Origin of the sequence: Sorangium sp. So ce367 (genome assembly GCF_051520455.1) — a bacterium.
GTDB lineage: Bacteria > Myxococcota_A > Polyangia > Polyangiales > Polyangiaceae > Sorangium > Sorangium cellulosum_B.
The window spans coordinates 9,976,416-10,034,086 of record NZ_CP150334.1; the positions used below are offsets into that span (position 1 = coordinate 9,976,416).

Sequence of the window (57,671 nt, forward strand, 5' to 3'; positions counted from 1 at the left end):
CGCTGCTGCACAACGAGATCGACATGTCGGTCGAGGGCCAGCATCGCGAGTACGACGACGTCTTCGGCAACCGCGCGCGGCGGGTGCTGCTCGACACGCCGTTCCATGATCTCGTCATCGAGTCGAGGTCGCGGGTGGAGCTGCTCGACACCGATCCGCTGAGCTTCCGCCCGCTGCGTGCGCGGTCGACGATCCCGCTCGTGTGGATGCCGTGGCAGCGCCAGATCCTGCAGCCGTTCCTCCTGCCGCCGGAGCTGGCCGAGAGCGAGCTCTCGGAGCTCATCGAGTACGCGATGACCTTCGTGGAGCGGAACGGCTACGATCTGCTCGACACGCTGCTCGACCTGAACGCGTCGATCTTCGAGGAGTACGAGTACAAGCAGGGGTCGACCAACCTGTTCACGACGGCGTTCGACGTGTACGCGAACCGCCGCGGCGTGTGCCAGGACTTCACGAACCTGTTCATCTGCCTGACGCGGCTGCTCGGCGTGCCGTCGCGCTACGTGTGCGGGTACATCTACACGGGGCCGAAGCACGAGAACCAGCGGCAGAGCGAGGCGTCGCACGCCTGGGTCCAGGTGTACCTGCCGGAGATCGGGTGGAAGGGCTTCGACCCGACGAACGGGATCCTGACGCAGACCGATCACATCCGCGTCGCGGTCGGGCGCAACTACGTGGACGCGACGCCGACCTCGGGCACGATCTACGTGGGTGGCGGCGCGGAGCGCCTCGCGGTCGACGTGCGGGTCGAGCCGATCGATTGATGGCGGGGCGCTGGGATGGAGAGGGCCTGAGACTCCCTCATTGAGCAGCCCTTTCCAGCGGGAAAATTGAACAGGGAGGCGGGGAGACAGGGAGTGTCTTGAAGATTTCCCTCCCCGCCTCCCCGCCTCCCTGTGAATCTCCCGAAGAACTTGAGGGGACGCCTCAGGGAGAGGGCGGCCGGCTCAGGGCCGCGTGGCGATCCAGTAGAGGAGCGCGGTCCGGCTGAGGCCGTCGTCGAGCGCGGTGAGCGCCTGCGCGTCCTCCCAGGCGGCCTCCTTGTCGACGGTCGCGTGCGCCGCGATCAGGAACGCCTTCCAGGGGTCCTCCGCGTCCGCGGTGGTCTCCGAGATCACGGGCCACGCGTCCTGGACCCAGTCCTTGGAGATGAGCGACTCCGAGATCGGCGTGATCGGGAGCAGCTGGATCCCATAGACGTACTCGGGGTTGGGACCGAACCACGTCCCGAAGTCGGCCTTCGTGGACCAGAGCACGCCGACGGCGCCGTTGTTCTTGAACGGCTCGGGGTAGACGGTGCTGTCCGCGGTCACCTGCCAGTACGTCTGCGCCGAGGCCGTCTCCAGGGCGAGGAGCACCCGGCCGAGGTTCTCCACGTCCTTGTTCTCGAGCGCCTCACCGAGGAGCTGCATGCTGTACCAGGCGTTGACGGCCTCGGAGGTCGACTCCTGGTTGCGGCCGTCCGCGAACGGGAACAGCCCTGACGCCCACGAGTGGCCCCTGAACCAATCCATGCTGCGGAACGGCGTGAAGAACGTGTCCTTGGCGCTCGGGTTGGCGATGTCCCGGACGAGCCAGAGCGCCTTGTCCCCGTACTCCTCGCGCCACGCCTCATCGCTCTTCGCGAGCACGGCCGCCGCGTAGAGGAAGTAGCCGTAGTGGAAGTGATGATCGTTGTAATACCCCTGGCCGAAGTCGGCGGCCTGGTCCGTCAGGCCCTTGGTCGTCACGAGGCCGCCCCAGGTCGTGTCGTAGACGAGGGGGTTGTCGTTCTGGCCGTTGAGCCACGGGTTGAGGCGCGACTTGAGCCGCGCCCTGAGCTCCTCCGCGAGATCCGCCTTGCCGACCACCTCGGCGATCTGCGCGAGGCGCGCGAGCTTCGCGAGCTGCTTGCCCCCGAAATAGGGGTCTGTCCCGGCGACCGCCTCGTCGGGCATGAAGCCCTTGTCCTCCTCGAGGGCCGCGATGATGGCCTCGCCCCACTCGTCCGAGGCGCGGCGCGGCGCGTCCCAGCCGATCGTGCTGAGCGGGTACTCGAGCTTCCAGCTCGCGCCGGAGATGCCCTTCATCTGGCCGATCACGGTCGGGTACGAGACGTCCGCCGTCTTGTACATATCGAGCTTGGCCATGTGATGCGGCAGCGCCATGGTCAGGAGATCGCCCTCGCCCTCGGTCTTCCAGACGAAGCGCACCGTGGCGTTGTCCTCGGTGACCGAAGCCTCGATGTCGCCGCCGACCGGGATGACGGCGGCGTGGTCGTCGAGCGCGGCCGCGGCGTTCGGCCCGGGGACGAGCGCGAGGCGGAGCGAGCCCTCGTACGGCTCGTCCGCCGTCATGGAGAGGGCGTCCCACTCGAGGCTGATCTCGGGGAACGCATAGAGCACCCACGTCTGACCGTTGTTGAGCGAGATCTCGAATCGGTCGCCCGTGACCGTTGTGGGGCTCGTCGACTCGCCGTTGACCTCGGTGATCGCCACGCCGTCGCCGGCGCGGACGGAGGGGGCGAGCCCGTCGTACGTGGCCGTCACGTACGGCATCCCGTACACGATGGGCGCCGTCATCGTGCCGCCCTCCGCCGCCCACTCCACGGTGACCGAGAGGAGATCGGCCGACTTGACGGTGTGGCCGGAGAAGGCCTGACGCGCGCTGAGCGCGAGCTGCGTCAGGTCCGCCGAGGTGACGGCCGTGCTCTCGACCACGACGTCGGGCCGGGAGATCGACAGCGCCTGTCGGACCGCCTTGAGGTCGTACGGCGCGGCGTTGATCCGCTGATCGCCCGCGCCGAGAGCGAAGTTCATCCAGGTCGCGTTCGTGGGGAGCGGGGCCTTGAGATCGGCCAGCACGGCGCCCGGCGCGAGCGGGTGCTCCGCCTCCATGAACTTCGGAGCGACGTCCGAGAGCGGCTTGCTGCGGTCGAGATCCCACGTCTCGACCGGCACGCCGCCGGTGCCGCCGGTGCCGCCGCCGCCGTCCCCCCCGCTGCCTCCGCCGCCGTCGCCCTCGGTCACCTTGGGCGGCGGCTCATCGTCGCCGCACGCGGCGATCGCGGAGAGGCAGCTCAGCAAAGCAAAAGTCCGTAGCATCGGATGCTTCAACATCATAATCCAGCTCCCTCGCTCCCTCGCTCCAGCGCTCATCGCTCCACCTGCCGCGAAGCGGATCGAGAGATGAGCCCTGGTGTCGTGGTAGTTTCATCGATTTGCAAGCAACGGTACAGATTCTTTCATGAAGCGCCGGGCCCGTCCAGCTTGGCGAGCCCGCCGTCCCCGCGCCGGAGGCCCTCGCGATGCCATCCATCAGGCGATCGACGACCCGCACGCCCCGAGTCGGCTATGTCGTTGTCCGATGGTTCCTGGGGTCCTTTATCGCGTCTTCGCGGGCGCCTTGGCCGCGCCCTTCGCAGGCGCCTTGGCCGCGCTCTTCGCAGGCGTCTTGGCCGCGCCCTTCGCAGGCGCCTTGGCCGCGCTCTTCGCAGGCGTCTTGGCCGCGCTCTTCGCGGTCGCCCCTGCCAAAGGCGCGGGCGGCGCCTCGCCTCTGCCGCCTCCGCGCACGAGCGCGAGCACCTCGTCCGCGTGTCCGTCGACCTTCACGGCGCTGAAGGCGTGCTTCACCGCGCGATCGGGGCCGATGATGAAGGTGCTCCGGATGGTGCCCATCACCTTCTTGCCGTACATCGACTTCTCGCCGTAGACGCCGTAGGCGTTGTGCGCGGCGAGATCCGGATCGCTGAGGAGCGTCACCCCGAGATCGTATTTGTCCCTGAACTTCCGGTGGCGTTCGGCGGAGTCGCGGGAGACGCCGAGCACGACGGCGCCGGCATCGGCGAAGGCGCGCAGGGCCGCGGAGAAGGCCTGGGCCTCCCGCGTGCAGCCGGGGGTGTCGTCCTTTGGATAGAAGTAGAGGACGACCGTCTTGCCCGGGAAATCCGCGAGGCCCACCGTCTTACCGCTGTCGCTTTCGAGAGAGAAATCGGGGGCACGATCGCCTGCATTCACCATCGCTCGTTCGCTCCTTGTCCGCCCGGGCGCAGGGAGGACAGCCCCCCTTCCCCATCGGCGCGCACGATATCACGCGACGTCCCCGGCGTACCACATAGCGCCCCCCGGCCCGCGCCAGCGTCGCCGCGCGCCGCGCTCAGTCGGCGGGGCCCCGGCCCGGAGGGCGCGGGCGCTCAGGGCCAGCCTGGATCCGGCTCGGGCGGAGCTTGGATTCCGTCCGCGAGCGGCCGCACGACGACGGCGCTCTCCACTCCCGGTATCCCGCGCCTGCGCGCGGCCGCGGCGCCCCTCCCGCGCGGGCGCGGCGCGCGGGCGCGACGGACGACTGCGTGGTGACATACGATCTCGAGGGGATCGCGAAGAGCCCGGTCGCGAAGAGCCCGGCCGGCGGAGCGACGCAGGGGGGCGCTCGATGATGATGTGAACCCGCGAACCGCGAACCGAACGAACCGCGCAGGCCACCGCGCGCGCGACCGCGCAGGCAGCGGAGCGTCGCCGGGGCCGGCTTGCCCCCCCAGGGCAACCGAGGTACCCAAGGCACATTCGCAAGGCGCATGGCTGGCGTCATCGAATGAAATGGCATCAGCGCTGCTGGAGGAGATCATGACCCTGCCCGTCCCCGTGTACATCGTCGCAGCGGCCCGGACGCCGATCGGCGCGTTCCAGGGCGCACTCTCGCCCTTGCCCGCCCCCCGCCTGGGTGAGGTCGCCATCCGGGCGGCGCTCGAGCGGGCAAAGCTGTCTCCGGAGGCGGTCGAGGAGGTGTTCCTCGGCAATGTCCTGTCCGCCGGCATCGGGCAGGCTCCGGCCCGGCAGGCCGCCATCTTCGCCGGCATCCCGAGCAAGGTGCCGGCCACCACCGTGAGCAAGGTCTGCGGCTCGGGCCTCCAGGCCGTGATCTTCGGCGCGAAGACGGTGGCGCTCGGCGACGCGGACGTCGTCGTCGCCGGCGGCATGGAGTCGATGTCGAACGTGCCCTACTACCTCCCGCAGGCGCGCACGGGCTACCGCATGGGCGACGGCAAGCTCGTGGACGGCATGATCCACGATGGCCTGTGGGATCCGTACGGCAACTTCCACATGGGCACCGCGGGCGACGCGTGCGCCAGGGAGCACGGCTTCTCGCGGGAGGCGCAGGACGAGTACGCGAAGGAGAGCTTCCGCCGCGCGGTCGCGGCCCAGCGCGAGGGGCTCTTCGCCGCGGAGATCGCGCCCGTCTCCGTCCCGCAGAGGAAGGGCGACGCCGTGGTCGTGAAGGAGGACGAGGGCCCGCCCGCCGGCAAGCCCGAGAAGTTCGCGTCCCTGAAGCCCGCGTTCCAGAAGGACGGGACGATCACCGCGGCCAACGCGTCGTCCATCAACGACGGCGCGAGCGCGCTCGTCCTGGCGAGCGAGCGGGCCGTCAAGGAGCACAAGCTCACGCCGCTCGCGCGGATCGTCGGCTATGGCGGCGCCGCGCAGGCGCCCGAGTGGTTCACGACGGCGCCGGCCGCGGCCATCGCGAACACAACGAAGAAGCTCGGCATCCCGACGGACCAGATCGACCTCTTCGAGGTGAACGAGGCGTTCGCGGTGGTGGCGCTCGCGGTGAACAAGCTCTCCGGGCTCGACGCCCAGAAGGTCAACGTCCGCGGCGGCGCGGTCGCGCTCGGCCACCCGATCGGCGCGAGCGGGGCGCGCATCCTGACGACGCTGCTCTTCGCCATGAAGGACAGGAACGCGAAGCGCGGCCTGGCCACGCTCTGCATCGGCGGCGGCGAGGCGCTCGCTGTCGTCGTGGAGCGGTGATCCGCCCGCAGCCCGTCGGGCCCGGCGTGCGCGGCGTGGAGGCCTTCCCCGCGCGCACGCCGACCCTGCCGCCCGCGACCCACACGAACAGCTACGCGCTCGGCGGCGGCGAGGTGCTGCTCGTCGAGCCGGCCACGCCGTACGAGGACGAGCGCCGCGAGTGGCTCGCCTGGGCGCGCGGCTTCGCCTCCCAGGGGCGGTCGATCGTGGCGATCGCGGTGACCCACCACCACGCCGACCACGTCGGGGGCGCGCGCTTCTTCGCGGCCGAGCTCGGCTTGCCGGTCTGGGGGCACGCCGAGGCGGCCCCGCGCCTCCCGGGCGTCCCCCTCGCGCGCCGCCTCGCGGACGGGGAGGTGCTGCGGCTCGGCGGGCCGGAGCCGACGGCGCTGCGGGTGCTCCACACGCCGGGGCACGCGCCCGACCACCTCTGCTTCCTCGACGAGGCGCAGGGCGCCCTGGTCTGCGGCGACATGGTCGCCGGCGAGGGGACGATCCTGATCGATCCCCGGGAGGGCGACATGGCGGAGTACCTCGCGCAGCTCGATCGGCTCGCGGGGCTCGGGGCGCGGGTCGCGCTGCCGGCGCACGGCGGGCCGATCGGCGCGCCGGAGGCGCTGTTCCGGCGCTACATCGCGCACCGGCTTGGGCGGGAGCGGCTGGTGGTCGCGGCGCTCGAGGCGGCCAGCGAGGCCGGCGCAGGCAGCGAGGCCGGCGCGGGCGGCGCAGGCGGCACGTCGACCGAGGCGCTCTTGCCGGTCGTCTATGCAGACACAGCGCCGCTCGTCTGGCCGCTCGCGCGGCTGAGCCTCGAGGCTCACCTGATCAAGCTGGAGCGCGAGGGGCGGGTGGTGCGCCGCGAGGACCGATGGCGGCGCGCGGCGGGGACGGGCGCCTGACCGTACGGCCGGGCGGAGCGGGGTCACTTCGCGGAGGCGTCGCCCTTCGCGCGCCGCGCGCCGCGGCCTCGTGCACCGCCTCGCCCATCAGGACGCACGCGGCAGCTCGACCCGGAACACCGAGCCGGCGCCCGGCTCGCTCTCGACGAGGAGGCGGCCGCCGTGCGCCTCGACGATGCGCTTCGCCACCGCCAGCCCGAGGCCCGTCCCCGGGATCGCGCCCGCCGACGCCTTGAGGCGCTGGAACGGCTCGAAGAGGTGCGCCAGATCCGCCGGATCGATCCCGACCCCGCGGTCGCGAACCGCGATCTCGGCGCGGCCCGCGCCGCCGTGGACCGCCACGTCGACCTGGCCGCCGGCGGGAGAGTACTTGAGCGCGTTTGACAGGAGGTTGTTGAGCACCTGCTGGATCCGCGCCGCATCGCAGCGGACGAGCACCGGCGCCTCGGGGAGCGAGAGCTCGATCGGGTGCTGCGGCGAGACCGGGCGGTAGAGCTCGACCGCCTCCTGCACGAGCTCGCGCAGGTCGCGATCCTCGACCCGGAGGTCGAGCTTGCACGCCTCGATCTGCGACGCGTCAAGGAGGTCCCCGACCATGCGCTCGAGGCGATCGACCTGCCGCCCGACGAGCGCCATGGTCCGCTGCACACGCGGCTCGGACGGGGGGCCTCCGTCGTTGAGGAAGCCGACCGACAGCCGGAGCGCCGAGAGCGGGTTCCTGAGGTCGTGCGCCACGCCGCCGAGGAACGCGAACTGCGCCTCACGCTGGCGCTCCAGCGACTCTGCCGTGCTGTTGAAGGCCCGCGCGATGTCCCCGAGCTCGCGCGGCCCGACGAGCGGCGCGCGCGCGGCGCGGTCCCCCGCGCCGTAGCGGCCGATCGCCTCCTGGATCGCGACGACGGGGCCGTAGACGAGCCGCCGCGCGCTGATGAGGACCAGGGACGCGCCCGCCATGAAGAAGATGACGGCGGCGACGCCGGCGGTGGTCGCGCGCCGGCCCAGACGCTCGATGAGCGCCTGGGACTCACGGGCCTGATGGAGGTTGATCTCGACAAGGCGGTCCAGGGCCTTGAACGACTCGTCGAAAGCGAGCGAATCGGTGGCCAGCGCCGGCGCGTCCGGCGAGGGGGGTGAGCCGCCGGCATCGCCGGCTCGACGCCCGACGAGGTATTCGTCGACGCGCCGCTCTGCGTCGACGAGCACGCCGCTCTCTTCCTCGCTGCTCACGTGACGGTGAGCCTCCGCAAGGCCCTCCCTTAGCTCGATCTCCCACTCGTGGAAGGTGGAGATCGGCCCGCCGCTGGCGGACCCAGCGCCGCGGTGGATCTGATGTGCATCGCGGAGGAGGTCGATCTGCAGGCTGTGCACCAGGCGGACGCTCTCGATCGCGTCGCCGAGGATCCCGGTGGCCTGCTGCATGGTCGCCGCGGCGGCCATGAGCGCGGCGACCACGGCGATCGCCGCGCCCGTGAGGAGAAACGTCGCGATCCCGAGGAGCGTGCTCAGGCTTGGCCGCCTCGAGGAGCCGAGCTCTGGCGCGCGCCGCGCCGCTGCTGATTCCATGGCGTCGATTGATCCGATTTCGCGCCCGAGGCAACTCGGACGCAGCGCCGCCCCCGAGCGGCGCGGCCCTCCACGCTCGCCCGCGGGCGCGGCGCGTCTCCGCGGCGGCTGGTGACGGCGCCATGGCGGAGGGTGGAGGCCGGCCAGACGGCAGCGCCGGCGAGCTCGGCTCGACAGCGCTGGCCGAGGATGGGCGGCGTCACGGCGCGGGTGTCACTGGCACGCCTGGGCGGCCGTGTTCCGGCGGAGCCCACAGGCGAAGGTGCCGCCGCCGCAGCTGAAGACGCTGCAGTACTCGTGCACCTCCCTGCGCCCGTCGGGGTAGGTTTTTACCTCGCAGTCCGCAGGGCTGTAGTCGCACACCCCCTGGCAGCGGATCGGGCCGGTCGTGCCGTCGTTCGCGTCCGTGCACGGCCGCTCGTCGAGCTGGGTGGTCGCCGTGAACCCCACGTCCGCCTGATCATCGAAGTGCCCCGTGCAGAAGTGCGCGTCGGTGACGGTGCCCTCGAGATAGCTCCGGAGGGCCGGCGAGAAGAAGGGCACCGGGTTCGGCGCCTTGTTGTCGGCGACGCGGCGGACCTCGAAGTGCAGGTGATCGTTGCCTGGCCAGTCCGACGATTCGCCGATCTCCTGCCCCGGGACGACGAGATCGCCCTCGGCGACCAGGCTCGACGCGGCGTGCCCGTAGATGACGTACACCGAGCCATAGCGGATCGTGAGATCGATCTGGGAAGGCGCGCCCCGGGCAGTGGGGTACCTGCCTGTGCAGGCGTTTCGCCCGGCGCACATGACCTTTCCATAGCCGACCGAGTACAAGGGGCTGCGCGCCGGGACGGAGAAATCGAGCCCGCTGTGGTTGCCGGAGGTGTGCGTGTAATAGACGGTCTGGAGCACGACCGAAGTGCACGTATGGCCGAAGTACTGCCCCATGGGCGGCGCATCCCCGTTCGGCATCGTGGTGGGGTGATTGCAGAACCTGGGCACCTTCGTGTCGCTGAGCTCGTCGCCGGGCCCCACCTCGCCGCAGCCGGTTGTCGGATCCCCCCCGCCGCCGGCGCCCGAGACCGACGCGTTCGTGATGGTCGCGCCCTCGTGGTTCAGGCTGGTATCGAGCCTGAGCGGATAGGTGGGCGCCGTCAGGCTCGTATGGAACGCCAGCCCGTTCTTGCGGTACCGCACCTGGCCATTGAACACCTCGACACGGAAGACGTCGCCGGCCTGGTAGGTCCCGAAGTACCCCTGTCCAACCCCCTGCTCGTAGATCTCCAGGCCCCCATCGGCGCGCAGGTAGATCGCATAGTCGATGTCCCCGTAGCCCTGATCGGCGTCGCCGTGGCCGAGGCCCGCCATCTTCTCGAGGCTCGCCTCGTTCGTGGAGAACTCAGCATAGCCGTCGCCCGCCTCGATCTGCTCGGCCGATGACGCCCCGGCGTGCCAGCCCCAGCCGGCGGTGCGCGTCAGCACGCCTCCGTTGGCGGTGGCATAGCGGACGTTCTGCCATAGCCCGGGGGGCATGCAGCTCGTGTCCCCGGCCGCGCAGCTCACGACCTGGGCGCTGGCGACGGTCGCGCCCTCGTGGTTCAGGCTGGTGTCGAGCCCGAGCGGGTAGGTGGGCGCCGTGGTGCTCGTGTGGAATACCATCCCGTTCTTGCGGTAGCGCACCTGGCCATTGAACACCTCGACGCGGAAGACGTCCCCGACCTCGTAGCTCCCGAAGTATCCCTGTCCAGCGCCCTGCTCGTAGACCTCCAGGCCCCCGTCGTCGCGCAGGTAGATCGCGTAATCGATGTCTCCGAAGCCCTGGTCCGTGTCGCCGTGGCCGAGGCCCGCCATCTTCTGGAGGTCCGCCTCGTTCGTGGAGAACTCCACGTAGCCGTCGCCCGCCTCGATCTGCTCGGCCGACGAGGCCCCGGCGTGCCAGCCCCAGCCGGCGTCGCGGGTCAACAGGCTTCCGTTCGCCGTGGCGTAGCGGACGTTCTTCCATTCCTGCGGCGGCATGCAGCCCTCGTCCCCGGCCGCGCAGCTCATGATCTGGGCGCCTGTGACGGTTGCGCCCTCGTGGTTCAGGCTGGTGTCGAGCCCGAGCGGATAGGTGGGCGCCGTGTTGCTCGTGTGGAACACCATCCCGTTCTGCCGGTAACGCACCTGGCCATTGAACACCTCGACGCGGAAGATGTCGCCCGGCTGGTACGTCCCGAAGTACCCCTGTCCAACCCCCTGCTCGACGATCTCCACGCCTCCATCGGCGCGCAGAAAGACCGCATAGTCGATGTCCCCGAAGCCCTGATCGGCGTCGCCGTTGCCGAGGCCCGCCATCTTCTCGAGGCTCGCCTCGTTCGTGGAGAACTCCACGAACCCGTCGCCCGCCTCGATCTGCTCGGCCGACGAGGCCCCGGCGTGCCAGCCCCAGCCGGCGCTTCGCGTCAGCACGCCTCCGTTGGCGGTGACGTAGCGGACGTTCCGCCACAGCCCCGGCGGCATGCAGCTCGTGTCCCCGGCCGCGCAGCTCGCGACCTGGGCGCTTGTGATGGTCGCGCCCTCGTGGTTCAGGCTGGTGTCGAGCCCGAGCGGGTAGGTGGGCGCCGTGGCGCTCGTGTAGAACACGAGCCCGTTCTTGCGGTAACGCACCTGGCCGCTGAACGCCTCCACGCGGAAGACGTCGCCGGCCTGGTACGTCCCGAAGTAGCCCTTACCGTACCCCTGCTCGACGATCTCCAGGCCTCCATCGGCGCGCAGAAAGACCGCATAGTCGATGTCCCCGAAGCCCTGATCGGCGTCGCCGTTGCCGAGGCCTGCCATCTTGTCGAGGCTCGCCTCGTTCGTGGAGAACTCCACGAACCCGTCGCCGGCCTCGATCTGCTGGACCGACGAGGCCCCGGCGTGCCAGCCCCAGCCGGGGCTGCGCGTCAGCAAGGTCCCGTTCGCCGGGGCGTAGCGGACGTTCTTCCAGAACCCCGGCGGCATGCAGCTCTCGTCGCCGGCCGCGCAGCTCGTGATCTGGGCGCTGGTGACGGTCGCGCCCTCGTCGTGCAGGCTGGCGTCGAGCGCCAGCGGGTAGGTGGGCGCCGTGGCGCTCGTATAGAATACGACCCCGTTCTTGCGATAACGCACCTGGCCATCGAACACCTCGACGCGGAAGACGTCGCCGGCCTGGTAGGTCCCGAAGTAGCCCTTCCCGTACCCCTGCTCGAGGATCTCCACGCCCCCGTCGGCGCGAAGGAGCACCCCGTGATCGATGTCCCAGAACGATTGGCTCTCATCGCCGTGGCTCAACCCGGCGATCTTGGTCCGGTTCGCCTCGTTCGTGGAGAACTCGACGAACCCGTCGCCCGCCTCGATCTGCTGGACCGACGAGGCGCCGGCGCTCCAGCCCCAGCCCGGGCCGCGGGTCAGGGCGCCGCCCGACACCTCGACCTCGACGGCGTTGTTCCAGAAGGCGGTGGCGCCCTCTGCAGCCCGCGCGTCTCTCGCGCTCGCGATGGTGCTCCCGACGGCGAGCGCCGCGAGGAGCACGCCTTTGCAGAGCCTCCTCATGATGCGCCCGTCCTCCCGCGGCCCGCGACGAGCGCGGCGGCGAGGCATGGCGCAGGGTACCGGATGGATCTGTCGAATGCGTGTTGAAGCACGGTGTTGATCTCCTCTGGACATGGATCGTTGATGAGAAGCCGGGCAGACAAAGCCCTCCCGCCAGCGCGCCGCTGCCGGTAGCGCGTCGCACGTCGCGCGGCCGTCGCGCGTGCGTCTCCGTTCACCAGCGCGCGACGGCGGCTGGCCCTGGCGCGCAGGAGGGCGCGGATCGGGTGTGGCTCGACGGCCACCCCCGTTCCTACGCCGCGGCCGTCCGGCTTCTGACAGGCACCGATCCTCTTTTCCCGCGCGCCGCCGGCCATGCCCGGCGAGGGGCGTCGCCGGGCGTGGCGGGCATGGCCGGCGAGGGGCGTCGCCGGGCGTGGCGGGGAGCGCGGGGGGCTGGGGAGGCGGGCGTGCTCCGGCCGGGCGGCGGCCAGGAGGCGCCCGCGCGGCGCGGCGCCGCCGTGCTATGTCGAGCGGCATGGCAGCGCCGCGCATCGCCGTCGTGGGTCACGTCGAGCACGTGACGCTCGGCCGCACCGAGGGCGTCCCTCAGCCGGGCGACATCGTTCACCTGCTCGACGCGCGCTTCCTGCCCGGCGGGGGTGGCGGCCTCGCCTTCGCGCAGCTCTGCCGGAGCGACGCCGAGATCCACCTCTTCACCGCGCTCGGGCACGACGCGGCGGCGCGCGCCGTCGAGGAGCGCATCCGCGTCGCGCCGGGGCGCGTGCACGTCCACGCGGCGGTGCGCGCCGTGGACCACCCGCGCGTGGTCGTCGTCGTGGACGCCGAGGGCCGTCGCACCATCCTCGTCACCGGGGCCCCGCTCCAGCCCGCCGCGACCGACCCGCTCCCGTGGTCGATCCTCGCCGGCTGCGACGCCGTGTACTTCACCGGCGCCGACCCCGAGAGCCTGCGCCTCGCGCGCGCCGCGCGTCGCCTCGTGGTGACCGCCCGCAGGGGCGCGGCGCTCCGGGCGGCGGCGATCGCCCCCGACGTGGTCATCGGCAGCGCCTCCGATCCGCGCGAGAACGCCCCGCTCGACGCGTACGACCCCTGCCCCGGCGCGCTGGTGCTCACCGACGGGCCGCGGCCCGTCCGCGTCCTCCGCCCGGGGAGCGCCGCGCTGGTCGACGCGCCGCCCGCGCCGGACCGCGTCCTCGGCGAGTACGGCGCCGGCGACAGCTTCGCCGGGGCGCTCACCTTCTATCTCGCCCACGGCCTCCCCGTCGAGGAAGCCTGTCGCCTCGCTGGACCGCACGGCGCCGCCGTGCTGCGCGGGATCGATCCGCTCGAGACGCAGACGGCGCTCATCGCGCCGTGACTCGGGTCCACCTGTGCAGGGCGGGACCGCGGCGCTCGTTACCTAGATGCAGCACCAGGGGTAGAGCGTTGATACAACCCATGTCTTGTCGTGCTTGCAGCGCATCGCCCCACCACAGTTGCCGCCCCCGGAGTCGTTCTCGCAAGCATAGCCGACAGCATCGCACGGTTCGCCTGGGCTGGCGCCCTCGCACGGAACGCAGCTCGCGCTGGCCCCGGAGCATCCGCCGCACGCCGATTGCTCTGTCTTGAGCCAGGCTGCCGGCCGCGCTGCGCAGCTGCTCTGAGTATCGTCGGGATCACCTTCATTGAGTTTGCATTCGAACACGAGGACGCAATCGCCCGTCGTGTACGTGCAGATCTTCCCGATCTCAGGACACGCTGTCGACTCGACAAGCACCTCGCTCGGGCACCCGGGCGAAACCGTCGTCTCCCCGGCCGGCGCGCCGCCTTCCCCAGCCGGCGCGCCGCCTTCCCCGGCCAGCGCGCCGCCTTCCCCGCTCGGCGCGCCTCCGGACCCACCCGCTGAAGCGCTCTCAGCGTCGAGGTCCACGTGCGGAGAACAGCCGATGAACAGGGGCACGACGAGGGCAACACCGACGAGAGAGAGGTGACGCATCCGCTCCTCCTGGTCTGCCCTCAGCAATTGCCGTTCCGCGGCGATCCTTGCCTTGTTTCATGCAGCTACGTCGAGCGTGGGAGCTCCCCTCTGGCCCAGGTTGGCACGCTTCGGCAGGCCCCCATGGCACACGGACCTCCGTCCAGCCAGCGTGCTCCTGATCCAGCCTGCCCGGTCCAGCCTGACCAGGCTACCGGGCGGACGGCGCGGACTCCGCTTTCATGGCCACGTCGCCCCCGCGATCGCCGCCATCCTCGCCTCATCGCGGCGTCAGGAGAGCCACTCCGCGCGCGCTCGGGCGACCTCCGCCGGGGCGCATCCCTCCTCCGGGGCGCGCAGGCGCTCCCATGCCTGCTCGATGTAAGCGAGGCACTCCATGATGGAGCCCTGCTTGCCGGCCTCCCGCGACCCGCTCGGGATTGCGCGCTCGACAGGGAAGACGGTGTACTGCTTCTCGTGATCGACGACGACGCGATAGGTGGCTGCGTCCTGCTGCTCTTCCTGGTTCATCTTCCCCTCCGCGGGTCGGCCCGATTGCGCTGCGGGGTCGCACCATAACCTCGGTCCCCGCGCCGTCGAGCCGGAATCTCCGAGCACGGATCGCAGGATCAGGCCGTCTCCGCCCGAGACGGCATCACGCCGGGATCGATGCCCGTGTCACGACATCACGCCAGCGAGACCGATGGCCCATGGACCCGCTCCACCATCGATCGACGCCTCACGCCGCGGGAACAGGCAAGGAGCCTCAGCTCATGTAGTGTCGTGGGGGCATCGCAGCAGGTCGGAGCGGGAAGGGTGGGCGCGGCGGGGGAAGGCGGGTGGCGAACGGCGGGTCACCCCGTGGGCCTGTCCGAGCTTGGCGAGCCTCGCGTCGCTCTCGTCCTCGACGCCATCGTCGAACAGCCAGTCGAGCGTCGCTGTGATCTCGCCGAGGACGAGCTACCCGCGGTCGAACGGGCTCGCCTTCCTCGGGTCCACGGCGAGCCAATAGCAAGTGCCCGCCTCCACGGTGACGCGCTGGAGCGAGAGGATCTCCTCGCCTGTCTTCGCCATCAGCGCGCCAGTCAGGAGAGCACGTCGGTCGCAGTCTTCGCCCCGAGGACGTTATCGATCCAGCGATCGAGGATCGCGATGTCCGCGCATGCGTGGATACGCGCGCTCTCGTTGGCGGTCAGCGCGATCCCTGCACGCGCAAGCAGCCGCAGCAGCACGGTGAGCCCGTTCGGCCCATTGCCGTGCGCCACCGCCGAGAGCACGGCCAGCTCGGCGTCCTTCTCCGCCTCGGCCGGGTCGGTGATCTCGGGGACGACCGCCGGACCGAGCACCAGCGGCTCGACGTGGCCGAGGCCCAGGCCGAGGTCGATGTTCTCCGCCGCCCAGGCGGCCACGCCGACGTCCGGTGCGATCACGAGGACGGCACCGAAGGGCCGAGCAAGGTCGCGCCGACAGTAGCAGGCTGCATAGACGAGGCACCGAGGTAGGACAGACGCGGAGAGCCGCTGAGGCCGAGCCACGTCGGCACGGTCCGCTTCGTCCTGGCTCTGCCGGGGCCTGGGTACCGCCGACCCCTGGCAGCGCAACGAGCCGACGACGCGCCGCGCTCGGTCAACGACCTCGCGAGGTCCGAGAAGCCCTGCGACGTGGCGAAGGCCCCCCAACATCACCGCCGCGGAGAGGCATAACGTGCTCTTGATGGGTACGATGGGCTCCGGTCGAGCCGGAGGGCCCACGCCCATGCGGTTGTGCCTACCTTAGAAGCTCCCGCCGCTCAGCGCGCTCGCCTTCAAGCTTCGTCCGCCTTCCGCATTGCAGCCCGCACCGCTGCCGCCGCCTTCTTGTCTTTCACGATCCTCTCCAGCCACACCCGCCGGATCCGCATCATCGACTCATCCGGCAGGCCCAGCTCGGCCAGTGCCGCCTGGCCCTGCCCCTGCTCGGCCGAGATCACAAGCTGTGCGTACTCGCCCGCCGTGATCGGCCCGCGCTCCTTCTCGAGTGCCGCCACGTAGGCCGCGTCGTACGCTGACAGGAGCTTCTTCTTCCGGCGCGCGATCTCGTCCTGGATCTCGTCAAGCCACTGTTCGTGCAGCGACTGCCAATTCTTCGGCGTGAGCTTCTCCGCTTTGAGGATGGTGTCGCAGTCCGCCGGCCGCTGCGCGAGCTTGGCCGCAATGACTGCGCAACGCTCGATGGGGTAGGCCGCGAGAGGCGGTGCGGGCTCCTCCGGCGCGGGGAGCGGACCAGGCTTTTTCGCCTGGGTGTCAGGCTCGGGCGCCTCCTCTGCCGACGGCTCCATCGCCCCCATGTCTGGCCTCGCCAGTGGGCCAAGCATGGCAGGAGGGGCGGGCTCCTTTGCCGTCAGGGGCGGAGACCTCGCATCGCGCTCAGGCGCAGGCGGCGCGTGCAGCGCAGGCGACAGCGCTGGAGGGATCGCGACAAGCGGCGGACGCAGCACCTTGTCAGGAGCCTCTGCTGGCTCCGCCCCTCGCGGCGAAGACTCTGCTTGGTGACGTAGCGCAGGCTCAGCTCGCTCGCCCTGCACGAATGGCAACGCGGGTTTCGCGGCGACCAGTGAAGCCGCGCTGGTGGCAGTGGGCGCATCGGCGGGCGGCTGCGCCGCGGCTGCCGGAGTGGGTACCGCGGCTGCTCGTGGCGCGGCCTGAACGAACGCAGCGGCCGCGGCCTCGAGGTGCTGTGCCCGACTCGACAGGGGTACCGCGGCCGCCGGCGGCGCGGACTGCACGAAGGGGGGGACTGCGAGGCGCTGCGCCGGGCTCGACGGGGGAGCAGGTTGGCCCGCGGGCACTGTGGCGAACGGTAGGGCCGGCCAGGAGACGGCGAGATCCTGATTCACGTCCAACGGCAGGGTGCAGACCTCAGGGTCATCCTCGTTGTGCACGGCGCTATCGCCATCGTGCGCCTGGTCGTAGGGCGCTTGGAGCCCGATCTCGCTCATCGCGCCGCCGCCGGCCCGGCCGCTCGCGAGCCCCACTCCAGAACTGCTGGCCACACCCTCGCTGTCGTTACTTACGAGGGTCTGATAAGGCCCCTCCAGCGCGACCAGGATCTGCCCGGCCTCTTGCGGCTCTCGGAGGGGGACCTGGCCGCGCCAGGTCACCGTGCAGATGCAGCGGTCGGTGTTGATCCAGAGCAGATCGGGCCACATGGCGACGCCCTGCAAGGGCTCGCCGGGGCGGTCGACGTAGGCACGGGGGTGGAGCCCCGGGAGGCTCGTGACGAGGTGCGGGTGCTCGGGGTGGAGATGCTCGAGGATGAGCCGCTCGTCATTGCGGAGCGCGGTGGTCTGCTGGTCGACCGGCGCGGCGTTGAAGTAGCTGACGTCGAGGTCCGGAGGCAGGGGCTGGCGGTGCCAGTCGTTGCCGGGGAACGTGGCCGCGTAGCGCCCCAGCTTCTGCCGGCGGGTGGGCCATCCGGAGGCAACGGGTCCAAATCCCACGGGCTCGATGACGTCGTCCGGCCCGATGACGACAACGCCTGGACGCTGGAGGTTGGGGAGGTTGCGTCGCCCGTGGATGTCGCGAGCATGGGGGGGCATGCCGACGGGGTTGGAGGTGCCGGGGCCGCCGCCCGCGTACTCCCAGAGCAGCGGCATCCTGGTGAAGCGCGAGCTCTGATCGAGGACGCCGTGCTGCGTGAAGCTGCGAGCTCCATAGACCTCGATGGCCTTGTCGATGTCATTCACGATCACGCGGGCAGTGAGGGATCGGACTGCCGTGCCGTTGGGCGAGAAGGCGTGGCCAACGAGGACGACGTCCGCCCGGGCGCGGTGGGGGACGAAGTCGGAGGCCGCATAGAGACTCCAGCACGCGTCGTCGCGCCAGTGGCGGTCGGATAGGTGGAGCGGCTCCTGCTCGGCCGCGAGGGCACACACTCCGGGGTACAGCTTGAACGTGCTTTTACAGACGAACGTCTGCATCCAGGCGCCTGGATGGGGTTGCCACACGACCAGGCCAACGGGGAGCTGCGAAAGGGAGACGACCTTCACTCCGCCGGCGATACTGCAACTATCAACACGAGGCGTCAATGTGTGGGCGTTCGACCGTCTGAACGGCCGCACCGGCGGAGCCCTGAGCGTACAATGCGCGCGGGCCCCTCTTGCGGACAGGGATGGCTGCCGGATAGCATCGGCTGTCCGCTCTACAAGCGCAGGGTAGACCGGGCTAGGAATGCCCATGGCCGACACGCACCCGAGCATGCGAAACAAGGGAACCGAACTGAGCTCGGGGGTCTACCGAGTCGAGGCGCAGATCGCGTCGGGCGACATGCTCGATGTGCGTCGCTTCCAGGTCACCGAGCGGATGTCCTCGCTCTTCGAGGTCCAGATCGTCGCCGTATCGGACAACCCGGATATCGACTTCGAAGCCGTCATCGGCCAGCCCATGACCTTCACCGCGCACGCGAATCAGACCCGCGTCTGGTCCGGACTGTGCAGTCACCTCCAGCAGGTGGCCGTCGAGGAGCGCTACCTCTCCACCTACGAGCTGACCCTGGTCCCGCGGCTCTGGCTCGCCACCCAGCGCCGCAACTACCGCATGTTCCAGCACAAGTCGGAGGTCGACATCGTGCTGCAGCTCCTCGGCGAGTGGGGCATCTCCCCCACGCGGCGGCTTGCCGGCGAGTACAAGAAGCGCAAGTACCGCGTCCAGTACGGCGAGAGCGACTACACCTTCATCAGCCGCATGCTGGAGGACGCCGGGGTGAGCTTCTACTTCGACAACGGCGGAGAGAGCCGGCTCGTCCTCGACGACCGCCCCCAGGCGAACGTCGCCCGCGTGCCCATCACTTACCGCGATCACCCGACCGACGCCGACCGCGAGCACGTCACCAACGTCGTCGTCGGCCGCCGCCTGCGACCCGGCAAGTACACGGTGCGCGACCACGACCACCGGAGGCCCGCGAACTACAAGCTCCTGGCCACCGCCTCCGGCGCCGGCCCCGTGGAAGATCAGCTGGAGCGCTTCCATTATGTGCCTGGCGCGTTCCTGTTCGAAAGTCAAAAGGGCGAGAGCTCGCCGACAGCCGACGATCAGGGCAAGTACCGCGCGGACGAGTCCGAGGGCGAGGCGCTCGCTCAGCGTCGGCTGGAGGCGAAGCGCGCCTCGGCACGGGAGATCGTGTTCAAGACCAACGTCATCGATCCCGCACCGGGCGCCGTCCTCTCGTTCCTCGAGCACCCGAAGAGCGAGCTCGGTCCCGACAAGAAGCTGCTCGTCCTCGAGTCCCAGCTCTCCGGCGAGGTACCGGCCGAGTGGGAGCACTCCTGCGTCGCCGTGAGCGCCGACGCGCCCTACCGACCGCCGCTGCGCACGCGCAAGCCCCGCGCGCAGGGCGTCGAGAGCGCCACGGTGGTCGGTCCGCCCGGCGAGGAGATCCACGTCGACGAGTTCGGCCGCGTGCGCGCCCACTTCCACTGGGACCGCGAGAGCAAGATGAACAACGACTCGTCGTGCTGGATCCACGTCAGCCAGCCCTGGGGCGGCGCCGGCTTCGGCGGGACCAACCTGCCGCGCATCGGACAGGAGGTCATCGTGGACTTCCTCGGCGGCGATCCCGACCGGCCCATCATCGTCGGCCGCGTGTACACCAACCTCCAGAAGACGCCCTACTCGCTGCCCATGAACAAGACGCAGAGCGGCTGGAAGAGCAACTCGAGCCCGTCCACGTACGGCTACAACGAGATCATGTTCGAGGACAAGGCCGGTAGCGAGCTCGTCAGGATGCAAGCCGAGAAGGACCTCCACAAGCTGGTCAAGAACGATCAGGAGACGACGATCGGCCGCGACCGGACGACGGGGATCGGCCACAACGAGGACGTCACGGTCGGCAACAACGCCACGAAGAGCGTGCTGAATAGCCTGCGCGAAGCGGTGGGGATGATCCGCGCCCGCGCCGTGGGTGTCGACGAGGTAGTGCAGATTGGCCGGAATCAGACCATCGACGTCGGGGAGAAGATCGAAATCACGTGCGGCAAATCGAAGTTCGTGATGGACAAGGACGGCAACATCACGCTCAAGGGCGTTAGGATCCTGGTCGATGGGAGCGAGCATGTCCAGGTCTTCGGCGATCCGATCGATCTCAACTAGCCCTGAATGCGGTCGCAGAAAGCGGTTCGAGCCCGGAGCTTCATGCCGAGCCACAGCCCGCGGCGTCCCGTCCGGTGTCGTCCTTCTTGGTGTCCGTGCAGGGACCAAGATCGAGTTCGTCATCGATCCTACCTGAGCAGTGCCATGCTGGCCGTGAATCGAACCGCCTTTGCTGCGACGCACCTCATCGACGGCACCCGCGTCGCCGTCCACCGCCGCTAGCCATGTTGGCCGCCAACGCGACCCCCTTCGCCGCGCTAGGGTTCGAGCAGAAGCACCGTGACGGCGCAGCCATGGCCGTCGTCGCGGCAAGGGGCACGCTTCTACTCTCGCCCGAAGGCCGGCTGTCGATCGCCCCCGATCAATTTTTGATCCTCGCCGACGAGTACGAGGGTGATCCGCATGCGACACCGATGCTCCGGGTCGGCCTGCTCATCCCTTTCAAGCCCGCGGCCGACGTCACCCTCCTCGCTGATGGCCACGCCCCCGGGGGCGTGGCCGCGCACGTCTGGCAGGTGGGCGCGCGCGTCGGGGAATACACGCGCTTCCTGAGGGCGTATGCGCCGCGCGCGTTCGAGCCGGACGCCGGCGGGTTTCGGCTTTCCACGGGAGAGCCGGCGGCCCGCGCGTCCATCGACTACCGATCGGCCGCCGGCGGCGTCGTCATCGGCGATCCCGAGGGCAACGTCGACGCGCGCAACCCCATCGGCCGGGGCGTCCTCGATCGCCGCCACACGCCGGCCGATCGCGCCTACCCCGCGCCCACCATCGACAGCGAGGCCGAGCCTGTGGGCGACCCGGCGGCGCGGCCAGAACCGCAGGGCTTCGGGCCCGTGCCGCCCTGGTGGCAGTTTCGCAGCCGCTTCGCCGGCACCTACGACGACGCCTGGCTGGCGACTCGCCACCCTCAGCTCCCCGCCGATTTCGACTATCGCTTCTACCAGACCGCGCACCCCGGCCTGGTTTTGCCCGGCCATCTCCGCGGCGACGAGCGCGTCGAGCTCCAGGGCCTCACGCCGGGGGGCGGCGCGCTCGCGTTCACGCTGCCCGGCCACTCGCTCTGGGCCTGGTTCAAGTGGGAGCGGGGGCGCCGCGTCCCGGTGCGCCTCCACCTCGATGGCATGCACATCGATGTCCGCGGCGAGCCGCCTTGGTCTGTCCAGCTCACCTGGCGCGCCTGGGCGGCCATGTCGCAGGGCTTCGATCGTATCGATCTCGCTGCTGCGAGCCTCGAAGAGGCCGCGGCGCTGCCGTGGTGTGACGAGCGAGGGCTCGTGAGCCCGGGGAGCGACGCATGAGCATCCCGCGCGAGGGCAGCCGCGACATAGGCGAAGGCATCATCGTCTCGACCTGCCCGGATGTCTGCAAGACGCCGGTCGGCCCGGCGCTCGTCCCCATCCCTTATTCGATCTACGCAAGGCAGAACCAGGCGGCCGTGGACACCGCGACCACCGTGCTGCAGACCGGCGATCGGTCGCACAACATGGGATCGAAGGTGACGACGTGCCAGGGTGACGAGCCGGGCAGCGGGCTCGGGGTCAAATCGGGCACGGTGGGCAGCGTCTGCGAGCCCAAGACCTACTCGCCCACCGTGCGCATCGAGGGCAGAAACGCGATCCGCCACGACGACGCCTGGTGGATGAACGACCGCAACACCGAGGGGAAGCTCATCTTCGTGCGGGACACGCGGGTGATGAGCGCCAGCGACCGCCCGGTCCAGGTCGCCTTTCTCGACACGAAGGGCGCCTACACGGGCACGGGCACGGCCACGACGCCGGGGAGCGCGCCCGCCGCGGGTCCCATGGGGGCGGCCGCCAGGCTCAACGGGGTGCTCGGCCTCGGTGCGCTGGCAACAGGCCTCGGGGAGATGGCCGGTCAGTATTACATCGGCAATGAAGGCATGTTCGCCCGGAGCATCGATAAGTACCTTTATGGCCAGATGAGCGCCGACCAGTGGAGTGCCGCCTACGGATCGAGCGGCTGGTACTTGAACCAGGTAGATAGCACCAACAATCAGCTCTCGCTCAAGGCGGGCAACCTCGTCGACTTCCGCCAGATGACGCCCGAGCAGCTCGAGCAGCTCGTGACGCAGCCGTGGCCCTCGGCCGAGAAGATCCGGCAGAACGCCGAGCGCCTGCGGGCGCAGCGCGCGCGACAGGAGGAAAATGCGCGGCTCGCCGCCGCAGCGGGCAACGTGCGCGTGACGCGCGAGCGAGACCGGCCCTGCAACGTCGGCCCATACAGGACCATCCGCGGCACGTGCGAACCCGGCTACCAGGCGCACCACATCGTGCCCGACTACACCCTTCGTTATGGCACGAGGGCCGAGGGCGAGGCGGGAATGAAGCGCATCCCCAACTTCCCGTCATTCGGCGACGGGCCCGCCATCTGCCTCCAGGGCAACGCCGGCGACGACGGCTCGGAGCACTGGGAGGCGCACGGCGTGGACGCGAGCATCGCCCAGCTGGGCGTGAACGGCACGCCGCCGGGGACGACCGCCATCGGCAGCATCATCGACCTCTCGGAGAATCAGGTCGTCAACCTCCGCCGGGAGTGCGAGGCGCAGATCCGCGCCGCGGTGCAGGCGGGCTTCGCCGGGGTTGACCGCGCGCAGCTCGGCCGCACCACCATCATGCCGACCGTGGCCGGGAGCCCGCAGTACGAGGCGCTCAGCACCGGCATGCGCCCGGGCGGTCGCTACTGAGGTCGAGGGAGACATCACCATGACGACGCCGCTCACCTTCACCCGCGCCAAGGCCGCTGCCGCGGACTTCCTCTGTGTCGCCGGCGTGCCAGACGGCCAGGAGCCCTTCACGCCGTTCACCCGGCTCTGCCGTTACGATGCCGGCGATCCGGGGCCGGTGAAGTGGTTCTACGACGACCTCCAGGTCGCGGTCACCTCGATCGCCCGCTTCACCCCCGCGCCCGGCGCGCCGACCGCGTTCTGCGTGCTCTCCGCCGAGGGAGACGTCGTACTCGCGCGGCCACCGTTCCCGCGCGAGAAGATCCCCGGCGCCGGCATCACCTCGCCCGACGCCGAGCGCTGGGGGCGCCTCGCGCGCCTCCGCCCTGTCGGCGACCACCTCTACGCCTGCGGCGACGGGGGGCAGGTCTATCGCCGTGTCGGCGGAGACTTCGGCGCCGGCCGCTGGGAGCACCTCGATCGCTCGCTCTTGCAAGATCCCGAGGAGCGGGCCCGGGCGCTCCTGCGCGCGCCGAGCTCGCCGGCCGCCGAGCACAAGGTCTTCTACTGCGTCGACGGTCCACGCGAGGACGAGATCTACGTCACCGGGACGCGCGGCACGATCCTCGTCTGGGACGGCGCCACGTTCACCGCTCTCCCGCCCGTCACGGCCGCGGCGCTGGTGAGCATCTTCGTCGAGGACGAGAAGCGCATCTGGATCTGCGGGCGCGAAGGCACGCTCCTCCGCGGCAACCGGCGCGAAGGCTTCCGCGCGGTCGCGGTCTCGGGCCGGCGCCAGATGTTCACGTCGATCACCAGGCACGACGGCCGGATCTACCTGGCAAGCGGCGCCAATCCGCGCGGCCTCTTCACCTACGAGCGCGGCAGCCTCCGGCGAGTCTCGACCGGGCTCGTGCCCGAGATCGAGGACGCGCACACGGTCGACAGCGTCGGCGGCGCGCTCTGGGTCGTCGGCTCGAAGGACATCGTGCGCCTCGAGGGCAGCCGCTGGGAGCGGATCGACCACGTCGACAACGCTCCCATCCGTTGACACTTGACGGTCATCGTCATCGGATGATGTGCGCGTGGTCAGCGCGGGATGCCCCGCGAGTGGTGCGAGGTGAGGATGCGAATCGTCTTGTCGCGCCTACACGCATGACACCGCCCAGGCCAGCGTGGGGGTTGAGGGTCACGGCGCCGATCGGTGTCCAGTTGCGAGTCTGGCCGGTCCAGCGCAAGGGCGTCCTGCGGCGGGCCCGCTGGTAGAGGGCATGGCGGGCGGCGAGCAGCGCGCTCGGCCTGCCGCTGCTGGAGCAGGCTGCCGCGCGCGAGGGCAGCGCGCTCCGTGACGTCCAGCTCGCGATCAACCACCTGTGCAGGGGCGAAGCGCGCGCCCGTGCCTCCGGGGAAACCACCTTCGCCGAGTTCGCTGAGCGGGTTCTTTCTGGAAAGCTTGCCGAGCAGTATCCGGACCATGTGAAGGCGATTCGGACAGCCGATAAATAGGAGCAGAGGCTGGGCCACGTGCTCGACGTGCTAGGCCCCGTTCCCCTCGTGCGCCTCACACTCGACCATGCCGACCACGCGATGTCTCGGCTGCCAGCGCACCTGGAGCCCGGATCGCGCCGGAATATTGCGATCGTCATCCATCGGCTATTGGCACTGGCTGCCTCGGCGCCGGAGAGGTCCTCGCGGGACGATTCCGCGACGGCGAACCGTCGCGAACCGGTGCTTTCCCCGGAGTTTGAGGGGGGCGTGACGACGGATCGCACTCCCTCGCACGGCATGGACCCAACCCCGGCCCAACCGGCGAGCCTGGGGCTCGGCGAGCTCGCGATGGTCGATCCCTCGCCTCGCGCCGCCGTGGTCGCCTCGCTCGCCGGCACCCTGAGCCGCGCCGTCGCCCTCGGAGATGCGGAGGCGGCCCGCGTCGTTCACGAGGCCATCGGCCGATTGCTCGGCGCAGCGCCAGCACCGGAGAGACCGGTAAGCCCACGCCGGTAGGTGACGCCTACCGGCGCCAGGAGGTGGCCTTCGCAGACCCACACCGCATTGCCGAGGCGCAGCCCCCCACGGGCCGGTCGAGTGCGAGCCCTCCTGGGCCTGACCTGGCGGATCGAACCCCGCGAACGCATCATCCTCCTTCAGTCGGTACAGAAACCCATCAGCTAGCTTAAGCGGCAACAGGGCCCAGCCGCGTCTTCTCCCTCTCGTTGACCATCATCCCCGGCGTCGCGCGCGCATGGGGCCACGCCGAGCGGAGCCGTGCGCAACGGCCCGCCTGGCGCATGCCGCAACGTGCGCGTTTCGTGCTAGGAGGTCCGCCGAGCCAATTCGTCGCGCTCGAACTGGACTATTTGTAACATGGCTAACACCAAGCCCGTGATCAAGCTGGCCGAGCTACTCGGAGCGGGTGCCGAGATCTGCGACAACTACGACTTGGCGGGCGACTTTGCCATGCTGAGAGAGCTGCTCTTCCCTGAGTGGATCGACGGCCAGAGCTGGGAGGTACGGGAGGGCCATCACCCAGACTGTCCCTGGTGCGACGGATATTGCCATGACGAAACGCGCACGATTTGGGTAGCCCGACCGCGGAACGGCGCCGTTCGCATCCGCACGCTGGTTCACGAGATGGTGCACGCGAGCCGCGGCATCGCGGGCCACGAGGAGCCGTTCCTCGACGCGCTGGCGACAGTAGCCGATCGCGCCGCGAACACCGGCCGCCGTGACCTGGAAGACATGATCCGGATAGAGCATTCCGAGTGGGGGCGTGGCGAGACGGTGGTGGCTCGAGATCTGTACTCCGACGTCGAGGCCGCGCTGACGCACGGTCAGTCGTTCGATGACGCGGTACAGAAGGCCGCGACTAAGCGCTACACGTCCGTGGCGGCGCTGTTAGCAAAGTACCCGCGTGTCCGCACGCTCGGACCGAAGGGAAGTCAGTCGTGACGCTGGCTGCGCTTCGTTTGTGTCGACCAAGTCACCCGCCGCCAAGGGGCCGCTCGTCCCGTTGAGGGCGGCGAGTTCACGTTCGGGGTCCTTGAGTACGCGATGGCCATCAACGGGCCTGCGCGGCGGACCATCAGCCAGCCTGAGGGTCAACAGACGCCGATCCTGAGATCAGAAAAATGGCCCGCGTCGGCAGACTGCTCGCGAGTTGCGGAAGAGGGGAAGAGGACGATGAAGACGACAGGCCGGCATATCCCATCGGGGGCAGTGCTCGCTCTCGTCCTCAGTGTCGTTCCGATGCAGGCAGACGCATCCGAGCTGAGCGCCGGAATTAACTTCGGGTGGCTCCAGGCTGGCACCACGACGCGCCTCGCGGTGAGCCCGCATGCGGGAATATCGTGGCGCATCAGGAGCGATCTCCTGTTTAGCCTTCGCGATCTGTTCAGTGTCATACCCCCAATCCAGATAGGTGGAGCTGGTGTCTACAACAGCACCATCGTTGCCCTCGGATATAGTTGGGAGAATGGCGACTTGAGTACGGGGCCATCGGTCGCGGTCTACTTTATGCCGGCTTGCGGACGTACAATGTGTGGGCGCGTTGCCGGGATGGCGGCAGGCGCCCATGCGCAAACCAACGCGTACGTTGCCGGACCGCTCGGCGTGTCGGTGAGCGCGAACGTGGATTGGGTCGGCGGGAGAAGTCTTGTGCTTCCAGGTTATGTGTCGGTGCTTGTTGTCGCCGGTCCCGTGCTTCGATGGAGTGTAAAATGAACGCAAGAGGAATTCTGCTGCCGATTATGGCCGTCCTCATCTGCATGCTAGCGGCATGCAACTTGACGGTAGGAGACTGCTATTCCATCGAGGAGTGGGAGAGCGGTGTAGAGCGTCAGTAATAATGACCCCCGCGCGACAGTAAAACTGACCCCCCTCCCTCGCGCCAGAGCGGAGGAAACGGCATGGAAATCAGGGACTTGGACGTGGCACCTCTCGGTTCGGAGGTGCAGGAGATGATCGAGCCGGACGTTATCCGGCAGATTCGCGAGTTCACGGCCCGAGGGTGGGGGTCCAAACGGATCGCCGCGGAGCTCGGCGTGGCTCGCAACACGGTCCGCCGTTATTTGCGCGGTGGAGCCGCCGCCGAGGCGCAGGTGCGCCCTGCTCGTCGCTGCTTGGACGAGGATGGCCGCGCCGAGGCCAAGCAGCTCTTCACCGGCTTGGCGGAGGGCAACGCCGTGGTCGTCGCAGGCGAGCTTGTCAGCCGTGGCATCACGGTAAGCCCGAGGACCGTACAGCGCGTGGTGGCCGACCTTCGCCGCGGGCAAAGGGCTGCCGACGTGGCCAGCGTACGGTTCGAGACCGCCCCTGGTTATCAGATGCAGATCGACTTCGGTCAGAAGCAGGTCCGCATCGCCGGCACATTCGTGCGGGTGCACCTGCTGGTCGCCGTATTGAGTCACTCACGAAGGCTGTTCGTCAAGGCTTTTCTGAGCGAGCGACAGGACGATTGGCGCGAAGGCATCGCAGAAGCCTTCCGCCACTTCGGCGGCGTGCCTCGCACTGTACTCGGGGACAATGCGCGCTCGCTGGTGCTCGGCCGCGAGCGCGAAACAGGCACCGTGACGTTCCACCCGGCTTACCTCGCGTTCTGTCGCGATTGGGACGTCACCCCGCGCGCCTGCGGGCCCTACCGGGCGCGCACCAAGGGCAAGACCGAGTCGGGCGTCAAGTACGTCAAGCGCAACGGGCTGGCGGGGCGCGAGTTCGAGTCCTTCGCCGCGCTCGAAGCCCACCTGGTCCGGTGGATGGGCGAGGCCGACCAGCGCATCCACGGCACGACCCACGAGGCGCCGATGGTGCGCTTCGAGCGCGATGAGCGGCACGCGCTCCGGCCGTTGCCGTCACGGCCCCTGCCGGTGCGAGAGCAGCGGCTCCGACGACGCGTAGCCAACGACGCCCTCGTCGACGTCGACACCATCCGCTACAGCGTCCCGCACCGGCTTGTGCGCGACACCGTGGACGTCGTTGTCGGTGAGCGCGAGGTCCGCATCTATCGGGGAACGGAGTTGGTGGCGCGGCACGAGCGCTCCTTCGAGCCTCATGCTCGTGTCGTCGAGCCCCGCCACTTTGACGGGCTGTGGCGAAGGCCTGCCGCGCCGACGCCGCTAGATGCGCCCCTGAGCGCCCTGGAGGCCATGGGGCGCAGCCTGTCGGACTACGCGGCCGTGATCGGGGAGGTGGCCTCGTGAGCCGCGAGATCGTGCATGCGCGCGTTGTCGAGAGCCTGAGCCGGCTCAGGATGCGCTCCATCGCCGAGCGGCTCGATGCCCTGCTCTCCGAGGCGGCCAGAACCGAGCCGACCTACCTCGATTTCCTCGACAAGCTCCTCTGCGAGGAGATCGGGTCCAAGCAGCGCAAGCGGGTGGCGATGGGGATCCAGATCGCGCACTTTCCGGCGATCAAGACCCTCGAGGACTTCGACTTCAAGTTCCAGCCCTCGATCGACCAGAAGCTCGTCCGCGAACTCGCCACCGGGCGCTTCATCGCTGAGGCCGAGAACGTGCTGGTGTTCGGTCCTCCCGGGGTGGGCAAGACGCATCTGGCCATCGCGCTGGGGCGGGCCGCCGTCGAGGCGGGGCACTCGGTGCTCTTCACGAGTGCGACCGCGCTCCTGGCGACGCTGTCGAAGGCGGAAACCGAGGGGCAGCTCGCGGAGAAGCTCTTGTTCTACACGAAGCCGAAGCTTCTGGTGGTCGATGAACTGGGCTACTTGCCCTTCGAGAGGCAGAGCGCCCATCTCTTCTTCCAGCTCGTTGCCAGGAGGTACGAGAAGAGCAGCACCCTGATCACGACAAACCAGGTGGTGACGCAGTGGGGCACGGTCTTCGGGGACGAAGTCCTCGCCGCCGCCATCCTCGACCGTCTGCTCCACCACAGCCACACCCTGATGATCTCGGGAGACAGCTACAGGCTGAAACAGAAAAAGAAGGCGGGTCTGCTCGGCGGGAACACCGCGCCGATCAGGTGATCCATGGGCGCGGGAGGGGGGTCAGTTTTACTGTCGCAAGGGGGTCAAAAGTTACTGTCGCTTGACAAGCGGTGCAGGTGCAGGTGGACCAGTCGGGCCGTCTGTTCCCGTCATCACCTCCGTCACCTCCGGCGACTTCGGGGATGCGCCGCCGAGCCGTGCAGCTAGCCTCAGCGAGGAGATTACGGAGGATGTCGCAAACCGCATGGACTACCATCTCCCGCAGGGGATCTTCTGTCATAAGTTCGTCGACGCGGCGGACGCTGCGTTTAAGTCCCAGTACCCGCTTCTCGGCGCCTCGGTGAAGAGATGACGATGATAACTGGCGCTGAGTTGCTCGATGTTGTCTACCGCTTTTATCCGCGAGGAGTGCTCCCCCTCATGCGAATCTACGTGCCTCCCAACGAGCCCTTCTACGACGATACGGAGGAGCACCGCCGCCTGGTGGAAGCCGCAAACCGTGGGCGAGCAGAGTACCCGAGGTGGAAGGCCATGATCGACAGGCTCGAGGATCGATACAGCCTTCAAAACGAGTCGCTCCACATCTTGGCAGGGTGGGTCGACTCAGCCTACTCGGCCCGCGTCTATCGCCCCAAGGACGTGGAGCCCGTTCCCTCGCTCAGCAGCAGGGCTTCGCTCAGCTTCCACGTGAGCCTTCTCGGGCCCTATTACGGGATCCACGATAGGGGCGAGCCCGACGAGATACCGGCGGCGGTCGCAGAAGAGATCGAGGCCACGTACCCCGGCTACCGACCGATCCCGCCGGAGCTCGGGAACGAGGTGGTTCCGGACGTGGCGATGGACACGGTGTCGATGGGCACGGCGACCATATACATGTGTCTCTTCTCGCCCAAGTGGACTTGGGTGGATCCGGTGTAGCCCTTCCCCTGGCCGTCCGCCGTTCGCGTGGCCGGCGAGGAGATCGAAGCGAGCTCGGTGGCGCCCTCTCCGGGGCGGCGCGACTCCGTGGAGGTCGAGGCGCACGTTGGCCAGCAGCTTGCCGACAAAGTGGGGGATGGGTTCAGATCCGGGCCGCTCCCGTGACGTGATGCGGCTATTCAGGAAACCGAAACGTCTCGTGACGCTCGCCGCTCGGCCCTGTGGTCATCGTGCCATCGTGGTGCCAGCTGGTGCCGCCCGAGCCCGGCTGTCCGATCTCGAAGGTGACGCCCTCGAGCGTGAGCTGATCCTCGTCGAGGTAGGCGACGCCGATCGAGTCACCGCCGCGCCCCGGGCCGCCGTAGCCGCCAGGCCCTCCCTGGCCGCCACGGCCGCCCATGCAGCCCTGAAAGACGTCCGCTTGTGCGGCGCCGAATGCGCCTCTGCCGCCTCTGCCGCCCTCCTGGGACGGCCCGCCGTCGCCGCCCGGACCGCCGTCACCCGTTGTGATCGTGCTGTCACGCACGGTCAAGCGAGCGTGAAGTGCGACGACGCCAATCGCCGGCTGTCCATTCGCTCCCCCGCGGCCCCCTCGGCCACCACAGCCTCCGGCGCCGCCCGAGCCCCCTCCCGCGCCTCCCTTGGAGGCGACGCCGCACATGGCGAGCCCGCCCCGACGACCGCCGCCGCCGCCGCCGCCTTGGCCCGGCGTGCCCCAACTCCCCTCGGCCCCCGTGTCACCCTCCCATCCTGTCTCGGTGAGGCGTCCGATGCCCTCGCCGGGCGCTCCCTGCGTTCCCGGAGCCCCGGGGCCCCCGTCGGACCCGGCGTAGCACCGGACATTGTCCTGCTCCGCGGTACCACCGATGCCTGAGGGCGACGGTTGTCGCTCTGGAGCGGGCTCACCGTCGCCTCCATCCCCGGCGCTGTCGGGCAGCCCGTCCCCTCCCTTGCCGCCGATGCTCGTGAGCCCGCTCTCGCACCGGTTCGCGGCTGCAGCCCCGCCGGCGACGATGGCCGCCGAGCACGCCTCCGCTGCGAACGTGCCGTCCGGTCCGTCGGGTGGGCTGTAGAAGGGCCACTTCTCACCTTTGCTGCCCGGCCTTCCGCTGCGCACGCGGATCTCGCTCCGCAGGATCTCCACCACCGTGTTGGACTGAGCGACCACGCCGAGCCCGCTTGACGCGTGGAAGTTGAGATCGGCGAGCGTCGAGACGCCGTCCGCGGCCCCCTGGTCCTCCTGGCGCGCGGGCCCGATCGTCATCAGGGCATCGTCGAACAGCCTGTACTTAAGCGTGGACCGCGGGAGCAGGGAGTCGGGCACCCATTTCCGGCAATTGAAGCCACCGAGGATGTCCACGCCAGAAGGCAGCGTGATCGGGTCCACCTCGAAGTAGTCGTTGCAGAGGAACACGCGCCCTCGTCCAGCGCGCGCGAGCTCGATGGCATGCGCGACGGTGTACACCGGCTTCGCCTTCGAGCCGGGGTTCCTGTCGTCGCCGCCACCGAAGTTTCCGGCGACGAACACGCCACAGCCGTCGTCGAGGATACCGGCGGCGACGTGCTCGATGCAGACCGACTCCGGGGGCGGCTCGGCATCGCACGAGGTGCCCTCGCAAGGCGCGCCAGCATCGTTCACGTCGGGCACAGTTCCGCAGCCGGTCGCCCATGGTGACAAAAGAAGGCACAGGGCAGCAGCGGTGGTCTTTCTCATGTGCGTCTCCAGCGGTGTGCCGCCAGTACAGGGCGGCTCATTGGGGCGGTTCCGGATCTGGCGCATCGAACCTGTACCAGAACAGCGCAGGCCCCTCTCGCCCCTGGCCTGGCGCGTTGTCGGTGACTGCACTGTCAGGGCGGCCGCCCTGGCCAGGTTGTCCGGGCAAGACGATCGCATCCTCCAGAAGGTTCACGGAGGCGCTCATGGAGGCGATGCCGAAGGACGCACCCCCGAGACCGCCGCCGCCGTCGCCGCCGCGGCCACCGTTGCCGCCAGCGCCGCCGGCGCACCCTCCCGCCATGCCGGTCAAAGAGCGCCCACCATTGCCACCGCCCCAACCAGCGCCTCCCCACTGGCCCGTTCCGCCGACGCCACCATTGCCGCCCTTGCCTCCTAGGACATGGCTGGCGTCGACCGTGAGAGCGCTCCCCTGCAATGCCACGATCGCGATGCTCGCGCCGCCGTAGTCGCCCCCCTGGCCTCCCTTGCCACCACAGCCGCCGCTGCCCCCTGATCCTCCGGCCGCGCCGCCTTGGGGCCGACCGGCCGGACACGCGAACGTAAGGGTGCGCGAGCTGCTGCCGCCACCCCCGCCACCGCCCTGGCCGACGCCGCCCCTCTTGCCGCCCTCCCCGCGGACGCCGATCCATCCGTCAAGGTCCAGGCGGCCAACGCCAATCGCTCCGGCAGCGTGCTCCGCGTCGACGCCGTCTGATCCGCGGCCCCCGTTCGTACACGGCATGCTGGACGCGCCGCTCCCAGCCAGGCCGCGGTTCTCCGGACTGCCGACCGGCTCCGGCAGCCCTGAAGCACCATCGCCGCCCGTGTCCATCCCGCCGTCTCCGCCGTACCCGCCCGCCGACTCGATGCCATCGCCGCACACGGTCACGACCGGAAGGCCGCCCATCGCTGCGTCCGCGGTGCAGGCGTCCGCGCCGTCGTTCCCCACCACGCCGGAGTTCGCGCGTACGATCGGCCCGTCCTCGCCCGGCTCTCCATCCTTGCCATCGCCTGCGAGGATCTTGCTCTGCCGCACGATCGCCCTGGCCCCAGGGCTCAAGATCATCGCGATCGACGACTTGCCGTCGTCCGCGGACGCATCCGCCGCCTCCACGCGCACGCCGAAGACCGTTGACGTCGCATGCTCTTTGTCATCCGCGACCACCCTCAGCGGGATACCCGCCCGCGGAGCGATGATCGTCGGGTGATTCGGTCCGCCGAACGACCCATCATACGACCAATCGCCGCCGCCACACAGGCGCCCGCCCCAGAGGTCGACCCCCGAGGGCAGCGTGATCTTCTCCGCGAACAACCCGCCGCACGCGTACACGCGCCGGGTCGCTCCCTCGCCGTGGCCTCGCCCGTACGCGGCGAGCCCGATCGCGTGCTGGAGCGTCTTGACCGGCGCTCCCTTCGTTCCAGGGCTCATGTCGTCGCCCTGCGCGCTGACGAACACGCCGCACTTATCGAGCGCTGGCGCTGTGCCGGGCTCTCCCGCGCACGGGTCTAGCGTGTGCTCCAGATCGGGAGAACACGCCAGCTTTTCCGAGCAATCATCGGGATAGGCAGCACAAGCTGTCAGCGCGCTAGCTCCCCACACGCAGACTGCGAGAGCAACGACCGACGTCACGGCGCCTCGGTCTGCCAGCGGACCCATTCTCTCGGCCCCCCGCGTGCTCACCATACCCCCTCGATTCGCGCGCCGATTTCGTTCCCATTCGCCACGGGCGATACGTTGACCCGATCCTGAGCCGGCTTGAATCTCAGGAAGGAAAAGTCCGTGAAGAATGACGCGGCGGTCACGGCACCGACGACACCGCCCGTGATCACCGTGGCCAGACCGGCGCGGCCGAACATGTTTCGCGCGTCTTGCAGGCGCGCCAGCTCGCCACATGGCGAGTTCCGAGGCGCGTGCCAGCACATCGACGTGCTCGATGACGGCTCGCTTTGGAGCCGATCTCGCCGGGCGCTCAGATCGTCATCGAGCTTGCCCGCCTGGACCATGAGAATGGTGCCCACCGTCACGCCAGCCGTCGTGACGGCGATCCCCGTGATGCGCAGCGTCCCCGGCCAAGAGGCCCACGGGCTGGGAGCCTGCGCGCGCGTCGCGGGCAACGGGCGCAAGGGGGTCGGCGTGGCTGGCGCGGTGTCCTTGGCGCTGCTCGCCTCCTTGGCGCTGCTCGCCGCCGCACGGGGCAGCTCCATCGTCATCTCGTGCTCCACGCCCGCCACGCCAAGGAACCCCTGAAACGCGTCCGCGTGGCCGGGTGCACGGCTCCGCACCATGTGTTTGCCCCCCGGCTCGAAGAAGAGTGTGTAGGTGCGCGCGGTCCGCCCGATGCGCTCACCGTCTATCAGCACCTCGGCGTCGGGCGGATCCACCGAGAGCACGAGCGTAGCGACGCGCTTCACAGCCTCACGCTGGCCTGCCTGGAATCGCCGCTCGAGCGCGTCCGGCAGCGCTTCACGCTGTTCGAGGCTCTTGGCAAGGTGCTCGGCCGCATCGCGATAGTTGTGCAACGCGACCTCGCAAAGGCCGAGCTCGCCTGCGATCTCCGCCCGCTCTCGCTCGGTGCTGGTCGTCGGGTCCGCGGCGTCGAAAGCAGCCTTGTAGGCAGCGTATGCCTCGCTCCACCGCCCGGCATTGCGCGCTCTCTGAGCACGGCGAACATGGTCTTTCACCGATGAGCTGTCGTTCGGTCCCGCCTTCGGGGGGAACATCGGCGGCGCTGGCAGACTTCGTGAAGTCTGTTGCGCCTTCGGGGGGGCATCATCGGCGCTCGCCGAGGTCGGGAAGCCTGTTGCGACCCCGAGCGTGAGAAATATCGAGAGCGAATGCGCAATGCAACGCATCCAGGGACGGTACTGACGCCGGCCGCTCGGCGTCAACCGCCAGGAATCGCGACGCCTCGGCCGTTTGGGCGAGAATTGGCCGTCGTATGACGGAATGTGCTCAGTCGTCCTCTAGACCCGCTGCCGCGTGGTTGCAGATGACACATTAGCTTACATTGTCCGACCAATATTGCTCGCAGGTTCTCTTTTTTGAAGCGTTTGGGCCCACTCAAGTGTGCTGCTTAGCGTGGGCAAGCCACCGACCGTCTTCCCCGGCTTCGAGCTCTTCCGGCGCCTCGCCAGGCGCCACGGCGTGCCAGAGCGAAACGCCGAGGATATCGCTCAGGAAGCGCTGCTGCGCGGGCTGGAGGCCGACAGGCGGCTCGACCCGGGGGGAGACCCAGCGCCGTACCGCGTCACGATCGCCATCAACCAGGCGCGCAATCACGTCCGTGACGCACGCTGCCGCGGCGAGGTGCTGACGTCGTTTGATGAGTGCGAGATCCAAGACGAGTACCCCACGCCGGAAGAGCTGCTCCGGAGACGGCAGCGGGAAAAGTTCACGCGGGAGCTGATAGACCAACTCGATCCCAAGTACCGGGATGTCGTGATCAAGCACGACCTCCAGGAGGTTCCGCTCGCCGAGATCGCGGCCGAGCAGGGACTTCCGCTGGACACGGTGAGGACGCGATATTGGCGGGCGCACCAGGAGCTCCGGGTGCAGCGGGCGCGGTGGCAGGCGCAGGAGCGCTCGCAGGGAAGGGACGGTAGCGCTTGCGTGCCACTCGCACTGGGCTTCGGCCGCCGCGCGTCGTGGGTGGCCTCGCTACGCCGTCTGGCCGTGAGGATCGTCGTTCAGGGTGCGCTCGCCGTGCTGACCGGCGCGCTCGTCTCCTCTGTGTCGTCCCTGCCCGACCTGCAATCGTGGTTCGGGGCGGCGGTGGTCCCTGCCACCCCGCCCGCTGCGCAAGAGGCTGCGGCGTCGCCTGCGCGAGACGGTGCGCACAGCGCCGAAGCGCCCGCCGGCGGAGAACGCGCGCACAGCGCCGCAGCACCGGCCGCGCCGATCGCGCACGGGATGTCGTCGCCGAGGGCGCAAGGAAGCGCGCGCGTGCAGGCGGTGGCGAGCAGCACGCCCGTTCCCTCAACGACGACCGATCGCCGGCCCGCGCCTCCGGCGAGCGCCGTTCGACCGACCGGCGAGGAGCGCGAGCGGAGCCTGATCAACCAGGCCCGGCGGGCCATCGAGGCCCGCAATGTCACGGCGAACGTCGAGGCTCTCCGGCTGCTGAACATCCACGCGCGGGAGTTCCCCCGTGGGCGGTTCGTCGCCGAGCGCGAAGCACTCCTCCGGCAGCTTCGCTGAATCGTCGGCTGTCCTTCGGCAGCTCACAGGCGGTGACCTTGGTGATGTCTTCGGACAGCACAAGGCGAAGATCCGCCTTGAATCCCGACATGAGCGATCACGTCCAGGAGACGAAACGCGATGAATACGATGGAGGATCTACTTGGTGCGATGTGGCTCATTTCGCCGCTCGGACTCGCGATGATAGCCTGTGTCGCGATCGGCTTCGCGGTCACCGCGCGCGAAGCGCTGGGACGCGAGCGCGGGCTTCGCGAGGCGCGCGAGCACGCGCATGACGACGAGGAGGCAGCCCTCACCGATGCGAAGGAGCAGGCCGTGGGGGACCGGGATCGATACCGGCGCCTTCTGGACTGTCACGTCGACGCGGCGCTCGCGGAGCTGACAGACGCCCGTGCGCGCCCCGTCCCCTGGCCAGGACGGGTCCTCGAGTCGTTCTGCGCGACGATGCCTTCGTGGAGGAGGAAGCTGGCCGAGAGCACGGGGTTGGAGCCGAGGGAGGTGGAGCGGTTGCTGAGGAGCGACCTCCCGATGACGCCCGGCCTTGCCCGACAGCTGGAGGCCTTCACCGGCACGCCGGCGCGGTACTGGGAGCGCCTCTGGCAGCTGCACAACGACCACCGGACGGACGCCAAGGAGACCTTGGTGATCCAGGTCGGCGAGCCCGACACCAAGCGCGAGAGCTCGGCGCGTCCCACGTCGGCGCCGGTGCAGAGCTCGACACCGCCGATGGTACCTCCCCGCGCGCCCGACGTTCCTCCGCCTGTGGTGCCGTCTCCCGAGCTTGCGGCCAGGAGCCCGCGGGCGAAGCTCCCGCCGCCTCCACAGCCGCGGCTTCGGTCGCCGCTCCCTGTCCGCGCCGCCACGGGGACAGAGCTCGCCCGGCGCGCTGCGACGCTGACGAGCTTCCCGGTACAGCGTGACGAAGGCGGGCCGGGTTGCCCCATGGCTGCGGATTGGGAGGACGTAGAGCGCTCTCCGCTGAACACGACACTTCCGGGAGTAGGGAGCCATGGGTGAATTGCGTAATATCACTATGCTTCGAGGAGCCAGCGAGATCTCTGTGCGGGGAGTGGGATTGCAATGAGCGTCAAGGGCCTGGTTGTCCACTTTCGGCGCGACTTGGATGACGATGAGGCGCAGCGAACGATCGACGCTCTGATGATGATCAAGGGCGTTGTCAAGGTGTCATCTGTCAAGGCCGGTTACGAAGACGAACTGAACCGACAGCGGGTCAAGCGAGATTTGCTAAGCAAGATTGACGGGCTTCTGAGGGATGACGAGGCCACGATCTAGCTGCCGACGAACCCGGGGGGAAGACGACGATCACGCCCATGCCGACGAGGCCGGCGCCGAAGCGGCGGGCGAGAGGCATGGCGAATCCGTCGCGCCGAGGAGACGAGCGAAGCGAGGCGGCGCCGTCGGCAGTGTCGGAGCGAGGCGCTCGGGACGTGGCGGTTGGGGCGCTGCTGGCGATGGTGCATGGCGAGGTCGAGCGCGAGCGGGTGTCGACTGCGCTGGGCGCTGTGCTGCCGTGGGCTGATGTTGGATTCGTGTCGGAGGGGATCTCGGTCCGGCACCTTGATCGGCTGCTGGATGGGCTCCTTCTGGCGACGTCGCCTCGCGTCGAATGGGCGAAGCTTTTGCGGCGGACTTACGCCGTAGATGTTCTCGCGTGCCCGCGATGCAGCGGACGGATGCGCCTTCTGGCCGCGATCACGGATAAGGCGACGGCGAGGAAGATCTTGAGCCACCTCGGTCTGTTCGCCGAGCCGCTGGAGTGCCGCGCGCGGTACCCGGCGGACCCCGCGTGACGAAACCGACAGGGAGGGACGCTGCTCGACGACGTGGCCGGGGGGAAGTCTGCCCTGAGGTGCGTGCGCCGGCCATCACGACGCGCCGCGAACCGCGACGGCGGCCGTTTGGACGAGCTCAGTAGGGTACAGCTATACGGTAGGATGCCTTCTTGGTGCTACGTCGCGGTAATCCCAGGCGTTTCAGGCGTGGAAGGCCTGCCTGATCGCATAAGGCCCGTTCTGTCAATGAGCTCGTTCAGTCGGACTGCACGAGTCAGGAACGGCTCCGAGAATCTTGACTTTGCGGAACGCGTTTGCTTGTCCTATCCTCCACGTCGAACCCGTCGCACGCCGCGGAGAAGCGTCGCTCTCGGCGCTCGAAAGCCGCGTCGGGACTGTCCTTGTGCTCGAAAGGCCGCGCAAGATACGCTCCACCTGCGAGTGCGAGCTGGGTACACGCATCGAGCGCGGAGGGCTCGGCTGCAGTTGCGACGCGAAGGCGGGTTCGGCTGGCGAATGCCGCTGCGGAGAGACGTGCCGCTGCAGCTCGTGTCAATGCGGTGCAGGGGCTGACTGCAGCGTGAGCACGAACACATCGGCGGCCGGCTCCGCCGATGCGTCATGACGACTGCACACTAGCCACGATGAGCCGGTCCGCATTTTCGCGGACCGGCTGCCCTAGCAACGCGCGGGAAGCCACGCGATCCATGCGACGCGATTTCCCCCTGCCTCACCGCTACCTGCGATCATCAGCGTGGAGCCGGTCCACACCCGGGACGCCCAGCTGAGGTGCACACCCGAAAGTTCGGCTCCGCCTTCGCGAAGCTCTCGACCGATGTCCCGCACTCCGCCGCAATCCCACAGCACGGCGTCGCTAGCGGACCGTCCGAGTCTGCTCGAACCTACCTGAACGGAACCGTCGGAGCTCTGCCCTTGAATCCAGCTCTCGTCGTGTCCGGGCAGCGCATCGAGCCGAACGAAGCCATCCGCCTCGCTCCAACGAAACGAACTCTGCTCGGGTTCCAGAGCTGCTCCCGCGGTAACGGACAGCTGGCCGTAGATCGTGCTCCCGTCGTCGCTGAGGCTACCCAGCACGAGCTCCAGCCGGTAGGCACGCCCCATCACCCAATCGACGGGGGGCTCCAGGCGTGTGCTGCCCGCCGTCGCGCTCCAGCGGTATAGCGCTTCGCCGTCGGTGCCGAAGGCCAGGCGTCCGTCGCCCGTCGCGGAGACGACGCTCGGTACGTCGAGGTACACCATGCCCGTCTCCTCGGTCCAGCGAAATGCCGTCACTCCCTCGGAGATCTCGTCATTACATACCCCGAACGCGATGCTCCCGTCGTGGGAGATGCTGCTCGCCGAACAGTAGGGAAACTCAGGGATGCCGGTCAGGGGCAGGACGCGGTCCGGGGCTAACCACAGGAAGCCTTTTCCGTCGTCTCCATATCCCGCCATCGTGGCGAAGTCCTCGCTCACAGCCGAGCAGCCGGCGCGAGCAGGCCAGCCGAGCGTGGTGAGCAGCTCGAATCCGCGGCTCTCCGTCCATCGGAACAACCTCGAGTGGCCGTCGCCCGCCTCTACGTCAGCTTGGAGCTCGACGCTTCCGAGCGCGGCACTCCCGTCGGCGCTCACGAAATCGATTTGGCCGTTCCACATCGGCTCGGAAGGCCCGAACGGAACGTCGCCGGTCTCCTCGGTCCAGCGGTAGAACGAGACTGGGCCGAACTGGATCCCGTTCAGGATCGTCTCGATGTTCATCACTTCGCCGAAGAGGCTCTTGCCATCGCCGCTCAAGCGCGACGGGGCATACATTCCGACCGCAGGAGCGGAGTAGGGCAGCCGGGTTGTCCCTGCTTCGGGGGTCCAAAGGAACCGCACTCCGGTGGTGAAGTCGCTGTCAGTATCGGCCGACGCCGAGAATCCAGCCAAGACCGACCCGTTGATGTCCGCGCCGATCCAACCCGTAGAATAGTCAACTCCTGCACGCGGCGTGGTGCTCGCCGGATCGATCGGACCGACAACCACGAATCGAACGTCGGGGTTGGGAGGCTCGCCGCCATCGCCGAGCTCGCCGGACGACCCGCCGTCTTCAGCACTGCCCGCCGCGCCGCCGTCTTCTGTCGCGGCGCCACCCTCGCCGGTCAAAGGTGCGTCTCCGAGCGGTTGCTCCACCTCCTGACAAGCGAAAGCTGCGACGACCAACGGTGCCAGCGTTCGGACCATGCGGGGGGTAGGCATCGGAGCTCTCGTGTTCGGGCGGATAGGAAACCATAGAGCTCTCGCCCGTGTCAAGCCCAAGCCCCGCGGGAACGGCGCCGGGCGAGCCGTCTATCGCGCATCAAACACCCGGCCTGCCCCGTCGCAGGGCCCGCGCGCCGTGCATTGGACCAAGCCGCTTCGCGGCAGCTCCTGTGCCGGCCGCGAGCGAGCGCGATGCTGACGAGGTGCAGGAGCTCGGCGTGAGGCTCAAGAAGATGCTGCGGGCCCTGCGCCGTTAAGCATTCCGGATACCGAGCCGCGGTTTCCTGCCGCGGCTCGGATCCTTGTCTTCGCTGCGGTTGTCACGGCAGTCATTGCTGCCGCAGCGCGGCTTTTGCCAGTATTTATTGCGAAAAAAGAGCCCGGCGCCGCGCAGGACTGGCCGCCCGCCGCCTCATTCCCTGCCCACCCTGCCGTTCGCGACGCCCCTGCCCGGGCGCCGCGTCCACCAGGAGGGCAGCGATGGGACAGCTCCGCGATCGAATGGCCGAAGACCTGAAGCTGCGGCGATACAAGCCGTCGACGTGCGACAATTACCTCCGCTGCGCACGGGCCTTCGTAGCCTATCACCGCAAGCCGCCGCAGCAGATGGGTCTCGACGAGGTGCGCGCGTTTTTGCTCTATCTCGCCGAGCAGCGAAAGATCGCGGAGGCGACGCAGCACCAGTACGTGGCGGCGATCAAGTTCCTCTACGCCACCACGCTCGGGCGTCCGGAGGTCGCTGTCGCGATCCCCTGGCCGAAGGTACCCCAGAAGCTGCCGCCGGTCCTCAGCGGCACCGAGGTCGAGGCGCTGCTCAACGCGATCGGCTCGGTCAAGCAGCGCACGATCGTACTGACGGCGTACGGCGCCGGTCTGCGGATCGATGAGGTCTGCTCGCTGCGGGTCGAGGACATCGACAGCAAGCGCAACCTCATCCACGTCCGCAATGGAAAGCATGGGCGTGATCGGTACGTGATGCTCAGCGCCCCCGTGCTGACCGCGCTGCGCATCTACTGGCGGGCGGAGAGACCCGCTGGACCGGAGCTGTTCCCGGGTCGCAAGCAGGGCTCGGTCATCTCGCACGAGGCGGTGCGCAACGCGCTGCGCGAGGCGGCGAGGCGCTGCAAGCTGCACAAGCGCGTCACCCCGCACGTGCTGCGGCACAGCTTCGCTACCCACCTGCTCGAGCTCGGCACCGACATCCGCGTCATCCAGGCCCTGCTCGGCCATCGCTCCATCCGCACCACCGTCCGCTACGTCCGCGTCAGCCAGGCTCACGTCGGTCGCACCCGCAGCCCGGTCGAGGTGCTCGGCACCCAGGAGGCCAAGAAGAAGCTCGGCTGAGGTCGCGTGCACCCGCATCCCCCGGCGCCGCGGCCCACGGCGACGGGTAGGCCTCGGCTCGAGGTCGCGGATATCGTCCGCGCCCACGGCGAGGCCTACCTGCGCGCCCACGCCGTCTCCACCGCCCAGCGCAAGGTCCTGCGCGACATCGCTGCGTGCAGGACCGCGGTGCTGGGCGGCCATGTCGACGTGTGCACGAGCTGCGGCCACGAGCAGCCCTCGTACAACTCCTGCCGCAACCGCCACTGTCCCAAGTGCCAGAGCCTCAGCCAGGCCAGGTGGATCGCCGAGCGGCAGCAGCGCATCCTGCCGACGCACTACTTCCACGTCGTCTTCACGCTCCCGGCCGAGCTGCGCCCGCTGGCGCTCGTCAACCAGCAGAGGGTCTTCGATCTGCTCTTCCAGTGCGGCTCGCGGACCCTGCTCACGCTCGGCCGCGATCCCAAACGGCTCGGCGCCGACCTCGGTGTCACCGCCGTGCTGCACACCTGGAGCCGCAATCTCAGCTTCCATCCGCACCTGCACTGCATCGTCACCGGCGGCGGCCTCTCGCCCGACGGCTCGCGCTGGATCGAGGGGCGGCGCGGCTACCTCTTCCCTGTGCAGGTCCTCGGCAAGCTCTTCCGCGGCAAGTTGCTCGCCGCGCTTCGGCAGGCCTATGACGCCGGAGAGCTCGACCTGACCGGCGGGGCCGCCGCGCTGGCCAACCCCGCTGCCTTCGCTGCGCTGCTCGACGCGCTCTACCGCAAGCCCTGGGTGGTCTACGCCAAGCCGCCCTTCGCTGGGCCCGAGCAGGTCTTTGCCTACCTCGGTCGCTATACCCACCGTGTCGGGCTGTCCAATCACCGGCTGCGGTGGATGGATGAGCGCGGCGTGTGCTTCCGGACCCGCGGAGACAAGACCGTGACGCTCTCCGCAGACGAGTTTCTGCGTCGCTTCCTGATGCACGTGCTGCCACATCGCTTCGTGAAGATCCGACACTTCGGCCTGATGGCCGCGTGTCACGCCACCACCACGCTCGAGGTGGCACGCACGAGGATCCTGGCGGCGCGAGACGCAGGGCAGTGCGCTGTCGGGGGAGATGAGCACCGGGAAGGCAGCTCTTACGAGAACGAGCCCTCTGCGCGCCACGTCGTCAAGGTCGACTGGTGCACGCTGCTCGCCGAGCTCACGGGGATCGACCTGTCCATCTGTCCTCGCTGCGGTCAGGCTGCGATGGCTCGCCGCCCGCTGCCGTCGTGCGTCGTCGGCTCTTCCGCCGCCCCTCCGGACACGTCATGAGCATCGCTGGCCTGGGCAGAAGCGACAGCACCACCTCCGTTGCGCGGCGGTCAGGCATCGATCCGCCTTCTGCGCCGTCCACCTCGGCGGCGTGCGTGCTGCTGGGCCTCCATCGGCGCCGCGCTCTGCCTCGGCACGTCTGCGCCCAACGTCGTGGCGGCGGGATGCACCACGCGTGCGAGCCCCGCCGCGCCCGCCTTCTGCGGCCTTCTCGGGCAGGATCTCCATAGGCCTCGCGACCGCCTCGCCCGGCCGCGAACCGGCCCGGTCCAACCCGACGTTTGCGGGACTGCGCCGGGACCTCGCCGCCGCTGCTGCTCAGGCGCAGTCCCGCAAACGCCTATTCATTGCACGTCTGCGCCCAACGTCGTGGCGGCGGGATGCACCACGCGTGCGAGCCCCGCCGCGCCCGCCTTCTGCGGCCTTCTCGGGCAGGATCTCCATAGGCCTCGCGACCGCCTCGCCCGGCCGCGAACCGGCCCGGTCCAACCCGACGTTTGCGGGACTGCGCCGGGACCTCGCCGCCGCTGCTGCTCAGGCGCAGTCCCGCAAACGCCTATTCATTGGGCCCGCGTTGGGCCACGCCGGAAGACGACTCGGCCAAGCATCGGTCAGAACCCATTGAAATAATAGACATTTCTGCCGCTGGCGCCTCGGCGCCGGAGAGGTCCTCGCGGAACATCTCGACGAGGGCGTTGTGCTCGAGCGTCGGCATGACGCTCGACCTCGAGCACACCCCATGCCGGCGCGAAAACACGGCAGAACCCGAGGGGCGCTCCACCTCAGGGGGTGGCGCCGCCATGGCGGAGGGTCGCGGCCATCCCTCCGGTGAAGCGCCCATCCACGGCGCTGATGGATCCATCCAGAACATCGAATGGTCGGCCGGACGCCGATCGTTACAACTCTCTTCACCGAAGCGCGGCGCGCCGTGCGCCGCCGAAGAGGAGGATCTCATGACCGCTGCTTCCCCGACCGCCGTGACGCTCTCCCTCCTGGCCCGCATCGAGGCCAAGCCCGGCAAGGAGGCCGAGGTCGAGGCGCTCCTCCGCTCCGCCGTCGGCCTCGCCGCCGAGGAGCCGCGGACGATTCACTGGTTCGCGCTGCGCATCGGGCCGTCGACGTTCGGCATCTTCGATACCTTCGCGGACGAGGTGGGGCGCAAGGAGCACCTCGCGGGCCGCATCGCCGCAGCGCTCATGGCCAAGGCGCCGGAGCTGCTCGCCGCGCCGCCCGTCATCGAGCACGTGGACATCATCGCCGCGAAGGGTTGACCGGCCGCGCCCGGGCAGCGCGCGAGAGCAGCGCGTCCCAGAAGAGCTGCAAGCCCGGCGCCGGCGTGCGATCGCCCGAGCGCACCAGCGCGACGGTGCGACGGAGGGCCGGATCGACGAGCGGGCGCTGCGACGCGCCCGTCAGGAGCACCGAGTGCTCGGGCATGAAGGCAAAACCCAGCCCCGCGTGGACCAGGCTCTGGACCCAGTCCTCCCGATCGGTCCGGTACGCCGCGTACAGGTCCACGCGCCGCGCGGCGCACACGCCCGTCACCTGCTCGCGCATCTCGCAGGCGAGCCGATCGAGGTAGGGCTCGCCGTCCAGATCCTCGAGCCGCAGGCCCTCGCGCCCGGCCAGGTGGTGGCCGGGCGGGAGGACCACGACGTAGCGCTCCTCGAAGAGGGGCGCCACAACGCACCAGTCCGGGACAGCGTCGCCGAGGTTCGAGACGATGACGTCGACCTCGGCCTCCTCCAGCCGCCGCAGGAGCTCACCCTGCACGGCGACCGCGATCTCCAGCTCCACCCCCGGCGCCTCCGCGCGGAACGCCGCCAGCGAGCCCGCGAGCCGCGCGGGCCCGATGGTGCAGAGGATGCCCACACGGAGCGGCACCTGCTTGAGCCGCCGGTGGTTGTCCGCGATCACCTGGACGGCCTGCATCTCGTCCCGCAGCCGCTGGAGCCGCGGCAGCACGCGCTGCCCCAGCGCCGTGAGCTTGGCGCCGCCGCGCTCGCGCAGGACGAGCGGCCCGCCGAGCTCCTCCTCGAGCTTCTTGATGGCGGCCGTGAGCGCGGGCTGCGAGACCGCGCACCGCTCGGCCGCGCGCGTGAAGCTGCGGGTCTCGGTCACCGCAAGGAAATACCGGACCTGATGCATCTCCATGGCCGCGCATCTTCGCCCGGCGACGCCGCCCGCGCCAGGGAGGGCGGCGCGTTCGCTCGGCTCCGAGCAGGGCTGCCGAGGGAGAAGACGACCGGCGGCCCCCTCCTCGGGAGGGCGAGGGTCACCGCAGCGCGGTGGTGATCACATAGCGCGTCTCGCCGAACTCCGGATCATCGCATTCCTTGTAATACTCCCCGGAGCGGTTGAGCTTGCCGCAGGACTCCTTGCAGCGCCCGACGATCTCGATCATCCCGCAGCCCTCGAGATCGCCGTCGGCGTCGAGCTGGCCCGCGGCGCAGTCGCGCTTCGCCGCGCGCGCGACATCGACGTTCGCCGGGTTGTAACAGGCGCGCAGGTACGGCGTCTCCGTGAAGAGGTTCCCCCAGAAGGCCCCTTCGACATGAGGGTAATCGTCGAGCTCGTCGCACCCGACCTCGTGATGCAGCGGGTTCTGTCGGGAGCGCATCGAGATGCTGACCGAGACTCCATAACGGTTCGTGTGGGCGGCGAGGCACGCGGAGACCATCCGCTTGCCCTCTTCGTCGAGCGGGCGCCGGTCCCACCGGGGCGCGAGGCCGAGGTGTCCGGGATAGACCTCCTTGTGGGTCGCGCCCGCGCGGTCGGTCCAGGAGAAACGGAACGACTGCGACTCCTTGAGCGCGCAGCTGACCGTGTACTTCACGAGCGACCGGAAGAGATCGCCCCTCGCGCCAGGATCCCTGAGAGCGGAGGCCGCCACCGGGCTCAGCGCGTTCACGCTGAGCGCGTTGACGCTCAACGCATTCGCGCTCAGCGCATTCGCGCTCAGCGCATTCGCGCTCAGCGCATTGCCGGTCGCGAGCTCGTCAGCGCTCGAGCCGAGCTCCTCTGTTTCATCGCCCGCTTCGAGCGCCTGCTCGGGCGCGACGCAGCCGGTAGCCACGAAAAGGATGCCTGCGCACCCAAGTACAGCCCTGGTTTTCACGTGATGAGACCTCAGGTAGCGAGCCAAGGGGAGCGCCCACGCTCCCCGATCACAGCACGCCCTCCGGCGCGTCGCTCAACACAACGACAGCCGGGAACTCTCCACGTCAACGATCAGGGTACGGCAAACCACTTCGACTGTCAGCTATTAAATTGCACGTCCTCCGCGGATTCCTCCGCGGGACAGCAACGCTTCGTCACGTTCAGTCACGTTCGGCCACGTTCGGCCACGTTCAGTCACGTTCGGCCACATTCAGTTCCCGCGGTTCCGCCCGGCTCCGACCCACTGCGATGCGAGCTCCAGGGTGCGGGCGTTGTCCGGAACGTGTGAGAGAAAGCGCCCGCGCCACTCGGGATCGCGGACGCCGGCGGCCCGGTCGAGCAGCTTGTCGCGCGCCGAGGAGATGGCGACCGCCGCGCTGGCCGCGTCGCCGACCGCGGAGAACGCCTCCGCGTGGACCAGTCGGATCATCGACTCGCCCTCTTCGATCCCGCCGAGCGACTCGAGCGCTGCCAGCGCCTCGCCGGCGGCCGCGAGCGCCTCGGCGGCGCGCCCCAGCCCGATCAGCGCCCGGGCGCGGATCGCCATGGCCGTGACGCGGAACGGCGACGCGCTCTCCAGCGCCTCGGCGAGGCGCGCCTCGCGCTCCGCGCCCGCGAGGTCGCCGGCGAGCAGGGCTATCTTTGCGAGGTACGAGCGCGACACCACCTCGGCGCGCGGGTCGCCCAGCCGCTGGCTCGAGGCGAGGGCCGCCTCCTCGACGGCCCGCGCCTCGGCGAGCCTGCCGCGGTAGGCAAGGACCTGCCCGAGGCTGGCCTGCGCCGCCGCCGCCACCTCGTGCAGACCCATCCGCTCCGTGGCCTCCAGCACGGAGCGGAGCGCCGCCTCGGCGCCGCCGAAGTCGCCGAGCTCGCCGTAGGAATAGCCCAGGTTCGCGCGGGTGATGCACGCGTTGCGCCGGTCGCCGACCTGCTCGAACGCCACGAGCGCGGCCTCCAGGCCGGTGACGCAGGCGCCGGGATCGCCCCCGCTCATCGCGCGGAAGGCGCGCGCCTGGTGCAGCCCCGCGGCCACCTCGGCCCCCGTGCCGGCGCCGGTCGACGCCCCGTCGCCCATGGCGCGCTCCACCTCCGCGATGAGCCCGTCGACGATCGCAGGCCGTCCGGCGAAGGCCAGCGTCGAGGCGCCCATGCAGAGACAGGTGCTCCTCGCGCTCTCCGCGCCCTGCGAGGCGGTGACGACGACCGCCGCGCCCATCCACCGCTCCACGCGGTCGAAGCCGCCCAGCTTGCTCGCGGCCGCGACGGCCTGCGTGACGGCCGCGAACCACGGCGCCGAGCCGGGCGCGAGGTGCCGCGCCGCGTCCGTCCCCCGCTCCTCGGCCAGCGCGAGGTCGCCCCGCCATATGTGCGCCTCGGCCTGGACCAGCCGGAGCGCCCCCACCACCGCGGGCTCCGGCGCGCACTCGAGCCCGCGCTCGGCCCGCGCGATCGCGGCGCCGAGATCGTTGCCCTCCAGGGCGTGCTGCGCCGCGCGCAGGTACGCCGCCGCGGCCCGCGCGGGCACGGCGCCGCGCTCGAAGTGCTCCGCGAGCGCCATCGCGTCGGGCTCGCCCGCGCCCTCCAGCCAGGCGCCCGCCAGCGCGTGGCCCAGCCGCCGGTCGGCCTCCGTCAGCATCCCGTACGCCGCCTCGCGCACCAGCGCGTGCCGGAAGCGGTACTCGACCTCTCCCCGCAGCCGCCCGGGGCCGCGCCGGTGGACCACCTCGCGGCGCTCCAGCTCCGAGAGCCAGCGCGTCACCACCGCGCCCCCGAGCAGCGCGCTCACCGCGCTCGGCCAGAACGCCTGGCCGAACACGCTCGCGGCCCGCAGCACGCGCCGCGCCTCGGCGTCGAGCGCCTCGATGCGCGCCTGCACCATCGCCAGCACCGTCTCCGGCAGGTCCGCGCCGTGGCCGGCCGCCACCGCCCGGACCTGCTCCTCCAGGTAGAACGGGTTGCCGTCCGCCCGGTCCACCAGCGTGGCCACGAGCTCCGCGCGCGCGTCGTCGCCCAGCGCGGCGCGCACCAGCCGCTCGCTCGCCCGGCGCGTGAGCGGCGGCAGCATCATCTGGTTGCCGAAGCGCCCCTGAGACAGCCCCGGAAAGGCCTCGTGCACCTCGGGCCGGGCCAGCCCCAGCACCAGGAACGGCAGATCCCGCAGGCTCCGGAGCGCCGCCTCCACCATCGTCAGGGTGGGCAGGTCGCCCCACTGCAGGTCCTCGAGGATCAGCAGCACGGGCTGCCTCGCGCACTCGGCCCGGATGAACTCCTCCCACGACAGCCGCAGCTGATCGCCCATCAGCTGCCGGTTGCGCCGCGCCGCGCCGACCCGGATGTCGTCGTCCGGGAACGGCGCGCCCAGGAGCTCGCCAAGGAAGGCGCTGACGCGCCCCACGTCGAGCTCCGGGTGCCGCTCGACCCGCGCCCTCACCTTGCGCCGCCGCTCCTCCAGCGGCTCGCCGTCGACGATGCCCATCGCGCTCCGCAGCGCGCGCGACAGGAGGCCGAACGCCGAGCCCGAGCTCATCGGGTCCCCCTGCCCGACCCACACCTCCACGGGAGCGCCGTCCGCCAGGTCGGCGCCGCCCCCGCCGCGCGCGCGGTCGGCCGCTCGCGCGTTGCGCGCCGACACCGTCTCGAGGAACTCCTGCCGCAGCCGCGATTTGCCCATGCCGGCCGCCGCGACCACCAGCAGCGCGCCGGAGGTCGACTCCTCGATGCTCCGATCGAGCTCCGCGGTCAGCACCGCGAGCTCCCGCTCCCGCCCGAAGCACGCCACCGGCTTGCCGAGCAGCGCCGGCGCCAGCGTCACCTTGAGGTCGTCCCGCGCCCCGTGGAGGAAGCGCGCGCCGCCCTCGGAGCTCGTCTCGAACCGGCCGCCCAGCAGCCCCGCCGTCACCTCGTCGATGCGCACCGCGGCGACCGCGCCCGGCTCGCCGCGCGACGGCAGGAGCTGGACCGCCCGGTCGATGAGCTCGCCCATCGGGATGCGCGACGTCAGCTCGGCCCGGCCGGTCACGAGCGAGACCTGCGCGCCCCCGAGCAATGCGCGCAGCGACAGCGCGCAGCGCGCGGCCTGCGCGGCGAGATCGGTGGCCGCCTCGGCGCTCGTCAGCACGAGCAGCGGCGATCTCGCGTCGATGAGCTCGATCTGGCCCTGGTAGCGCTCGGCGAGCGCGTAGAGCTCGTCGGCGCGGCCCGTCGCCCGCGCGTGCTCCTCCTCCTGCGAGCGCGTCACCTCCTCGGGCGCCGAGCGCTCGTGCGCGAGCACGAGGCACGTGACGCGCCGCTCGCTGCTCGTGAGCTCCAGGACGGGCGCCAGCGCGGCAGGGTAGGCGCCGTCCGCCGCGCCGGCGCGGCTGAGGTCGATCGCGCGGAGCTCCTCGGCGACGGCCGCGCCGTCGCGGGGGCGCCCGTCTGGCTGCTTCGCGAGCATCCTGGTGACGAGGGCGTCGAGGTCGTCCGGCAAGTCCGGGCGGACCTCGCGGAGGCGCGGCGGCTCGTCGAGCAGCACCTTGACCATCACGGCGAGCGCCCCGGCGCCCTGGAAGGCAGCGCGCCCGGTGAGGCACTTGAAGAGCACGCAGCCGAGCGCGAACACGTCGGCGCGGGCGTCGACGCGCCGCTCACCGCGCGCCTGCTCGGGCGCCATGTACTCCGGGGTCCCGAGGACGGTGCCCGGCAGGGTGAGCTGCTGGTCGATCCGGAAGCGCGCGATCCCGAAGTCGAGCACCATCGCGCGATCGAGCCGCCCCTCGACGAGGAGCAGGTTGCTCGGCTTGAGGTCCCGGTGCACGACGCCCTGCCCGTGGAGGGCGCCGAGCGTCTCCGCGATCCGCGCGACGACGTCGACGCTCTCGGCGGGGGTGAGCCCTCGCCGCGCGATGCGCTCGGCGAGCGTCTCCCCGGCGAGCCACTCCATCACCAGATACGGCTTGCCGCCCGCCGCGACGCCGTGGGCGATGTACCGGACGACGCCGGGGACGCGCAGCGCCGAGAGCGCCTCCACCTCGCAGGAGAAGCGGCTGAGCTCACCCTTGTCGGCGCGGCGAAGCACCTTGAGAGCCACCGTGTCGCCGCTTCGCCGGTCGCGCGCCCGGTAGACGTGCCCCATCCCGCCCGAGCCCGCGAGGCCCTCGATCTGGAACCGCTCGTCGACGATCTCTCCGACGCGCATCAACGGCCGTGAATCCAGCGATATCACGCGCGCCGCCCTCCTGGTCTGGATACAGGCCCGGGATGGTATGGCGACTCACCTCCACGGCGGTCGCGACCGGATCGAACGCGCGATGCGGCGCGTCAGGGCTGGAGTCTCACGAAGAACACGCCGGGGCGCTCGGGGAGGACCGGCTCCGCGCACGCGCTGGCCGCCCGCCGGCGCGAACGAGGGTTCTCGACGGATACGTGCGTGTGCGCAGGCCGTCCGGGTGGTGCGCCGAGCGCGGGTAAGCCATCGACGACGAGGGCGCCCGTGATGGGGGAACGGCGCCGGCGCCGGAGAGGGCGCCCCGGGTGCCGTGTTCTGCGGGCTCGGTTCAAGGCATCTGAAAGGCATCCAAGGGCGCATCGCCCCCTGTCGATAAGCTACGTAGTCGCGTCCTGTCGATGGGTCGGTCTGGCGCATCGCGGCCCTCGTCATCGCGCCGGCGAGGAGACCTCGCCTGCGCCATCGACGAACGCGAGACGCCGCCCACGGCGCCCTGGGTGGGCGCGCTCGAGCGGCAAGGAGGCGGCGCGCGCCCGGAGGGCGGCCCTGAGGCGCGCTCGCCGGCGGCCCGGCACTCCGCCCGCGGCGTGGTGTCAGGACGTCCGCGCGGTGCGAGCGAGGACGGAGACGGCGCTGGGCGGACATCATGAATGAAGTTTTTCTCTCCTGACGTTATCTTCGCCTCGGCGGCGTTTGCGATGAAGATCTTGTGCCCCGACGCCGTCTCCGCCTGGGTGGCGTTCGCGAGCTGGCTCGGCGCCCAAGGTGGCTGTTGACTTCCACCCGCGGAGCTGCAATGTCTCTCGCTGCGCTTGCCCTTACCCACAGGAGACGTCGGATGTCGATGAGCAAGAAGCTGATGAGTGCCGTGTTGATGACCGTCGGCATTGGCTTTGCTGGAGCCGCGTGGGCCGCTGGCGGGACCGCGGACCTCCCCGCATCCGTCGCCGAGAAGAAGGATTTCGGCTGCGGTGCAAAAGGACAGAAGGCCTGTCCGATGCAGGGCTGGATGAAGACGGTGATGCAGTCGGCGACCACGAGCGGCGACGGCGCGAAGATCGCGGAGGCGCTGAAGTACGTGGCGGCGAGGCCGCCGAAGGGCATGGACAAGTGGGTCGCGATCTCGAACGACGGCATCGAGAAGGCCAAGAAGGGCGACATCGACGGTGCCAAGGCGAGCTGCAAGGCCTGCCACGATCTGTACAAGGCGGAGTACAAAGAGAAGCTCCGCGACGCCGCTTTCTGAGGCGCTTCTCTCCTCTTTAGCCCTCTTCCCTCCCTCCACTCTTCCTTGCGCGCGCCGAGAGCGCGCCTTCTTGCGGCAGCCCTGGCCGGTCACGCCGGGGCTCGCCTGCCGCTGAGCGGCGCCGGCCATGAAGCCGGCCCGCAGCGGCGGCCATGAGCCGACCCGCGGGCCAGAGCCCCCGTCGGGTGCGCGCCGGACGGCGCAGATCAGCAGCCGCCGCCAGCAGCCGCGCAGATCTCCTGGGGCGTGAGCGTCCGGCCGAAGATGCGGAGGCTGTCGAGCAGCCCGTTGAACTCGTCTTCCCCCGAGGGCTCGTCCGAGCCGATGTGGACGGGCTGTTCGCCGGAGGCGATCACCGGGCCAGAGGGGCTCCGGTCGACCTCGACGCCGTTCACGTAGAGGCTCTGCGTCTGGCCATCAGAGAGACAGGCGACGTGCGTCCACTGCCCGGGAACGATGGGGTAAGCCACGTTCCGCTCGACGCCCATGGTGCAGCGGATCTGTCCGCCCGGCATCAGGAAGAGCGAAGGCTTCCCGCCGCTGTCGATCACGGTGTATCGCCGCTTCTCGGGGAGAGAGGCGGGGTTGATCCAGACATCGATGGTCATCGCGGAGGCGGTCCATGCGGCGTCGTGGCGGAAGTAGAGTTTGCTCCCCATCTTCACCGAGAGCGCCTGCCCGGCCCGGCCAGGCGCGTAGTGCAGGCTGCGCACCCGCTCGGGCGTGAAGTGATGCTGCGAGGCGTCGTCGGGGTTCCCCTCGAACGCGAAGCACGCGATCAGCGATGGAGCTGCCGCCCCGCACAGCGGCTTGGGAGCGCCGCCGGGCTCTTCGACCTGAGTGCCGCCGGGTTCTTCGACCGGATCCCCGCCGGGCTGTTCGACCTGATCGCCGCCGGGTTCTTCCGTCGGCGTTCCGCCGGGTTCTTCCGCCGGCCCGCCGCCAGGCTCTTCGACGGGAGCGCCGCCCGGCTCTTCGACGGGAGCGCCGTCAGGCTGTCCGGCGATGGCTCCGCCGGGTTCTCCAGCGGGATCGCCGCCAGGTCCTCCGGGTTGAGCTTCGGATTCACCTGACCCGCCTGTGCCTCTCGTGTCGAGGGCGCAGCCAGGCAGCGACAGAAGAAGCACGGCGACGCCGGCCAGGCGATGTGCAGAGTGATAAGATTTGCAAAGCATGCTGCGTTTCCTGCGGGGCGCTCAGCGTAGCTCAGAACGCCGCTCCCTGTCACCGTGCCTCGCACGGAGGCTCGACTCGCGCCGGCGCGCCACGCGACGATGCAGTGAGAAGAAAAATGCACCACAGAGGCGCAGAAGACGAGGCGCGGAGTGCATGGCGGTCGCTCGCTGCTCTCTCCTGTGAAGCCTCCGCGTCTCCTGGGTCGCGTTCGAGCAAAGAGAAGACCGTGAGCGCGGACGGGTCGGCGTTTTTTTACGGTGGTGGACGACAAGTAGACTGTTGCTCGACGTCGTGCCCCGGTTCATGGACGGATTCATGGACCGACACGGGGCTCCGCTCCTGCTGCTCACGGCGACGTGGCTCCTGGCTGGCTGCGACAGGGAGGCCCCCCCACCTCGGCCGGACGCGACGCCTGACGGCGGCGGAGGAGGAGGGGCGGCCGCGCCGGGGTGCGCGGCCGGCGAGGGCACGACCGATTCTGGGTGCGAGCCCGCGGGCATCCCGCCCGAGGCCTGCGGCGCCGGCTTCACGCCGGGCGACCGAGCGTGCGCGCCTGTCCTGCCGGATGCCCCCTGCCCTGCGGGGACGATGGCCGTGCCGGGGGAGACCTCCTGTCGCGAGGTCGCGCCGTGCGGTGAGGCGCCATGGGGCGACATCGCCCTGGACGAGGAGACACAGCACGTCGACGGCGCCTATGCAGGGGGCGACTCCGATGGCACGCCGGAGAGGCCGTGGACGACCGTCGGCGAGGGCCTCCGCGCGACCGCGCCCGGCGCGGTCGTCGCGATCGCCGCGGGGACGTATCCAGAGGACGTGATCGTCGACAAGCCAGTACGGCTGTGGGGGAGGTGCCCGGCGCTCGTCGAGATCGCCGGGGCGGGGCCGGACACGGCCGCGGCCATCGAAGTCGGCGCGGGCGCCGACGCGGCCGAGATACGGGGCGTCGCGATCCGCAGCGCGGGGCAAGGTATCCTGGTCTCGGGCTCGAGCGGCGTCGTGATCGACGAGGTCTGGGTGGCCGGCGCGGGCGCCCAGGGCATCAAGGTGGACAACGAGCAAGGCCCGGCGGCGCTCACCGTCCGTGGCTCGCTCGTCGAAGGGGCTCATCGGGTCGGGGTGCACAGCGCGGGCGCCGAGCTCGCCCTCGAGTCGTCCGTCGTGCGAGGAACCCTCGAGTCCGGCGAGGTCGAGGGGACGGGCGTCGGCGCGAACAGGGGAGAGGGCAACACGGCCGCCTCGATCACGATACGCGCACCCATCGTCGAGCAGAGCCACGGAACCGGCGTGTACCTCATCGCCTCCGAGGCGCTCGTCGAGGACAGCGTGATCCGCGACAGCACCGGAATCGACACCAACGCCGCCGGGATGGGCGTGCTGGCCATCCGGAACAGCCGGGGCCAGCCGAGCCAGGTGACCTTGAGGCGCAGCGTCCTCGAGGCCAACGAGGAGGCGGGGATCTGGGTCCAGGGCTCGTCCGCCGTCGTCGAGGATACGGTCGTGCGCGACACGCGGCCTTACCCGGACAAGCTGGCGACGGGGTGGGGCATCTACATCGCCGCCGACCTCGAGGAGGGCCTGCGCTCCGAGGCGACCCTGCAACGCGTGGTCGTCGAGCAGAGCCGCTACGTGGGCGTCGCGATCCTGAGCTCAGACGCCTCGCTCGACGGCGTGCTCGTGCGCGACACCCTGCCGCGCGACGGGGACGGGAAGCACGGCGTCGGGCTCGCGGTGGCCTCCCGCGGCCCGCTGCGCGGCGACGTCACGGCGCGCGGCTCCGTCGTCGAGGGGAGCCACACCGCGGGTGTCTTCATCGAGGGCGCCGACGCGACGCTGGAGCGGGTCGCGGTCCGCCGCACGCTCCCGCAGGCGTCGGACGGGCGTTTCGGCCGCGGGATCGAGGTCCACGCGCTCGACCCGCCGGACGGGCGGAGCGGCCTCGTGCTCCGGTCGTCGCTCGTCGAGGAGAGCGTCGATTCGGGGCTCGCCCTCTTCGGATCCGTGGCCACCCTGGAGGAGACGACGATCCGCGGCACGCGGAGCTCAGCCGACGGGCTCCAGGGAAACGGCGTCACGATCGTCAAGGACCCCGGCGACTCGGAGGCCACGTTGACCAGCGTGCGCATCGAGGCGAGCGACGGCGCCGCCGTCGCGAGCTTCGGCGCCTCGGTGGCGCTCGCGCGCAGCACCATCGAGTGCAACTTCATCGATCTCAACGTCGAGACGGAGAGCGGCACGGCGGGCAAGATCACCGACGGCGGCCAGAACCAGTGCGGCTGTCAGGGCGTGAGCATCCCGTGCAGGGCGAAGAGCGCGGGGCTCGCGCCGCCGGAGCCGCTGCCGGAAGCGCTGTGACGCCGGCCTCGCCTCAGCCCGGCTCCCGCCGGGCGCGGCGCGGATCCCCCGCTGCGCTCCTCCGCGCCTCCGGCTGGCAGGCCGGGCAGAAGATCGCGTCGTGCCCGTGGACGCTCGCGCGACGGAGCTTGTCGCCGCAGCGCGGGCACGGCTGGCCCGGGCGCCCGCGGACCTTGAGGAAGTCCCGCAGCCGCTCGTCCAGCGCCGGCGCGCGCCGGGCGATCGTCCGGGTCGCGTCGCCGAGGACACGGGCGATCGCCACGTGCAGGCGGTCGGTCTCCTCCTCGGAGAGGCTCTGGACCGTCGCCTTCGGGTGGATCCTTGCCTCGAAGAGCACCTCGTCGGCGTACGAGTCTCCCATGGAGTCGAGCGCCGTCCCGTCCATCAGGAAATCCTTGGCGAGGTCGCGCCGCCCGCGCGCGGCGGCGCGGAACGCCTCCTGCGTGAACACCCGGGGATCGAGGACGTCGAGGCCGACGCGCTGGAGCCCGGGGATCCTGTCGAAATCGCCCCGCGCGAGCACGTGGACCTTGCTCATCTGCACGTCGTCTCGGACCCTGAGCTCGCGGCCGTCCCCGAGGGTCAGCGAGAAGGCGAGATCGGTCGGAATCCGCGTCTCTCCTGGCCGCGTGATCGAGAACCGCCCTGCCAGCATCGGGGAGATCACGAGATCGAACGCGCGCGCCCCGTCGAGCTCGAAGACCACGGCGTGCGCCCGCCGCGCCACGCGCCGGATCTCCGCGCCCGGCAAGAGCGCGTCGAGGCGCTCCGGGAGCAGGACGTGCAGCACCACCGAGTTCTCGGCCCGCGCCGCGGCCACGGCCGCGCCCGCGAGCTCGCGCGCGAGGATCGGAACGACGTACTCCAGGTCCGGGCGCTCGGGCACGCCTCCAGGATACAGATCTCGCCACGAAGATCGCGCGACTTCGGGCGAGGCGCGAAAAAGAGGCGCGGCGGCGCGCTGATTACGCGCTGATTACGCGCTGATTACGCGCTGATCACGCGCTGATCCGCGGGGACTCCTCGCCGAGCGCGGCCTCGCCGGCGTCGCCCCGCCTCGGCCGCTGCGCCCCCTGGATCACGAGATCCTGGCGCCGTGCGAGCGCGTACACGACGCGGATGAGCGCCGTCTTGAAGGCCTTCTCCGGCGGCGGGTTCAGGTGCACGACCCTGCGCTCGCCCGGCGGCGCGACATGGCTCGCGCCCCGGCGCTCGCCCCGCTGCGCGACGGGGCTCGCGCCGCCGGGCTGGTCCTCCTTCGGCTCCTCGAGCTCCAGCGCGATGGGGATGGCGCCCCGGGGCTCGAGCGCCGACCGGATGTCGTCGAAGCGGAGCTCGCCGCCCGCCTGCCCCGCCTCGTCGGGCGGCGGCGCCTCGATGCGGACGAGGTCCTGCCCGCCCTCGCCGAGGAGCTCATCGTAAAGAGCCGTTACTCCCGGCACGAAGGCGCTGTGGACCATGAAATAGTTCTTGATGCGCTCGGTGCTGACGAGGCTGACCCGCACGGCCAGGCCGCACTTGTCGGGGGCAAGGAGGCTCCGGACGTGCTCGCCCTTCGCCACCGAGGAGAACTCCGCGAGCACGTGCAGCGCCCTGCCGTGCGCGAGCTCCCGGCTCGCCAGCGCCCGCGCGAAGCGGATGACCCGCATCGCCGTGCGGGCGTCGCGATCGAGCCCCTCGGGCTCGCTCAGGAACACCGCCGCGGAGAGCGGCGCGCCGCGCGCCACGCAGCGCACCGCGAGCGAGGCGAGGTCGTGCCCGTGCTGCGTGTACACCGTCGCGCTGCCCCCGCGCGGGAGCGAGAGCATCGCCCCGTCCGAGCCCGGCGGCGCGCCGCCCGGGCCGGGCGTCACGCCGAGCGAGGCGAGCCGATCGGGGAGCGGCATCCGCTCGTCCCCGCGCTCCCCGAGGACCAGCGTCACCTCGACGCCCGGCACGAACCGCGCGAGCGCGTGCAGCAGCGAGGGCAGCGCGGCGCTGTACCCGACGATCAGCACCCGCTCGATCTCGCCGAGGTGCAGCGAGAGCTTCGCCGCCCACGCGTGCGCGGCCGTCGCGCCGTCCGGCGCCGCGGCGCGCTCGATCCCCCGCCCCCTGTAGAGCTCTCGCCCGTAGTCCAGGAGCGGCGCATACGTCGCCGATACGCCGATGAGCCCCCTGAGGCGCTGCGCCGGCACCCGGCCCGCCCGCGCGCCGAGCGCCCACGCCGGCGACCCCTCGGGCGGATCGAGCAGCGGATTCAGCCACGGCACGAGCCCCTCGACCGACACGAGCTTGCCCTCCTCGCGCTTCGGCACCGCCGCCTCGTCCCCGAGGAACACCCCCGCGAGGATCACCTGCTTCTCCCAGGCGGCGCGCGCCATGTCCGAGAACGAGAGCTCGTGCGTCGGCGCCTTGCCGAGCTTGCCGACGGCTCCGGCCGCCTCCTCGCCCAGGAAGATGTGCGTGTAGAACTCGGAGCCGTCCGCGGTCATGAGGTCGGTGTAGAGGGACTCCACGCCCGGCGTGAGCAGGTGCTGGCAGAGGAAGAAGCCGAGGAACCGCTGCATGTCGAGCGGATGTGTCCCGGGCCCGCCCACCTCCTGGATGAGATCGCGGTTCTTGCTCTCCTGCACCTCGACGAACACGTGGCCGTGCGGGTTCTGCGTCCGGAACGAGGAGAGCGTCATCGCCGTCAGAGCGTCGGCGTCGGGCCCCGCGTCGGGCCGCGCGAGGATCAACGCCCGCTTCGCCTCGGCCGCGCCCACGAGCTCGAGCGCCTCCGGCTGCGCGCTGTCCCCCTGGCGGTAGCTCACCCAGCGCATCCCCGGCGCGTAGAGGTAGGCGGGCGGGTCGTCCTCGGTGCCGAGGAGCGCCATCCGCGGCAGGGCGTGGCGGGTCGGCGGGGGCCCGCGGCGGATGAGCCACAGCCAGAGCTCCGCGAGCCGGATGCTCCGGAGCGCGCGGTGGCGCTCGTACAGCCGTACGAACTCCTGCACCAGCATCTCGGCCTCGTGCACCGGGCCGATCACGAGCGCGTGCCCCGCGTAGCGGACCGGCCGCCGCCGCGCCGCGCGCACGACCTGGTCGACCACGTTGGCGCCGATGCCGATGATGAACGACGTGATGAAGACGCCCACCATGGTGAGGCCGAGCGAGACGACGGCCACGACGGGGTGAACCCGGAGGTTCTCGACGAGGTTGTCGGCGCTCTCGATCTGCCGGAAAGACCACCAGATCCGGTCGATGAAGTCGGTGTCCGGGGTCGGGCCGCGGCCATCGTAGTCGTGCGTGATCGCGAGGTGGCTGAGCAGCACGGAGGAGCCGAACGCGAGCCCCCAGACGGCGAGCGTGACGAGCCCGAACTGCTCGAGCAGCTCGCGCCGCGTCATGATCGCGTAGAGGTCGATCGCGATCTCGCGCGTGAAGCGCAGGAGCAGGAAGAGCCGCGAGAGCCGCAGCATGGGGAGGGCGTGGGCGGCGTGCGCGTCGAGGAGCCGCTCGAGCGGCAGGAAGCTGACCCAGGCGATGATGTCGAAGGCGAAGAGGAGCACGTCGAGGCGCGATCGCCCGTCCCC

41 protein-coding genes and 1 pseudogene (2 of these 42 cut by a window edge) are annotated in these 57,671 nt (G+C 70.2%); 23 read left to right on the plus strand and 19 right to left on the minus strand.

The window, feature by feature from the left end; genetic code table 11:
• Nucleotides 1-764 carry the 3' portion of a class II glutamine amidotransferase gene (locus WME97_RS37825; protein WP_437544959.1) on the plus strand. 982 nt of this gene lie to the left of the window's left edge, so the window shows 764 of its 1,746 coding nt (coding positions 983-1,746); its start codon lies off the left edge, out of view; the stop codon is at nucleotides 762-764.
• Between the two features lie 183 nt (nucleotides 765-947).
• Here WME97_RS37825 and WME97_RS37830 read toward each other — a convergent pair whose 3' ends face one another.
• Both WME97_RS37830 and WME97_RS37835 read right to left on the minus strand, forming a co-directional pair.
• Nucleotides 948-3,065 (minus strand): glucan endo-1,3-beta-D-glucosidase, encoded by a 2,118-nt coding sequence (locus WME97_RS37830; protein ID WP_437544960.1) that lies wholly within the window; start codon nucleotides 3,063-3,065, stop codon nucleotides 948-950.
• Between the two features lie 297 nt (nucleotides 3,066-3,362).
• Entirely contained in the window at nucleotides 3,363-3,998 is a 636-nt protein-coding gene (locus WME97_RS37835; RefSeq protein WP_437544961.1) for a peroxiredoxin, read from the minus strand.
• A 206-nt stretch (nucleotides 3,999-4,204) separates the two neighbouring features.
• Here WME97_RS37835 and WME97_RS37840 point away from each other — a divergent pair, with 206 nt between their 5' ends.
• The 3 genes from WME97_RS37840 to WME97_RS37850 all read left to right on the plus strand — a co-directional run bounded on the left by WME97_RS37840 (nucleotide 4,205) and on the right by WME97_RS37850 (nucleotide 6,685).
• Entirely contained in the window at nucleotides 4,205-4,414 is a 210-nt protein-coding gene (locus tag WME97_RS37840) for a hypothetical protein (RefSeq protein WP_437544962.1), read from the plus strand.
• Between the two features lie 187 nt (nucleotides 4,415-4,601).
• On the plus strand, nucleotides 4,602-5,786 hold the full coding sequence (locus WME97_RS37845) for an acetyl-CoA C-acyltransferase (RefSeq protein WP_437544963.1): 1,185 nt from the start codon (nucleotides 4,602-4,604) through the stop codon (nucleotides 5,784-5,786).
• Nucleotides 5,783-6,685, plus strand: coding sequence for an MBL fold metallo-hydrolase (locus WME97_RS37850; protein ID WP_437544965.1), 903 nt, complete (start codon nucleotides 5,783-5,785; stop codon nucleotides 6,683-6,685). The genes WME97_RS37845 and WME97_RS37850 overlap by 4 nt, the downstream gene beginning before the upstream one ends.
• 87 nt (nucleotides 6,686-6,772) lie before the next feature.
• On the opposite strand, the gene WME97_RS37855 is transcribed toward WME97_RS37850, so the two are convergent.
• Together WME97_RS37855 and WME97_RS37860 are read right to left on the minus strand one after the other, a co-directional pair.
• Nucleotides 6,773-8,248: an ATP-binding protein gene (locus WME97_RS37855; RefSeq protein WP_437544966.1), complete on the minus strand. Its 1,476-nt coding sequence runs from the start codon at nucleotides 8,246-8,248 to the stop codon at nucleotides 6,773-6,775.
• A gap of 213 nt (nucleotides 8,249-8,461) precedes the next feature.
• Nucleotides 8,462-11,782 carry a M23 family metallopeptidase gene (locus WME97_RS37860; RefSeq protein WP_437544967.1) on the minus strand — a complete coding sequence of 1,107 codons (3,321 nt, stop codon included), beginning with the start codon at nucleotides 11,780-11,782 and terminating at the stop codon, nucleotides 8,462-8,464.
• Nucleotides 11,783-12,299: 517 nt separating this feature from the next.
• On the opposite strand from WME97_RS37860, the gene WME97_RS37865 reads away from it, so the two are divergent.
• The gene (locus WME97_RS37865) at nucleotides 12,300-13,142 is read left to right on the plus strand and encodes a PfkB family carbohydrate kinase (protein WP_437544968.1); all 843 of its coding nucleotides are present in this window, start codon (nucleotides 12,300-12,302) and stop codon (nucleotides 13,140-13,142) included.
• Between the two features lie 888 nt (nucleotides 13,143-14,030).
• Here the strand turns inward: WME97_RS37865 and WME97_RS37870 are convergent.
• From WME97_RS37870 to WME97_RS37880, 3 genes are all read right to left on the minus strand, one after another.
• Nucleotides 14,031-14,270 carry an MbtH family protein gene (locus WME97_RS37870; protein WP_437544969.1) on the minus strand — a complete coding sequence of 80 codons (240 nt, stop codon included), beginning with the start codon at nucleotides 14,268-14,270 and terminating at the stop codon, nucleotides 14,031-14,033.
• 554 nt (nucleotides 14,271-14,824) lie between these two features.
• Entirely contained in the window at nucleotides 14,825-15,169 is a 345-nt protein-coding gene (locus WME97_RS37875) for a hypothetical protein (protein ID WP_437544970.1), read from the minus strand.
• 374 nt (nucleotides 15,170-15,543) lie between these two features.
• Nucleotides 15,544-17,697, minus strand: a complete 2,154-nt coding sequence (locus WME97_RS37880) for a DUF2169 domain-containing protein (protein WP_437544971.1) — start codon at nucleotides 17,695-17,697, stop codon at nucleotides 15,544-15,546.
• Between the two features lie 256 nt (nucleotides 17,698-17,953).
• On the opposite strand from WME97_RS37880, the gene WME97_RS37885 reads away from it, so the two are divergent.
• The 4 genes from WME97_RS37885 to WME97_RS37900 all read left to right on the plus strand — a co-directional run bounded on the left by WME97_RS37885 (nucleotide 17,954) and on the right by WME97_RS37900 (nucleotide 23,598).
• Nucleotides 17,954-19,864 (plus strand): type VI secretion system Vgr family protein, encoded by a 1,911-nt coding sequence (locus tag WME97_RS37885; protein WP_437544972.1) that lies wholly within the window; start codon nucleotides 17,954-17,956, stop codon nucleotides 19,862-19,864.
• A 224-nt stretch (nucleotides 19,865-20,088) separates the two neighbouring features.
• The gene (locus tag WME97_RS37890; protein WP_437544973.1) at nucleotides 20,089-21,162 is read left to right on the plus strand and encodes a DUF2169 family type VI secretion system accessory protein; all 1,074 of its coding nucleotides are present in this window, start codon (nucleotides 20,089-20,091) and stop codon (nucleotides 21,160-21,162) included.
• Entirely contained in the window at nucleotides 21,159-22,568 is a 1,410-nt protein-coding gene (locus WME97_RS37895) for a DUF4150 domain-containing protein (RefSeq protein ID WP_437544974.1), read from the plus strand. The genes WME97_RS37890 and WME97_RS37895 overlap by 4 nt, the downstream gene beginning before the upstream one ends.
• A gap of 19 nt (nucleotides 22,569-22,587) precedes the next feature.
• Nucleotides 22,588-23,598, plus strand: a complete 1,011-nt coding sequence (locus WME97_RS37900; protein WP_437544975.1) for a hypothetical protein — start codon at nucleotides 22,588-22,590, stop codon at nucleotides 23,596-23,598.
• 16 nt (nucleotides 23,599-23,614) lie between these two features.
• On the opposite strand, the pseudogene WME97_RS37905 reads toward WME97_RS37900, so the two are convergent.
• Nucleotides 23,615-23,833 (minus strand): annotated as a pseudogene (locus WME97_RS37905) (hypothetical protein); the annotation flags it as partial.
• Nucleotides 23,834-24,332: 499 nt separating this feature from the next.
• Here WME97_RS37905 and WME97_RS37910 point away from each other — a divergent pair.
• The 5 genes from WME97_RS37910 (at nucleotide 24,333) to WME97_RS37930 (ending at nucleotide 29,400) form a co-directional block, all read left to right on the plus strand.
• Nucleotides 24,333-24,551, plus strand: a complete 219-nt coding sequence (locus WME97_RS37910; RefSeq protein WP_437544976.1) for a hypothetical protein — start codon at nucleotides 24,333-24,335, stop codon at nucleotides 24,549-24,551.
• 360 nt (nucleotides 24,552-24,911) lie between these two features.
• Nucleotides 24,912-25,496 carry a hypothetical protein gene (locus tag WME97_RS37915; protein WP_437544977.1) on the plus strand — a complete coding sequence of 195 codons (585 nt, stop codon included), beginning with the start codon at nucleotides 24,912-24,914 and terminating at the stop codon, nucleotides 25,494-25,496.
• A 1,007-nt stretch (nucleotides 25,497-26,503) separates the two neighbouring features.
• Complete coding sequence (gene istA / locus WME97_RS37920) at nucleotides 26,504-27,742, plus strand: IS21 family transposase (protein ID WP_437555374.1); 1,239 nt, start codon at nucleotides 26,504-26,506, stop codon at nucleotides 27,740-27,742.
• A complete protein-coding gene (istB, locus tag WME97_RS37925) occupies nucleotides 27,739-28,521 on the plus strand; it encodes an IS21-like element helper ATPase IstB (protein ID WP_437544978.1) in 783 nt (260 codons plus the stop codon). Before istA ends, istB begins: the two co-directional genes overlap by 4 nt.
• A gap of 381 nt (nucleotides 28,522-28,902) precedes the next feature.
• Nucleotides 28,903-29,400, plus strand: a complete 498-nt coding sequence (locus tag WME97_RS37930; RefSeq protein ID WP_437544979.1) for a hypothetical protein — start codon at nucleotides 28,903-28,905, stop codon at nucleotides 29,398-29,400.
• Between the two features lie 175 nt (nucleotides 29,401-29,575).
• On the opposite strand, the gene WME97_RS37935 is transcribed toward WME97_RS37930, so the two are convergent.
• From WME97_RS37935 to WME97_RS37945, 3 genes are all read right to left on the minus strand, one after another.
• The gene (locus tag WME97_RS37935) at nucleotides 29,576-31,114 is read right to left on the minus strand and encodes a hypothetical protein (RefSeq protein WP_437544980.1); all 1,539 of its coding nucleotides are present in this window, start codon (nucleotides 31,112-31,114) and stop codon (nucleotides 29,576-29,578) included.
• A 37-nt stretch (nucleotides 31,115-31,151) separates the two neighbouring features.
• Nucleotides 31,152-32,573, minus strand: a complete 1,422-nt coding sequence (locus WME97_RS37940; protein WP_437544981.1) for a hypothetical protein — start codon at nucleotides 32,571-32,573, stop codon at nucleotides 31,152-31,154.
• Between the two features lie 221 nt (nucleotides 32,574-32,794).
• On the minus strand, nucleotides 32,795-33,970 hold the full coding sequence (locus tag WME97_RS37945; RefSeq protein ID WP_437544982.1) for a PEGA domain-containing protein: 1,176 nt from the start codon (nucleotides 33,968-33,970) through the stop codon (nucleotides 32,795-32,797).
• 226 nt (nucleotides 33,971-34,196) lie between these two features.
• Here WME97_RS37945 and WME97_RS37950 point away from each other — a divergent pair, with 226 nt between their 5' ends.
• From WME97_RS37950 to WME97_RS37965, 4 genes are all read left to right on the plus strand, one after another.
• Complete coding sequence (locus WME97_RS37950) at nucleotides 34,197-35,315, plus strand: RNA polymerase sigma factor (RefSeq protein ID WP_437544983.1); 1,119 nt, start codon at nucleotides 34,197-34,199, stop codon at nucleotides 35,313-35,315.
• A 180-nt stretch (nucleotides 35,316-35,495) separates the two neighbouring features.
• Entirely contained in the window at nucleotides 35,496-36,332 is an 837-nt protein-coding gene (locus WME97_RS37955) for a helix-turn-helix transcriptional regulator (protein WP_437544984.1), read from the plus strand.
• A 63-nt stretch (nucleotides 36,333-36,395) separates the two neighbouring features.
• Nucleotides 36,396-36,608 carry a hypothetical protein gene (locus tag WME97_RS37960; RefSeq protein WP_437323573.1) on the plus strand — a complete coding sequence of 71 codons (213 nt, stop codon included), beginning with the start codon at nucleotides 36,396-36,398 and terminating at the stop codon, nucleotides 36,606-36,608.
• Between the two features lie 155 nt (nucleotides 36,609-36,763).
• Complete coding sequence (locus WME97_RS37965) at nucleotides 36,764-37,126, plus strand: hypothetical protein (RefSeq protein ID WP_437544985.1); 363 nt, start codon at nucleotides 36,764-36,766, stop codon at nucleotides 37,124-37,126.
• Between the two features lie 660 nt (nucleotides 37,127-37,786).
• Here WME97_RS37965 and WME97_RS37970 read toward each other — a convergent pair.
• Nucleotides 37,787-39,331, minus strand: coding sequence for a hypothetical protein (locus tag WME97_RS37970; protein ID WP_437544986.1), 1,545 nt, complete (start codon nucleotides 39,329-39,331; stop codon nucleotides 37,787-37,789).
• Between the two features lie 498 nt (nucleotides 39,332-39,829).
• On the opposite strand from WME97_RS37970, the gene WME97_RS37975 reads away from it, so the two are divergent.
• The 3 genes from WME97_RS37975 (at nucleotide 39,830) to WME97_RS37985 (ending at nucleotide 43,245) form a co-directional block, all read left to right on the plus strand.
• Nucleotides 39,830-40,693, plus strand: a complete 864-nt coding sequence (locus tag WME97_RS37975; RefSeq protein WP_437544987.1) for a tyrosine-type recombinase/integrase — start codon at nucleotides 39,830-39,832, stop codon at nucleotides 40,691-40,693.
• Nucleotides 40,694-40,699: 6 nt separating this feature from the next.
• Nucleotides 40,700-41,974, plus strand: a complete 1,275-nt coding sequence (locus tag WME97_RS37980) for an IS91 family transposase (RefSeq protein ID WP_437544988.1) — start codon at nucleotides 40,700-40,702, stop codon at nucleotides 41,972-41,974.
• A 953-nt stretch (nucleotides 41,975-42,927) separates the two neighbouring features.
• Nucleotides 42,928-43,245, plus strand: a complete 318-nt coding sequence (locus WME97_RS37985) for a putative quinol monooxygenase (protein WP_437544989.1) — start codon at nucleotides 42,928-42,930, stop codon at nucleotides 43,243-43,245.
• Here the strand turns inward: WME97_RS37985 and WME97_RS37990 are convergent.
• From WME97_RS37990 to WME97_RS38000, 3 genes are all read right to left on the minus strand, one after another.
• On the minus strand, nucleotides 43,226-44,128 hold the full coding sequence (locus WME97_RS37990; protein WP_437544990.1) for a LysR family transcriptional regulator: 903 nt from the start codon (nucleotides 44,126-44,128) through the stop codon (nucleotides 43,226-43,228). The genes WME97_RS37985 and WME97_RS37990 overlap by 20 nt on opposite strands.
• 121 nt (nucleotides 44,129-44,249) lie before the next feature.
• On the minus strand, nucleotides 44,250-45,050 hold the full coding sequence (locus WME97_RS37995) for a hypothetical protein (RefSeq protein ID WP_437544991.1): 801 nt from the start codon (nucleotides 45,048-45,050) through the stop codon (nucleotides 44,250-44,252).
• A 294-nt stretch (nucleotides 45,051-45,344) separates the two neighbouring features.
• A complete protein-coding gene (locus tag WME97_RS38000; RefSeq protein WP_437544992.1) occupies nucleotides 45,345-49,310 on the minus strand; it encodes a serine/threonine-protein kinase in 3,966 nt (1,321 codons plus the stop codon).
• Nucleotides 49,311-50,184: 874 nt separating this feature from the next.
• Between WME97_RS38000 and WME97_RS38005 the strand changes: the two genes are divergently transcribed.
• A complete protein-coding gene (locus WME97_RS38005) occupies nucleotides 50,185-50,586 on the plus strand; it encodes a hypothetical protein (protein ID WP_437544993.1) in 402 nt (133 codons plus the stop codon).
• A 206-nt stretch (nucleotides 50,587-50,792) separates the two neighbouring features.
• Here WME97_RS38005 and WME97_RS38010 read toward each other — a convergent pair whose 3' ends face one another.
• Together WME97_RS38010 and WME97_RS38015 are read right to left on the minus strand one after the other, a co-directional pair.
• On the minus strand, nucleotides 50,793-51,245 hold the full coding sequence (locus WME97_RS38010; RefSeq protein WP_437544994.1) for a LamG domain-containing protein: 453 nt from the start codon (nucleotides 51,243-51,245) through the stop codon (nucleotides 50,793-50,795).
• A gap of 119 nt (nucleotides 51,246-51,364) precedes the next feature.
• Entirely contained in the window at nucleotides 51,365-51,655 is a 291-nt protein-coding gene (locus WME97_RS38015) for a hypothetical protein (protein ID WP_437544995.1), read from the minus strand.
• A 422-nt stretch (nucleotides 51,656-52,077) separates the two neighbouring features.
• On the opposite strand from WME97_RS38015, the gene WME97_RS38020 reads away from it, so the two are divergent.
• On the plus strand, nucleotides 52,078-54,114 hold the full coding sequence (locus WME97_RS38020; protein ID WP_437544996.1) for a hypothetical protein: 2,037 nt from the start codon (nucleotides 52,078-52,080) through the stop codon (nucleotides 54,112-54,114).
• Nucleotides 54,115-54,127: 13 nt separating this feature from the next.
• Here the strand turns inward: WME97_RS38020 and WME97_RS38025 are convergent, their stop codons facing one another.
• Both WME97_RS38025 and WME97_RS38030 read right to left on the minus strand, forming a co-directional pair.
• Nucleotides 54,128-55,000, minus strand: a complete 873-nt coding sequence (locus WME97_RS38025; protein ID WP_437544997.1) for a DNA-formamidopyrimidine glycosylase family protein — start codon at nucleotides 54,998-55,000, stop codon at nucleotides 54,128-54,130.
• Nucleotides 55,001-55,112: 112 nt separating this feature from the next.
• Nucleotides 55,113-57,671, minus strand: the 3' portion of a protein-coding gene (locus WME97_RS38030) for a hypothetical protein (protein WP_437544999.1). Its footprint extends 192 nt past the window's final position; the window shows 2,559 of its 2,751 coding nt (coding positions 193-2,751); the start codon falls outside the window, past its right edge; its stop codon occupies nucleotides 55,113-55,115.

What these genes read in the sequence shown, in the direction of transcription:
- WME97_RS37835 (WP_437544961.1), bottom strand. Translation starts at nt 3,998, where the DNA reads ATGGTGAATGCAGGCGATCGTGCCCCCGATTTCTCTCTCGAAAGCGAC.
- WME97_RS37845 (WP_437544963.1), top strand. Translation starts at nt 4,602, where the DNA reads ATGACCCTGCCCGTCCCCGTGTACATCGTCGCAGCGGCCCGGACGCCG.
- WME97_RS37855 (WP_437544966.1), bottom strand. Translation starts at nt 8,248, where the DNA reads ATGGAATCAGCAGCGGCGCGGCGCGCGCCAGAGCTCGGCTCCTCGAGG.
- WME97_RS37860 (WP_437544967.1), bottom strand. Translation starts at nt 11,782, where the DNA reads ATGAGGAGGCTCTGCAAAGGCGTGCTCCTCGCGGCGCTCGCCGTCGGG.
- WME97_RS37865 (WP_437544968.1), top strand. Translation starts at nt 12,300, where the DNA reads ATGGCAGCGCCGCGCATCGCCGTCGTGGGTCACGTCGAGCACGTGACG.
- WME97_RS37870 (WP_437544969.1), bottom strand. Translation starts at nt 14,270, where the DNA reads ATGAACCAGGAAGAGCAGCAGGACGCAGCCACCTATCGCGTCGTCGTC.
- WME97_RS37880 (WP_437544971.1), bottom strand. Translation starts at nt 17,697, where the DNA reads ATGCAGACGTTCGTCTGTAAAAGCACGTTCAAGCTGTACCCCGGAGTG.
- WME97_RS37885 (WP_437544972.1), top strand. Translation starts at nt 17,954, where the DNA reads ATGGCCGACACGCACCCGAGCATGCGAAACAAGGGAACCGAACTGAGC.
- WME97_RS37890 (WP_437544973.1), top strand. Translation starts at nt 20,089, where the DNA reads ATGTTGGCCGCCAACGCGACCCCCTTCGCCGCGCTAGGGTTCGAGCAG.
- WME97_RS37895 (WP_437544974.1), top strand. Translation starts at nt 21,159, where the DNA reads ATGAGCATCCCGCGCGAGGGCAGCCGCGACATAGGCGAAGGCATCATC.
- WME97_RS37900 (WP_437544975.1), top strand. Translation starts at nt 22,588, where the DNA reads ATGACGACGCCGCTCACCTTCACCCGCGCCAAGGCCGCTGCCGCGGAC.
- WME97_RS37910 (WP_437544976.1), top strand. Translation starts at nt 24,333, where the DNA reads ATGGACCCAACCCCGGCCCAACCGGCGAGCCTGGGGCTCGGCGAGCTC.
- WME97_RS37915 (WP_437544977.1), top strand. Translation starts at nt 24,912, where the DNA reads ATGGCTAACACCAAGCCCGTGATCAAGCTGGCCGAGCTACTCGGAGCG.
- istA (WP_437555374.1), top strand. Translation starts at nt 26,504, where the DNA reads ATGATCGAGCCGGACGTTATCCGGCAGATTCGCGAGTTCACGGCCCGA.
- WME97_RS37930 (WP_437544979.1), top strand. Translation starts at nt 28,903, where the DNA reads ATGCGAATCTACGTGCCTCCCAACGAGCCCTTCTACGACGATACGGAG.
- WME97_RS37935 (WP_437544980.1), bottom strand. Translation starts at nt 31,114, where the DNA reads ATGAGAAAGACCACCGCTGCTGCCCTGTGCCTTCTTTTGTCACCATGG.
- WME97_RS37945 (WP_437544982.1), bottom strand. Translation starts at nt 33,970, where the DNA reads ATGCGTTGCATTGCGCATTCGCTCTCGATATTTCTCACGCTCGGGGTC.
- WME97_RS37955 (WP_437544984.1), top strand. Translation starts at nt 35,496, where the DNA reads ATGATAGCCTGTGTCGCGATCGGCTTCGCGGTCACCGCGCGCGAAGCG.
- WME97_RS37960 (WP_437323573.1), top strand. Translation starts at nt 36,396, where the DNA reads ATGAGCGTCAAGGGCCTGGTTGTCCACTTTCGGCGCGACTTGGATGAC.
- WME97_RS37970 (WP_437544986.1), bottom strand. Translation starts at nt 39,331, where the DNA reads ATGGTCCGAACGCTGGCACCGTTGGTCGTCGCAGCTTTCGCTTGTCAG.
- WME97_RS37975 (WP_437544987.1), top strand. Translation starts at nt 39,830, where the DNA reads ATGGGACAGCTCCGCGATCGAATGGCCGAAGACCTGAAGCTGCGGCGA.
- WME97_RS37985 (WP_437544989.1), top strand. Translation starts at nt 42,928, where the DNA reads ATGACCGCTGCTTCCCCGACCGCCGTGACGCTCTCCCTCCTGGCCCGC.
- WME97_RS37990 (WP_437544990.1), bottom strand. Translation starts at nt 44,128, where the DNA reads ATGGAGATGCATCAGGTCCGGTATTTCCTTGCGGTGACCGAGACCCGC.
- WME97_RS38000 (WP_437544992.1), bottom strand. Translation starts at nt 49,310, where the DNA reads ATGCGCGTCGGAGAGATCGTCGACGAGCGGTTCCAGATCGAGGGCCTC.
- WME97_RS38005 (WP_437544993.1), top strand. Translation starts at nt 50,185, where the DNA reads ATGAGCAAGAAGCTGATGAGTGCCGTGTTGATGACCGTCGGCATTGGC.
- WME97_RS38010 (WP_437544994.1), bottom strand. Translation starts at nt 51,245, where the DNA reads ATGGGGAGCAAACTCTACTTCCGCCACGACGCCGCATGGACCGCCTCC.
- WME97_RS38020 (WP_437544996.1), top strand. Translation starts at nt 52,078, where the DNA reads ATGGACCGACACGGGGCTCCGCTCCTGCTGCTCACGGCGACGTGGCTC.